This is a genomic window from Burkholderia sp. Bp8963, assembly GCF_003854275.1.
Lineage (GTDB): Bacteria > Pseudomonadota > Gammaproteobacteria > Burkholderiales > Burkholderiaceae > Burkholderia.
In genome coordinates, this window is the sequence record NZ_QTQP01000041.1 from 1 (window position 1) to 57,671 (window position 57,671).

At 67.9% G+C, this 57,671-nt stretch carries 48 protein-coding genes and 1 pseudogene; 27 read left to right on the top strand and 22 right to left on the bottom strand.

Annotated features, from left to right (window positions below; all coding sequences use genetic code 11):
- The 5 genes from DID96_RS27485 to DID96_RS27505 all read left to right on the top strand — a co-directional run.
- Positions 1-455 (top strand): AMP-binding enzyme (locus DID96_RS27485; RefSeq protein WP_409333820.1); only part of this gene is annotated, 455 nt, incomplete at its 5' end.
- 226 nt (positions 456-681) lie between these two features.
- Complete coding sequence (locus DID96_RS27490) at positions 682-1,779, top strand: porin (RefSeq protein WP_124602388.1); 1,098 nt, start codon at positions 682-684, stop codon at positions 1,777-1,779.
- Between the two features lie 138 nt (positions 1,780-1,917).
- Positions 1,918-3,000: an amino acid permease gene (locus DID96_RS27495; protein ID WP_185732379.1), complete on the top strand. Its 1,083-nt coding sequence runs from the start codon at positions 1,918-1,920 to the stop codon at positions 2,998-3,000.
- 160 nt (positions 3,001-3,160) lie between these two features.
- The gene (locus DID96_RS27500; protein ID WP_124602389.1) at positions 3,161-3,364 is read left to right on the top strand and encodes a hypothetical protein; all 204 of its coding nucleotides are present in this window, start codon (positions 3,161-3,163) and stop codon (positions 3,362-3,364) included.
- A gap of 67 nt (positions 3,365-3,431) precedes the next feature.
- Positions 3,432-3,833, top strand: a complete 402-nt coding sequence (locus DID96_RS27505; protein WP_124602390.1) for an OsmC family protein — start codon at positions 3,432-3,434, stop codon at positions 3,831-3,833.
- Between the two features lie 73 nt (positions 3,834-3,906).
- On the opposite strand, the gene pbpC is transcribed toward DID96_RS27505, so the two are convergent.
- From pbpC to DID96_RS27520, 3 genes are all read right to left on the bottom strand, one after another.
- Positions 3,907-6,342, bottom strand: coding sequence for a penicillin-binding protein 1C (gene pbpC / locus DID96_RS27510; protein ID WP_124602391.1), 2,436 nt, complete (start codon positions 6,340-6,342; stop codon positions 3,907-3,909).
- Between the two features lie 108 nt (positions 6,343-6,450).
- Positions 6,451-12,528 (bottom strand): alpha-2-macroglobulin, encoded by a 6,078-nt coding sequence (locus DID96_RS27515; protein WP_124602392.1) that lies wholly within the window; start codon positions 12,526-12,528, stop codon positions 6,451-6,453.
- Positions 12,529-13,047: 519 nt separating this feature from the next.
- Entirely contained in the window at positions 13,048-13,518 is a 471-nt protein-coding gene (locus DID96_RS27520; protein WP_124602393.1) for a universal stress protein, read from the bottom strand.
- A 285-nt stretch (positions 13,519-13,803) separates the two neighbouring features.
- Between DID96_RS27520 and DID96_RS27525 the strand changes: the two genes are divergently transcribed.
- From DID96_RS27525 to DID96_RS27545, 5 genes are all read left to right on the top strand, one after another.
- Complete coding sequence (locus tag DID96_RS27525) at positions 13,804-14,727, top strand: ABC transporter substrate-binding protein (RefSeq protein ID WP_124602394.1); 924 nt, start codon at positions 13,804-13,806, stop codon at positions 14,725-14,727.
- Positions 14,724-15,902: an ABC transporter permease gene (locus DID96_RS27530; protein ID WP_124602395.1), complete on the top strand. Its 1,179-nt coding sequence runs from the start codon at positions 14,724-14,726 to the stop codon at positions 15,900-15,902. Before DID96_RS27525 ends, DID96_RS27530 begins: the two co-directional genes overlap by 4 nt.
- Positions 15,899-16,888 (top strand): ABC transporter ATP-binding protein, encoded by a 990-nt coding sequence (locus tag DID96_RS27535; RefSeq protein ID WP_124602396.1) that lies wholly within the window; start codon positions 15,899-15,901, stop codon positions 16,886-16,888. Before DID96_RS27530 ends, DID96_RS27535 begins: the two co-directional genes overlap by 4 nt.
- Complete coding sequence (locus DID96_RS27540; protein WP_124602397.1) at positions 16,885-17,670, top strand: ABC transporter permease; 786 nt, start codon at positions 16,885-16,887, stop codon at positions 17,668-17,670. Before DID96_RS27535 ends, DID96_RS27540 begins: the two co-directional genes overlap by 4 nt.
- A 125-nt stretch (positions 17,671-17,795) precedes the next feature.
- On the top strand, positions 17,796-18,458 hold the full coding sequence (locus tag DID96_RS27545; protein ID WP_124602439.1) for a lytic transglycosylase domain-containing protein: 663 nt from the start codon (positions 17,796-17,798) through the stop codon (positions 18,456-18,458).
- 152 nt (positions 18,459-18,610) lie between these two features.
- On the opposite strand, the gene DID96_RS27550 is transcribed toward DID96_RS27545, so the two are convergent.
- Both DID96_RS27550 and DID96_RS27555 read right to left on the bottom strand, forming a co-directional pair.
- Positions 18,611-19,762, bottom strand: a complete 1,152-nt coding sequence (locus DID96_RS27550) for a branched-chain amino acid ABC transporter substrate-binding protein (protein ID WP_124602398.1) — start codon at positions 19,760-19,762, stop codon at positions 18,611-18,613.
- Positions 19,763-19,887: 125 nt separating this feature from the next.
- Positions 19,888-21,117: an FAD-binding oxidoreductase gene (locus tag DID96_RS27555; RefSeq protein ID WP_124602399.1), complete on the bottom strand. Its 1,230-nt coding sequence runs from the start codon at positions 21,115-21,117 to the stop codon at positions 19,888-19,890.
- Positions 21,118-21,348: 231 nt separating this feature from the next.
- Between DID96_RS27555 and DID96_RS27560 the strand changes: the two genes are divergently transcribed.
- Complete coding sequence (locus DID96_RS27560) at positions 21,349-22,773, top strand: PLP-dependent aminotransferase family protein (protein WP_124602400.1); 1,425 nt, start codon at positions 21,349-21,351, stop codon at positions 22,771-22,773.
- 164 nt (positions 22,774-22,937) lie between these two features.
- The gene (locus DID96_RS27565; RefSeq protein ID WP_124602401.1) at positions 22,938-23,744 is read left to right on the top strand and encodes an extensin; all 807 of its coding nucleotides are present in this window, start codon (positions 22,938-22,940) and stop codon (positions 23,742-23,744) included.
- Between the two features lie 13 nt (positions 23,745-23,757).
- On the opposite strand, the gene DID96_RS27570 is transcribed toward DID96_RS27565, so the two are convergent.
- From DID96_RS27570 to DID96_RS27605, 8 genes are all read right to left on the bottom strand, one after another.
- A complete protein-coding gene (locus DID96_RS27570) occupies positions 23,758-24,594 on the bottom strand; it encodes a cytochrome c (protein WP_124602402.1) in 837 nt (278 codons plus the stop codon).
- Positions 24,595-24,705: 111 nt separating this feature from the next.
- The gene (locus tag DID96_RS27575; protein WP_260464025.1) at positions 24,706-24,966 is read right to left on the bottom strand and encodes an AraC family transcriptional regulator ligand-binding domain-containing protein; all 261 of its coding nucleotides are present in this window, start codon (positions 24,964-24,966) and stop codon (positions 24,706-24,708) included.
- A gap of 16 nt (positions 24,967-24,982) precedes the next feature.
- Positions 24,983-25,423: a dihydroneopterin aldolase gene (locus tag DID96_RS27580; RefSeq protein WP_124602403.1), complete on the bottom strand. Its 441-nt coding sequence runs from the start codon at positions 25,421-25,423 to the stop codon at positions 24,983-24,985.
- Entirely contained in the window at positions 25,420-26,052 is a 633-nt protein-coding gene (locus tag DID96_RS27585; protein ID WP_124602404.1) for a sarcosine oxidase subunit gamma, read from the bottom strand. Before DID96_RS27585 ends, DID96_RS27580 begins: the two co-directional genes overlap by 4 nt.
- On the bottom strand, positions 26,042-29,053 hold the full coding sequence (locus DID96_RS27590) for a sarcosine oxidase subunit alpha family protein (RefSeq protein WP_124602405.1): 3,012 nt from the start codon (positions 29,051-29,053) through the stop codon (positions 26,042-26,044). Before DID96_RS27590 ends, DID96_RS27585 begins: the two co-directional genes overlap by 11 nt.
- On the bottom strand, positions 29,050-29,361 hold the full coding sequence (locus DID96_RS27595) for a sarcosine oxidase subunit delta (RefSeq protein ID WP_124602406.1): 312 nt from the start codon (positions 29,359-29,361) through the stop codon (positions 29,050-29,052). The genes DID96_RS27590 and DID96_RS27595 overlap by 4 nt, the downstream gene beginning before the upstream one ends.
- A gap of 27 nt (positions 29,362-29,388) precedes the next feature.
- Positions 29,389-30,633: a sarcosine oxidase subunit beta family protein gene (locus tag DID96_RS27600; RefSeq protein ID WP_124602407.1), complete on the bottom strand. Its 1,245-nt coding sequence runs from the start codon at positions 30,631-30,633 to the stop codon at positions 29,389-29,391.
- 15 nt (positions 30,634-30,648) lie between these two features.
- Entirely contained in the window at positions 30,649-32,034 is a 1,386-nt protein-coding gene (locus DID96_RS27605) for an L-serine ammonia-lyase (protein ID WP_124602408.1), read from the bottom strand.
- A gap of 311 nt (positions 32,035-32,345) precedes the next feature.
- Here DID96_RS27605 and DID96_RS27610 point away from each other — a divergent pair, with 311 nt between their 5' ends.
- The 10 genes from DID96_RS27610 (at position 32,346) to denD (ending at position 42,668) form a co-directional block, all read left to right on the top strand.
- Positions 32,346-33,398: a GlxA family transcriptional regulator gene (locus DID96_RS27610; protein WP_124602409.1), complete on the top strand. Its 1,053-nt coding sequence runs from the start codon at positions 32,346-32,348 to the stop codon at positions 33,396-33,398.
- Positions 33,399-33,525: 127 nt separating this feature from the next.
- On the top strand, positions 33,526-34,338 hold the full coding sequence (locus tag DID96_RS27615) for a creatininase family protein (protein ID WP_124602410.1): 813 nt from the start codon (positions 33,526-33,528) through the stop codon (positions 34,336-34,338).
- Between the two features lie 60 nt (positions 34,339-34,398).
- On the top strand, positions 34,399-35,577 hold the full coding sequence (locus DID96_RS27620; protein WP_124602411.1) for a YncE family protein: 1,179 nt from the start codon (positions 34,399-34,401) through the stop codon (positions 35,575-35,577).
- Between the two features lie 180 nt (positions 35,578-35,757).
- The gene (locus DID96_RS27625; RefSeq protein ID WP_124602412.1) at positions 35,758-36,462 is read left to right on the top strand and encodes a FadR/GntR family transcriptional regulator; all 705 of its coding nucleotides are present in this window, start codon (positions 35,758-35,760) and stop codon (positions 36,460-36,462) included.
- A gap of 50 nt (positions 36,463-36,512) precedes the next feature.
- Entirely contained in the window at positions 36,513-37,403 is an 891-nt protein-coding gene (gene ltnD / locus DID96_RS27630; protein ID WP_124602413.1) for an L-threonate dehydrogenase, read from the top strand.
- Positions 37,404-37,422: 19 nt separating this feature from the next.
- Positions 37,423-38,748, top strand: a complete 1,326-nt coding sequence (gene otnK, locus DID96_RS27635; RefSeq protein ID WP_124602414.1) for a 3-oxo-tetronate kinase — start codon at positions 37,423-37,425, stop codon at positions 38,746-38,748.
- Positions 38,745-39,383 carry an aldolase gene (locus DID96_RS27640; protein ID WP_124602415.1) on the top strand — a complete coding sequence of 213 codons (639 nt, stop codon included), beginning with the start codon at positions 38,745-38,747 and terminating at the stop codon, positions 39,381-39,383. The genes otnK and DID96_RS27640 overlap by 4 nt, the downstream gene beginning before the upstream one ends.
- A 104-nt stretch (positions 39,384-39,487) precedes the next feature.
- Positions 39,488-40,819: an MFS transporter gene (locus tag DID96_RS27645; RefSeq protein WP_124602416.1), complete on the top strand. Its 1,332-nt coding sequence runs from the start codon at positions 39,488-39,490 to the stop codon at positions 40,817-40,819.
- Positions 40,820-40,891: 72 nt separating this feature from the next.
- Positions 40,892-41,668, top strand: coding sequence for a 2-oxo-tetronate isomerase (gene otnI / locus DID96_RS27650; protein WP_124602417.1), 777 nt, complete (start codon positions 40,892-40,894; stop codon positions 41,666-41,668).
- Between the two features lie 28 nt (positions 41,669-41,696).
- Positions 41,697-42,668: a D-erythronate dehydrogenase gene (gene denD / locus DID96_RS27655; RefSeq protein ID WP_124602418.1), complete on the top strand. Its 972-nt coding sequence runs from the start codon at positions 41,697-41,699 to the stop codon at positions 42,666-42,668.
- A 471-nt stretch (positions 42,669-43,139) separates the two neighbouring features.
- On the opposite strand, the gene DID96_RS27660 is transcribed toward denD, so the two are convergent.
- The gene (locus DID96_RS27660) at positions 43,140-44,162 is read right to left on the bottom strand and encodes a 2Fe-2S iron-sulfur cluster binding domain-containing protein (RefSeq protein WP_124602419.1); all 1,023 of its coding nucleotides are present in this window, start codon (positions 44,160-44,162) and stop codon (positions 43,140-43,142) included.
- 25 nt (positions 44,163-44,187) lie between these two features.
- Positions 44,188-45,855: a hydroxylamine reductase gene (gene hcp / locus DID96_RS27665; protein WP_124602420.1), complete on the bottom strand. Its 1,668-nt coding sequence runs from the start codon at positions 45,853-45,855 to the stop codon at positions 44,188-44,190.
- 515 nt (positions 45,856-46,370) lie between these two features.
- Between hcp and DID96_RS27670 the strand changes: the two genes are divergently transcribed.
- A complete protein-coding gene (locus DID96_RS27670) occupies positions 46,371-47,060 on the top strand; it encodes an aspartyl/asparaginyl beta-hydroxylase domain-containing protein (protein ID WP_124602421.1) in 690 nt (229 codons plus the stop codon).
- Here the strand turns inward: DID96_RS27670 and DID96_RS27675 are convergent.
- Positions 47,057-48,001, bottom strand: a complete 945-nt coding sequence (locus DID96_RS27675; RefSeq protein ID WP_124602422.1) for a LysR substrate-binding domain-containing protein — start codon at positions 47,999-48,001, stop codon at positions 47,057-47,059. The two genes, DID96_RS27670 and DID96_RS27675, sit on opposite strands and share 4 nt — an antisense overlap.
- Before the next feature lie 80 nt (positions 48,002-48,081).
- Here DID96_RS27675 and DID96_RS27680 point away from each other — a divergent pair, with 80 nt between their 5' ends.
- From DID96_RS27680 to DID96_RS27690, 3 genes are all read left to right on the top strand, one after another.
- Positions 48,082-48,480 (top strand): nuclear transport factor 2 family protein, encoded by a 399-nt coding sequence (locus DID96_RS27680; protein WP_124602440.1) that lies wholly within the window; start codon positions 48,082-48,084, stop codon positions 48,478-48,480.
- 270 nt (positions 48,481-48,750) lie between these two features.
- Positions 48,751-49,020 carry a MoaD/ThiS family protein gene (locus DID96_RS27685; RefSeq protein WP_124602423.1) on the top strand — a complete coding sequence of 90 codons (270 nt, stop codon included), beginning with the start codon at positions 48,751-48,753 and terminating at the stop codon, positions 49,018-49,020.
- 99 nt (positions 49,021-49,119) lie between these two features.
- Positions 49,120-50,280, top strand: a complete 1,161-nt coding sequence (locus tag DID96_RS27690; protein WP_124602424.1) for an exo-alpha-sialidase — start codon at positions 49,120-49,122, stop codon at positions 50,278-50,280.
- Between the two features lie 104 nt (positions 50,281-50,384).
- On the opposite strand, the gene DID96_RS27695 is transcribed toward DID96_RS27690, so the two are convergent.
- The 5 genes and pseudogenes from DID96_RS27695 to DID96_RS27715 form a co-directional block, all read right to left on the bottom strand.
- Entirely contained in the window at positions 50,385-50,819 is a 435-nt protein-coding gene (locus tag DID96_RS27695; protein ID WP_409333821.1) for a LysR substrate-binding domain-containing protein, read from the bottom strand.
- 343 nt (positions 50,820-51,162) lie between these two features.
- Complete coding sequence (locus DID96_RS27700) at positions 51,163-52,113, bottom strand: choline ABC transporter substrate-binding protein (RefSeq protein WP_124602425.1); 951 nt, start codon at positions 52,111-52,113, stop codon at positions 51,163-51,165.
- 105 nt (positions 52,114-52,218) lie between these two features.
- Entirely contained in the window at positions 52,219-53,217 is a 999-nt protein-coding gene (locus DID96_RS27705; RefSeq protein WP_124602426.1) for a GlxA family transcriptional regulator, read from the bottom strand.
- Positions 53,218-53,328: 111 nt separating this feature from the next.
- Entirely contained in the window at positions 53,329-54,225 is an 897-nt protein-coding gene (choW, locus tag DID96_RS27710) for a choline ABC transporter permease subunit (protein ID WP_124602427.1), read from the bottom strand.
- Positions 54,218-55,727 (bottom strand): annotated as a pseudogene (locus DID96_RS27715) (glycine betaine/L-proline ABC transporter ATP-binding protein); the annotation flags it as partial. The gene choW and the pseudogene DID96_RS27715, both read right to left, overlap by 8 nt.
- A 303-nt stretch (positions 55,728-56,030) precedes the next feature.
- Here DID96_RS27715 and DID96_RS27725 point away from each other — a divergent pair.
- Positions 56,031-56,492: a hypothetical protein gene (locus DID96_RS27725; RefSeq protein WP_124602428.1), complete on the top strand. Its 462-nt coding sequence runs from the start codon at positions 56,031-56,033 to the stop codon at positions 56,490-56,492.
- On the opposite strand, the gene DID96_RS27730 is transcribed toward DID96_RS27725, so the two are convergent.
- Positions 56,444-57,265: a crotonase/enoyl-CoA hydratase family protein gene (locus DID96_RS27730; RefSeq protein ID WP_124602429.1), complete on the bottom strand. Its 822-nt coding sequence runs from the start codon at positions 57,263-57,265 to the stop codon at positions 56,444-56,446. The genes DID96_RS27725 and DID96_RS27730 overlap by 49 nt on opposite strands.
- Between the last annotated feature and the right edge of the window lie 406 nt (positions 57,266-57,671).

Here is a 57,671-nt window from a genome sequence, read left to right on the forward strand (position 1 = left end):
CCGGCGACGGCACCGTGCGCGACAAGGACACGGGCTACTTCACGATCATGGGCCGGATCGACGACGTGCTGAACGTGTCGGGCCACCGGCTCGGCACGATGGAGATCGAGTCGGCGCTGGTCGCGCACGAGCTCGTGGCCGAGGCAGCCGTGGTCGGCCGGCCGGACGAGACGACCGGCGAAGCGGTGGTCGCGTTCGTCGTGCTCAAGCGCACGCGTCCGGAGGGTGACGAGGCCGCGAAGCTCGCGAAGGAACTGCGCGACTGGGTCGGCAAGCAGATCGGGCCGATCGCGAAGCCGAAGGACATCCGCTTCGGCGACAACCTGCCGAAGACGCGTTCGGGCAAGATCATGCGCCGGCTGCTGCGCTCGCTCGCGAAGGGCGAGGCGATCACGCAGGATACGTCCACGCTCGAGAACCCAGCGATCCTCGATCAGTTGAACCGTTCGATGTAACGCCGCTCGCTCCGGCGGGCGATCCCCGCCGTGCGCGGCGCCGGCCGGCGGCGGCGGTCATCCCGGCCGCCGGCCGGCCCGCACCGGGCGCGCCGCTTGCACCGTTTTTATCGTTTTCACCGTGCGTCTACCCACCGCACGGCATTGACGCGGCATCCGATGCCGCCGCTCTCGCAGCATTGATTAGCTTTACTGATTACAAAACTCAACAACACGGAGACAGACGATGAAGAGCAGGACCCGGAACATTTCACGGACGAATTCATGGACGATTTGTGCGGCGGCGTTGCTCGGCGCGACGGCGAGCACGAGCGCTTTCGCGCAGAGCAGCGTGACGCTGTACGGCAACCTGGACGTCGCGTTGCTGTATACGAACAAGACGCTCGACACGGCCACCGGCGCGAACGCGGGCCGTCAGTTCGCGATGACCGACACCGGCCTGACGCCGACGACGTTCGGGCTGACCGGCGTCGAGGATCTGGGCGGCGGCCTGAAGGCGAAGTTCAAGCTCGAAAGCGGCTTCAGTGTCGCGAACGGTGCGTTCAATCACTCGAACGGTAACTTCTTCGGCCGCCAGGCGTGGGTGTCGCTGGACAGCGCTTACGGCGAACTGAAGGCCGGCCTGCAGTTCTCGCCGTTCCTGCTCGCGATCGATGATTCCGATCCGCGCAGCTTTGCGCACTTCGGCAGCGGACTGATCAACTACGTCGACAACGTGCTCGTCACGGGCCTGTTCAACGCGAATGCGGTGTCGTATACGAGCCCGACGATCGCCGGCCTGACCGGCAGCGCGATGTTCGCGTTCGGCGGCCAGGCCGGCAACTTCCAGGCCGGCCGGCAGTATTCGGCGAGCCTGAAGTACGAGATCGGCGGCCTGATGGTCAATGCCGCGTTCTACGACGGCAACAGCGGCGGCACCGCGGCGACGCCGATTCCAAGCACGGTCGCGTTCGTCGGCCGCACGCTCGGCGCCGCATACAACTTCGGCCCAGTCACCGCCAAAGCCTCGTTCACGAGCTACAAGGTCGGCGGCTCGTTCAGCAACAACGTATACGGCGGCGGCCTCGATTACCAGGCGACGCCCGCCGTCGACCTGAACGGCGGCGTGTGGGTGACGAGCGATCGCAACGATACCCACAATCATTCGGTGCTCGCCGCGCTCGGCACGACCTACAGCCTGTCGAAAGCGACCGCGCTGTACGCGCAGGTCGCGATGGTCAACAACCACGGCGCGATGAACACCGGGCTCGGGATCAACAACGCGCTGTTCGGCGTGGAGGGCACGACGGTCGGCGCGAACCTCGGGATCCGCCACACGTTCTGACCGCCGCGCGGCCGCCCGGCATCGATCCGGCCGGCCGCGCGCCATTTGATTCGGGCGCCGCCGTACCGCCGGCGCTCGCGCATCGTACCCCCGCCCCACCGCACAGAACGCCAGCCCGCAGCCACGGAAGGAGACGACATGCCGCAACGGCAAGCTTCGCTGCACCGCGGACTCGAGGAGCGCCACATCAACCTGATGGCGCTGGGCACGGCGATCGGCGTCGGCCTGTTCCTCGGCTCGGCCAGCGCGATCAAAACGGCCGGCCCTGCGATCCTGCTCAGCTACGCGCTCGCGGGCGTCGCGATCTTCATCATCATGCGCGCGCTCGGCGAAATGGCGGTCACGAACCCCGTCGCGGGATCGTTCAGCCGCTATGCGCAGGACTACCTCGGCCCGCTGCCCGGCTACCTGACCGGCTGGACCTACTGGCTTACCGCGCTCGTCGGCAGCATGTGCGAGATCACCGCGGCCGGCGAGGCGCGCAACCCGGAGAAGACGCTCGCGCGCGCGGTGAACTCGGTGTTCTGGCGCGTGCTGATCTTCTACGTCGGCGCGCTGTTCGTGATCATGTCGATCTACCCGTGGAACCAGATCGGCACGCAGGGCAGCCCGTTCGTGCTGACCTTCGACCGCCTCGGCATCCATTCGGCCGCCGGCATCGTCAACTTCGTCGTGCTGACCGCCGCGCTGTCGTCGTGCAACAGCAACCTGTACGGCACGTCGCGGCTGCTGTACAACCTCGCACTGCAGAAGCAGGCGCCGGCGCTGTTCGCGCGCATCTCGCGCAACGGCATTCCGGCGGTCGCGCTGGTGTTCTCGTGCGCATGCTCGCTGGTCGGCGTGTTCCTGAACTACGTGAGCCCGAAGCAGGTGTTCGTGTGGCTGACCGCGGTGTCGACGTTCGGCGCACTGTGGACGTGGGGCATCATCCTCGTGTCGCATTACCGGTTCCGCAAGACGCTGCAGATGCTGGACTTGTCGAAGCTGCCGTGCCGCGTGCCGTTGTTCCCGTACTGCAACGCGCTCGCGATGGCGTTTCTGCTGATCGTGATCGCGCTGATGGCCGCGTTTGCCGACACGCGCATCGCGGTGATCGTCGGGCCGATCTGGATCGCGATGGTCACCGCGATCTTCTACGCGACGAAGGGGCAGCGTGCCGGCGCGGCGTCTGCGGGCTTTGTTGCGCGCCGGGCGACAGTCCGTTCCGCACGCTCCCGCTAGCGGACTCTGTCACGACGATGTAAGGTTGCGATCGGATCGCGCGACTGGCTGGCCGACCCGCCGGACCGATGGCCCGTTGGCCAGCCAGTTGCGCGAATGCGCGATCGGCCCGCCGCGTCGCGCACGCATACGGACACTCGCATTCGATCAGGAGCACATCATGGAATTTCTGCTCGACCACGCCATCGACGACGCAGCACAGCAGGACATCGCACACCAGATCCGGACCGTCGACCCGGACGCCACGGTTCAGGTCGACCAGGCGAACCGGATGGTCCACGTCGAATCGTGGCTGTTCGCCGAGGAGTTCTTCGTTGCGTTCGACGATGCCGGCTACGCGGTCGTCCGGATCGAGGACCGCTGATCCGCGACCGATCCGCGACACCCGGCCGCCCCGATTCCGTTCGCTTTCCCCTTCACCAGGATTCCCCATGGCAAATTCGACCGTCGTCGCGCATCTCGGCGCGATCCGCTACCGCGTCACGCTGACGTCCGGCGCCCACGAATGGCAAAGCGACGTGCCGGCCACTCTCGGCGGCGCCGACAGCGGCCCCGATCCGCACGACCTGCTGCTGTCCGCGCTCGGCTCCTGCACCGCGATCACCGTCGCGATGTACGCGCAGCGCAAGGAGCTGCCGCTCGACGGCATCGACGTGCGTCTCGCGATCACCGACGAGCGCCCCGGTTCGCCGACGAAGATCGCTCGCGACATCACGCTGAGCGGCAACCTGACGGCCGAGCAGCGCGAGCGGTTGCTGGAAATCGCGAACGTGTGCCCGATTCACCGGCTGCTCACCGGCGACGTCGAAATCGACAGCCGCCTGAGCGCGTGACATCGGCGGTCGCGGCGTCGAACCGCCGTAGAAATGACCGGAGGCGCCGCACGCAAGCGGCGCGGCGCCTCATCTATTGCTCGAGCCCAACCGCCAGCGGCCGCTGGTCGCTGCGGCCGTGGTCGTCGACCACCCGCACGGTAAAGCTTCCGGCCGTTCCCGGCTGCCAGAACAGCGCGTCGCCCGGCGCGCTGCGGCCGACGTATGCATCGTTGACGAACCAGTAGAGCGCGTGCGCGCTCGCATCGGCAGTCGCGTTGAACGCGATGCGCGTGCCGCCCGCATCCTTCACGCGCATCGCATACGTGCTGCCGCGCAACGGCGACGTGATCCGCGGCGGATCGCCGTCGATCTGCCCCGCGTTGCCGCAATCCGGATTCTGCGGCGGGCGCCGGCGCGGAACGCCCGCCTGCGCGAACACCTGCTGCAGATCCGACGGCCAGAACTCGAACACCTCGGTATGCGTGCGCTTGCCGTCATACGGCGGGCACGCGGGGCGGCCGGTCGCGTCGTCGATCACGACGGGGCGGTGCACGGTGCTCACGCGGATCGGCGACGTGCCCGGGATGAACCACGTCCAGCCCTGCTGCGGACACCACTCGTTCGGCAGGTCGCCGCTCGCGAGACAGATCCGCACGCGCTTCACGCGCGGCGGCGCCGGTCGCGGCGGTTCGGCGAGCGCACGCTCGGCGTTCAGCGCATCGACGATCTGGAAGAACAGCGGCGCGGCCGCGTCGACGCCGACGAACGCCGTGTTGGTCGAGTTGTCGAAATTGCCGACCCAGACGACCAGCACGTACGGCCCGAACACGCCGGCCGTCCACGCATCGCGGAACGACCACGACGTGCCGGTCTTCCAGTACACGGGCAGCCGCCCGGGCTGCGCGCCGCTCGTCTCGTCGGGGCGCAGGTGCTGGCGCAGCATGTCCATCGTCATGAAGCTCGCTTCCGCGCTCAGCAGGCGCCGGCCCGGCGCGACCGGCTCGTCGTCGCGCAGCCGCAGCGGCCGCAGCACGCCGCCGTTCGCGAGCATCGCGTACAGGCGTGCCAGATCCTGCATCGTGACCTCGCCGCCGCCGAGCACGAGCGCGAGCCCGTAGTGCTGCGCGCTCGCGAGCCGGCGCACGCCGGCTTCCTGCAGGAACCGGTACAGATCGGGCTGCCTGAGCTGCGACGCGACCCACACGGCCGGCACGTTGCGGCTGCGGTTCAGCGCATCGGTCGCGGTGATCGGCCCGAGGAAGTGGCCGTCGAAGTTCTCCGGCGCGTATGGGCCGAACGACGTCGGCACGTCGCGCAGCACCGTCTGCGGATGCAGCACGCCCTGGTCGAAGCCGAGCGCGTAGATGAACGGCTTGAGCGTCGAGCCCGGCGAGCGCCGCGCGAGCGTGCCGTTCACCTGCCCCTGGATCATGCGATCGAAGAAGTTCGCGGAACCGACGAGCGCCTTCACGCCCATGTCGCGCGTATCGACGAGGATTGCCGCCGCGTTGCGGATGCCCTGCGTGTCGTTGCGCGCGACGTAGCGGCCGATCTGCCGTTCGAGCGCACGCTGCAGATCGAGATCGAGCGTCGTGACGATGCGCGCACCGTCGCGTTCCTTATCGTCGCCGTCGTCGCCGTCGCCCCCATCGTCCGCCCGGGTGTGCCACGCGTCGCGCTCGGCCAGCGCCTGGTCGACCGCATGCGGTGCATCGAACGGCAGCGCCGCGAACGGGCGCATCGCGAGCGGCAGTGCAAACAGCGGCCGCAACGCCGCATCGCGCGAATGACGCATGAGCCAGCGCGCGTATAGCCGGTTGCGCGACGCGGCGAGTGTGCGGTTGATCTCGTCCTGCCCCACGCCGCCACGCACGCGCCGCGCCGGATCCTGCGGGATCACCGCGAGCGCGAGCGCCTCGGGCAGCGTCAGCGCCGCTGCCTGCCGGTCGAAATACACGAGGCTCGCGGTGCCCGCGCCTTCGACGTTGCGGCCGTATGGCGCGTCGTTCAGGTAGGCCTCGAGGATCTGCCGCTTCGAGTAGAACAGTTCGAGCTGCAGCGCGCGGCCGACCTGTTGAAGTTTGCCGAGCGGCGTGCGCGTGTTGAGCCGCCACAGCGAGCGCGCGAGCTGCATCGTCAGCGTCGAGCCGCCCTGCGGATTGCCGCCGCGCACATAGGTGACCCACACGCCGCGCGCGAGGCCGTACGGGTTGAAGCCCGGATGCCACCAGAACCAGCGGTCCTCGTGCAGCAGCACCGCTTCGACGAGCTGCGGCGACATCCGTTCGAGCGGCACCCACAGCCGGTAGCGGTCGTCCTTCGCGAGCGTGAGCCGCAACAGCCGCCCGTGCGCATCGAACACGGCGGTCGACGACGGCTTCCAGTCGCGCAGCGACGGATGCGGCCACAGCCGGAATCCGGCCAGCACCGCCACGACGAGCAGCCCGCCCGCGATCCAGTTCTGCCAGCGATGCAGCCAGCGGCCGGCGGCGCGCCGCGCCCGCCCGAATACGGAATCCTCAGCCACGCACCGGTACTCCTTGCGCCGGGCGCGGCGTGTGCAATGCGCCGATGCCTGCGCCTGTCATCGCGCGCACCCGGCGCAGAACACACAGTGCGCCCATGCCTGCACCCGTCAACGCACACGTCCGACCGTCAGCGTCGCGCCGCCCGGCGACTGTGCCTGCACGCGCCGGTCATACATCGACTCGCCGTACGCGGGCGGCACGACGAAGCGGCCCGCGTTGCTCGCCTTGATCCGGTACACGAACTCGCGCACATCGGTCGTCGCGGTGCCGTAGATCACCACCCGATCCTCGCGCACGTCCGCATACTCCGGCTGCCAGGTCGAGCCCGCGACGCCCACCGGCGATTGCCACGGCGCATTCGCCGCGCTGGCCGCATCCGCGCCGCCGGCATCGCCGCTGCCGTCCTGCACGTCGGTCGCGGGCGGCGGCGCGATCACCGGATCGAAGCCGCCCGGCAGCAGGTCGACGATCGCGACGTTGCCGACCCTCGCCGAGCCCGTCGCGCGGATCTTCAGGTGCACGTCGATCTCCTGGCCGAGCGTCACCTTGTCGAGCGGCTTGCCGTTCGTATCGCTGTACTCGCGCACGATCTCGAGGCCGTTGCGGATCGCCTTCGTCGACGTGCCGCGGTCGTAGCCCGACTGGCTCGCGATCCACCACGCGGGCAGCGCGCTGCCGTTCACGAAGTCGACCCGCGATGCGCCGGCGCCCCAGGTGCCCGAGCGCACGAGGTTCGCCTGCACCGACGACACGTCCTTCGGCGCGCCGCCCGCGCGCACCTCCGCTCGCACCTCGTTAATCGCGAGCTTGTCGAGGCCGCCCGCGGCCGAGCCCGCGTACGCGTCGAGCGCGAGGATCGTCATCGCCGACGACAGCGTGTTGTAGCGGTTGCGTTCGAGCGGCGCCGCGACGTTCTCCATCACGCGCGGCGACAGCTTGCGCACGCGCTCGGGGAAGTGCTTCGCGAGCAGGTACAGCACGCTCGCGTCGCGCGTCAGCGGATCGATGTAGTAGCCGTAGTCGTACGCCTCGTTGCGCGCCGCCTTGCGCTCGAGCAGCCCCTGCGGCCCCGCGATCAGCGCCGCCGCCTCCTTGTCCTGCTTCAGCAGCTGGTACGACGCGGCGAGCCACGCGGCCGCGAGATCGTTCTTCCAGTCGTTCGGATACGCGTCCTGCAGGCGCTTCTGCACCGCCGCGAGGCTGTTGGTCGTCACGTTGCCCTCGCGCGTCAGCAGGTACACCGCGTACGCGCGCTGCCGCAGCAGGTCGAGCGAGCCGAGCCGGTCGTTCGCCGCGAGCTGCTGCAGGTACGTGTTGCCCGCGTCGACCATGTCCTTCGGCACGGCCACGCCGCGCTCGCGCGCGTCGACCAGCACGTGCATCGCATACGCGGACACGAACGGATCGGCATCCGGCGTCGCGCTCCACAGCCCGAAGCCGCCCTGTGCGTTCTGCCGCGTGCGCAGCGCGCCGAAGAACTGCGCGGTCGCGTCCGCCGCGGCTTTCTCGGCCGACGCGGCCGACGCGGCCGAAGCAGCCGAAGCAGCCGAAGTGGCCGAAGTGGCCTGCAGCTGCCGCGGGCTCGCCAGCGCGCGCACCGACAGCCACTTCGACGCGAACACGCGCGGCACGATCGCGCTGACCATCTGCTCGCTGCAGTAATGGTCGAAGTTGACGAGATACGACGACAGCCCCTCCGACAGCACGAGCGGCGCGGTCGAGATGCTCGCGTCGCGCGCCGCATACGCGTCGTACATGCTGCGCAGGTTCGGCACGCTCGCCTTCTTGCCCGCGTCGAGCCGCGCGAAGTCGAGCTGCGTGCGGAACGCGGCGGCCGGCCGCACCGACACGTCGACGCGCTGCTGCGCGGCCTTCGCGCCATAGCGCGCGCCGAACGACAGCGTGCCGGAGCCGAGCGCGTCGGTCGCCTTCACGCGGAACAGCGCGACACCTTCGTGCATGGGCGCGAGCGTCACGTTCTGCGTCGCCGGGCCGACCACCTGCAGCTGCGGGCCCGTCTTCAGCGTGACCGCGACCGGCACCGGCGCGTTGCCGGCGCCCGTCAGGTTGTTCGCGACGCCGACGCTCACTTCCGCCTCGTCGCCCGGCGCGAGCGTGGTCGGCACGTTCGGCGACAGCACAAAATCGCCGCGCACGGTCGTCGCGCCTTCGTAGGTGCCGATCAGGTCCGGCGACACCGACACGGCCATCACGCGCAGCCGGCCGTTAAAGTAGTCGGGCACCGTGTAGCTGACGCGCGCGTCGCCGTTCACGTCGACGATCCCCGACCAGTAGACGACCGGCTTGTCGCGCTTGCGCTTGAACGGATTGAGCTGGCGGCCGAGCGCATCGTCGGCGTCGCCGCCGGGTGCTGCCATCGACATCAGCTTCTCGAAGTCCGGCAGGATCAGGTCGAGGATCTGCGACGTCCCGACTTCGAGCATCCGCTTGCGGAAGAAGAACTTCAGCGGATCGCCGAGCTTGTAGCGCGCGACCTGCAGGATCCCTTCGTCGACCGCGAACACGACAACCTTCGCGGGCCTCGCCGAATGCACGGTGAAGGTCGCGGTGTCGCCCGGCTTCACGAGCGCGGGCGCGTCGACGGTCAACGCGTTGCGGCGCGCGTCGAGGTTCACCGAGAACGGCACGACGCCATAGCTCAGCGGGCTCATGAAGATCTCGTCCGACGACGGATCGCGGATGTACTGCACGTTGATGTAGCCGTTGCCCTCGAAGCCGGCCGGCACCGTGATGTGCTGGATCGAGCTCGTCGTGTCCGCATGGAACCACGCGTGCGCGTACACCTTGTCGCGCTCGATCGTGATCAGGCCGCTGCCCGCATACGGCGCGCGGATCGCGATCTCGACCTGCTCGCCCGGCTTGTAGTCGTGCTTCGCGAGACTCACCTGCAGCTCCGCGTTGCGGTCGAGCGAGCGCGTCACGTTCGCGTCGCCCGCAACCGTGTACTCGATGCGGTTCACCGCGGTGCCGTCCGCGCGGCGGATCACCAGCGCGTAGCTGCCGGGCTTGTCGGTACGCAGCGCGAAGTCGAGGCCCGCGGCCGGAATCGTCAGCGGCTTCTCGTCGACCGGCACTTCCTTCAGCCGCGAGTCGTACTTGTACGCGCCGGAATCCTGCTTCGTCAGCACCGACACGTAGCGCTGCTCGACGAGCTGTGCGCGCAGGTCCTTCACGTCGATCGCCTTCGCGCGCGGATCGATCGCGACGAGCCGCACCGTGCGCGGGCTGCCGCGCTTCACGTAGCCGAGATCGTCGACCGACTTGTAGCCGACCAGCCAGTCGTTGTTCGACACGAGCGCCTGCGCGTTCGCGGCGACGCTGCGCCCGCCTTCCGCTTCATAGGTCTTTGCCTGGAAGTAGAGCTGGTAGGTCGCGTCCGCGTACTTGCCGAGGTCGAGATCGAACTCCGCATGGCCCTTGTCGTCGGTCTGGCCGTCCTGCAGCGTGGTCGTATAGCCTTCCTTCGCACGGCGCGCGTCGAAGAAACGGAAATCCTGCCAGCTGCGGAACGACGGCCACACGGGCCGCAGCGTCAGCGTCGCCGCGACGCGGCGCTTCTCCGCCGGCGTGCCGAACAGGTTCTGCGCATCGACGAGCCCCTTCAGCCCCTCCGGCTTCACCCAGCCTTCGACGACCTGCTGCGACAGCTTCGCGTCGACCTTCATCCGGTCCGGCAGGAACTCCTTCACCTGCACTGTCGTGCTGCCGATCGGCGCGTCGCCCGGCTGGCCGTCCTTGACGATGTACAGGTTGATCGTCCACGCGCCGGTCGGCGCGGTGTCGGCCGTCGTGTAGCCGAGCTCGGTGAAGCCCGTCGCGTCGACGGTCACCGGCCGCCGCTCCACGGGAACCCCGCGCGGATCGACGATTTCCGCCTGCAGCGGCACGCCGGACGGGCTGCGCGCCCAGTTCGCCGCGCGCACGATCAGGCCGATATGGAACGGGTCGCCCGGACGGTACAGCCCGCGGTCCGAGAACAGGTACGCGGACAGCTGCCCCTGGCCGGTCGCGTTGCGCTCGCCGCCGACGTCGAAGCGCGAGAAGTCGAGCTGGCGGTCGTGACCGGACACGGGCAGGAACGACAGGTCGCCGTCCTTCTTCACGACATAGAGCTGCGGCCGCTTCTCGCGCTCGAGGCCCTTGAACGCCGGGAAATGCACGACGCCGTCCGCGCCGGTCGACTGCGTGAACAGCGGCTGGCCGTTCACGGCGAGCACCGACACCGTCGCACCCGCGACCGGGCGGCCCGAGCGGATCGACTGGATAAATACGTCCTGGCTGCCGTCGAGCGCGCGCTTGACGAGCATCCCGAGGTCCGTCACGACGATCAGGCGCGTGTCGCCGACGGAGCTGTCGCTGTCGCCGCTGCCATAGCCACTATCGCCGTCGTCGTTACCGCCCCCATCGGCGCTGTCGGCCGAGTCCTGGCTGCCGTTGCCGTCCGCCGACGCGTCGTCGCCCTTCGCCGCGTCCGCCTTCTTCTTCTCCGCGGCCGGATCGTATTTCGACAGGTGCAGCAGGAACACGCCGCGCTTGCCGCCCTTCAGGTACTGGCCGAGATCGACGCCCTCGTAGTGCGCCTTGCCCGGCTCGCCGGCCGGGAATGCGCGCGTCTGCACGAAGCGCTCGACAATGTGGTCTTCGTTGAACGAATACGACAGCGACGGGCGCGCATAGGTGCCCTGGTTGAAGCTGACGAGGTGCTGCAGCTGGTCGGGCACGACGCGGCCGATCTCGACCTTCATCCCCGGCAGGTTGCGCGACACGACCGAGAGCCGCTTGCTGCCGCTCATCGACAGCAGCGAGCCGTCCGCCATGAAACGCAGGAGCTTCGGATAGTCGGGCACCGTGAATGCGTGCGCGACCGGCTTGCCGAGCAGGTAGCCGCCTGCCGACTTCAGGCCGTCGTCGAAGCGCACGTAGATGCGATCGCCGGGCGTCGCGTGGTATTTGAAGCTCTGCAGCGTCGCGTAATCGTTCTCGGTCGGCACCGCCTCGAGCGGCAGCGGCTTCGCCTGCTTCAGCACCGCGTCGCCCACGTCCGCGACGTTCCATTCGTACGGCGGATCGTCGTCCGGCTGGTCGACGCCCGGCTTGCGCTTCGGCAACACCCACGCCTTCGCGCGCGCGGCGAGGTCCGCGCTGCGCACGCCATCGGACGTTTCCGCGACGAGCACCTGTTCCGGCTCGTAGCGGTCATTGTCGACGAGCGTCGGCGACACGTTGTCGATCGACAGGCTATAGAGGCCCGGCACGCCGACCGACGCGTGCAGCGCGTCCTTCGTGCCGTCGCCGCCGCGCGCGCTCTTCACGCCCTTGTCGACGTCGAGCCGCACCGACAGCGGGTCGTGCGGAATCTCGAGCGGCTGAGACTGGACCCACGCGCTCAGCTTGTTCGCGTCGTAGTTGACCGTATAGCGCAGCGGCGTCGTGCTCTTGCCGTCACGGCCGACCAGCACGAGCCCGATGCGCTTCTCGAACGCGGCCGGATCGACCGGATAGTTGAAGCGGACCTGCAGCATCGCCTGCTTCTGCGCGGGGTTCTCCGGGTCCTGGTAGAACTGGTTGCTGCCCGACTGCGCGGTGAACGCAGGCACGTCGAACGCGAATCGGTCGTCGGCCATCGTGACCTGCGGCGCGAATGCCTCGTGCACCGCGAAGCGCCCTTCGACATGCGCGCCGACCGGCCAGTCGGCCGCCGGCGTGAAGCGCAGCGTCTTGTCGTCGACCCATTGCCACACGCCCTTCAGCGCGGGCGTGATCTCGATTCCGCGCTCGACCGGCTTGCCGACGAGTTCGAGCGGCGCGGCCGAGCGCGAGAACGCGATGTCGAGCGGATGGACCGTGACCTTCGGCTTGCCGCTCTCGTCGGTCTCGTAGGTCGTCATGGCGAGCGGCTTTACGGTGAAGCTGACGGTTTCCGGCTCGGGCGGTTTCGGACGGTGCTTGTACCAGTGCCAGCCGTAGGCCAGCGCGACGCCGAGCAGCACGGCGCCGCCGGCATGCCACGGGCGGCGGCGCACCACCGCGGCGGTGACGCCCATCCACGCGGGCGCGGCCCAGGACACATTGCCGACGACCGGCCGCAGCACGCGGCCGAGCAGACGCCAGACGAAACCGGCCGCGCGAAACGGCAGGCGCAGCAGAAAGCGCAGCAAATCCATGTTGTTGTTTCCTTGTCAAGGACGTGCTGCCGGCTTCGGCGACGTTCCCCGAATCGTTCTCTCTGTGACGGCGCGGCCCAGTTGCGCCGTGGATGCTTCGTATGCTTGGTGTAAGTCTCGCCGCGCGGGTCGCGCAGGCCGGCTTCGGGAGAAGCGCGGGCCTGCCGGTCGGGGCGGGACGCTGGATTATCGCGGAACGTGCGTGAATCGCGCCAGTTGGCGCGGCGCGACTGTTGTTTGTGCGCTCACGGGGAGGCGGGAGGAGTGGCCGACGTGTGCGGCGGGTGCGAGATGGGCGATCGGCCGCCCGTTACCGGGCCGGCCGTGGGTGATCGTGTCGGAGTGTCACACGTCGAACCGGCAGGGAATGACACTGAACACCGGGCACCGAACACCGGGCACCGAACACTGGCAGTCGAACACCAGCCGGCCTGCGGTCGGCGCCGCGGAGTGCATGCCGATCACGCGCGTCGGCTTATCGGCGTATCGGCGAATTGCTCGAAAAACCGAGCCGCGTGATCAGGCTGCCGCAGCTGCCGGCACGTCCTCGCTGCGTACGAGCAGCACCGGGCAGCTCGACCCGCGCACGAAGCGCTCCGCGACGCTGCCGAGCACCATCCGGCGGATGCCGCGCCGCCCGTGCGTGCCGACCACGGCCAGGTCGATCGCGTTCTCGTCGACATAGCGCTGCAGACGTTCCGCGATGTCCTCGCCGATGCTGTCCGTTCCGATGAGTTCCGTCTCGCCGCTCACCGCCGCATTCGCGATGATCTGCTCGACGTCATGCAGCACCGCTGCGCCGTCGCGCCGGATTTCCTCGAGCAACGTGTGCGGATCAACGCGCCCCGCATAAGTGAACAACACCGACTGGTCGACGACGTATACCGCGACGATGCGCGCATCGCTGCCCTTGGCCAGCTTCAGCGCTTCATCGAGCGCCTGCTTCGACGACGTGCTGCCGTCCACGGCCACCATGATCTTCTTGTACATACGACCTCCGCTGGGTAGATTGCCACGCGTTCTGGTTGTGCGCGGCTTCACCACCATCATCGGCGGCTGCACGCGCCGACGCTTGATGCCGGTCAAGCGGGACGAAGCGTGAAGGCGCGACGAACTGCCGCAAGAGCCGGTGCAGTATCAGACGGGCACAAATGCACCGCCGCGCTCGGGTTATCCCCCACATCGGCCGGGGCACGCCGCCGCCCGCGGTTTGCCAAAGCACACTCTCTCAAGTAAGTTTCTGCGTACGCTCCCCCGTTCCTGGAGATTGCCCCCATGAAGCTCGCCCTGCCCGCCCGCATGCTGGGTCTCGCGTTCGCCGCTGCCGTCGCGGCGCCCGGCGCACATGCCGCCGACGCCGTCGTGGTGTCGTCGAAGATCGACACCGAGGGCAACCTGCTCGGCAACCTCATCGCGCAGGTGCTGAAGGCCCACGGCATTCCCGTCACCGAAAAGATCGCGCTCGGCGCGACGCCGATCGTGCGCAAGGCGCTCGTCAGCGGCGAGATCGACATCTATCCCGAGTACACGGGCAACGCCGCATTCTTCTTCAACAAGGCCGACGATCCGGTCTGGAAGAATGCCGCGCAGGCCTACGACACCGCGAAGAAGCTCGACTACGCGGCGAATCACCTCGTCTGGCTCACACCGTCGCCCGCGAACAATACGTGGGGCGTCGCGGTGCTCGCGCCGCTCGCGCAGTCGCAGCACCTGAAGACGTTCTCCGATTTCGGCAAGTGGGTGGCGGGCGGCGGCAAGGTGAAGCTCGCCGCGTCGGCCGAATTCGTCAACAGCGCGTCCGCGCTGCCGTCGTTCGAGAAGGCGTACGGCTTCAAGCTGAAGCCCGACCAGCTCGTCGTGCTGTCCGGCGGCGACACGGCGGCAACGATCAAGGCGGCCGCGAACCAGACCGACGGCGTGAACGCGGCGATGGTCTACGGCACCGACGGCGGAATCGCCGCGAGCGGCCTCACGGTGCTCGACGACGACAAGCACGTGCAGCCCGTGTACGCGCCCGCACCGGTGATTCGCGAAGCGGTGCTGAAGGCGCATCCGCAGATCGCCGACTACCTGAAGCCGGTGTTCGCGAGCCTCGACCTGAAGACGCTGCAGGCGCTCAACGCCCGCATCCAGATCAATGGCGAACCCGCCGCGGGCGTGGCCACGCAATACCTGAAAGCGAAGGGTTTCGTGAAATGACCGCACGCGCGGCGGCCTCCGCGCGACGCGTGGCACCCGACAAGGTCGGCGTGCTGATCGGCCTGCTGACGATCGGAGCGGTGCTGTTCGCGCCGTTCGTCGTGCTGCGCCCGAACCGGATCGCGGCCGGCACCGGGCTGCCGCTGCTCCACGCCTTGCCGGGCACGCAGGCGAGCGCGCTCGCTGCGCTGTGGCTGGCCGCCGCGCTGTGGACGATGACGGCGAGCCGGCCCGCGTGGCGGCTCGCCTGCGGCTGCGCGCTGCTCGCGACGCTCGGCTACGCGGCCGGCGCGGCCGCCACGCATCTCGTCGCGCCCGACGATGCGCTCGCGCGCGTGTCGCCCGCCGCCGCCGTCTGGCTGCTGCTGTTCGCGTGGGCCGTGCTCATCGCCGATGCGCTCGCGCGGCTCGCGTTCGGCCCATGGCGGCGGCTCGCCGCGCTTGCGCTCGCGATCGCCGCGGTCACGGTGCCGCTCGCGACCGGCTGGTGGGACGGGCTGTCCGTGATGCGCGAATACGCGGTGCGCAGCGACGATTTCTGGCGCGAAACGGGCCGGCACGTCGCGCTCGCGGGCGGCTCGGTCGCGGCGGCGCTGGTCGCAGCCGTTCCGCTCGGCATCGCGTGCGCACGCATCACCGCGCTGCGCGCGGCCGTGATGCCGGTGCTCAATGTCGTGCAGACGATCCCGAGCATCGCGATGTACGGGCTGATGATGGCGCCGCTCGGCATGCTCGCCGCGCACGTGCCGCTCGCGGCCGCGCTCGGCGTGCGCGGGATCGGCGTCGCGCCGGCCGTGCTCGCGCTGTTCCTGTATTCGCTGCTGCCGATCGCGTCGAGCGTCGTGGTCGGCCTGCAGCAGGTGCCGCCGCACGTGACCGAAGCCGCGCGCGCGATGGGGATGACGCCCGCGCAGCGCCTGCTGCGGATCGACCTCGTGCTTGCGCTGCCGGTGATCCTGAGCGGCGTGCGCATCGTGCTCGTGCAGAACATCGGCCTGACCGCGGTCGCCGCGCTGATCGGCGGCGGCGGGTTCGGCACGTTCATCTTCCAGGGCATCGGACAATCGGCCGCCGACCTCGTGCTGCTCGGCGCGATCCCGACGATCGCGCTCGCGCTGATGGCCGCCGTCGTATTCGAAGCCGCAACCGCACTCGCGAAAGGACCGACCGCATGATCGAGATCGACCGCCTCGGCAAGCGCTTCGGCGATATCGTCGCGGTCGACGACGTGTCGCTGACGATGCGGCGCGGCACGATCACCGCGCTCGTCGGCGCGTCGGGCAGCGGCAAGTCGACGCTGCTCAGGATGATCAACCGGCTGATCGCACCGAGCGCGGGCACGGTCCGCATCGACGGCGTCGATACCGCGAGCGTGCCGCCCGAGCACCTGCGGCGCGGCATCGGCTACGTGATCCAGGGCCACGGGCTGTTTCCGCACTGGAACGTCGCGCGCAACATCGCGACGGTGCCGCGCCTGCTCGGCTGGCCGGCGGCGCGGATCGACGCGCGCGTGCGCGAATTGCTCGACCTGTTCAACCTCGCGCCCGACGAATTCGCGAGCAAGCTGCCGCACGAGCTGTCCGGCGGCCAGCAGCAGCGCGTCGGCGTCGCACGCGCGCTCGCGGCCGAGCCGGCGATGCTGCTGATGGACGAGCCGTTCGGCGCGCTCGACCCGATCATTCGCGGCAAGGCGCAGGACGAACTGCTCGCGCTGCAGCGCCGCCTCGGGATCACGGTCGTGCTCGTCACGCACGACATCGAGGAAGCGCTGAAGCTCGGCGACACGATCGCGGTGATGGACGGCGGCCGGCTGCTGCAGGTCGCGCCGCCCGCCGAGATCCTCGGCCAGCCGGCGGCAGGCGTGGTCGAGCAACTCGTCGCGGGGGTCGACCGGCCGCTGCGCCTGCTCGCGCTGACGCCGGTCGGCGACGTGGCCGAGCCCGGCACCGCGAACGGGCCGCCGATCGCCGCGACGCGCACGCTGCGCGATGCGATCTCGGAAATGCTGTGGCGTGGCGTCGATGCACTGCCGGTCGACGATGACGATCACGCGGCGCAACGCCCGCACCCGGCGGGAAGCGGCCTAGGGCAAGCGGGCGGCAACGTCGCGCGCCGTATTACGCTCGATGCGATTCGTCAGCATGCGAGGCGGCCCGCATGACGGCTCGGGATACGGCAACTGTCCGGCGAGGACTGCCTGCGATCGCGCCACGGTATCTGCTGCCGGTTGCCGCACGCACGGCCGCGCTCGCGCTGCTGCTCGTGCTGCTGTTCCGCCCGCTCTGGCTGCAGGGCTGGTTCGCGCCGTTCGCGGACAACGGTGCGCCCGTGATCTACGAGCGCGCGAGCCTGTTCGACCTCACGCTCGCGCATCTCGCCACGGTGGCCGTATCGAGCCTGATCGGCACGATCGTCGCGGTCGCGGCCGGCATCGCGGTCACGCGGCCGTCGGGCGCGGATTTCCTGCCGGTCGCGCGCAGCATCGCGAACATCGGCCAGACGTTTCCGCCGGTCGCCGTGCTCGCACTCGCGGTGCCCGCGGTCGGCTTCGGCGTGAAACCGGTGCTGTTCGCGCTCGTCCTCTATGGACTGCTACCGATTTTCGAGAGCACGATCGCGGGGATCGAAGACGTGCCGCGCGACGTCGTCGATGCCGCGCGCGGCATGGGGATGAACGGCTGGCAGCAGCTGAGCTCGGTCGAGCTGCCGCTCGCGCTGCCGGTGATCGTCAACGGCATCCGGCTCGCGGTCGTCATCAATCTCGGCACCGCGACGATCGGCTCGACGGTCGCCGCGCGCGGGCTCGGCGACGTGATCATCGCCGGCCTGCAGACCGCGAATACCGCGTTCGTGCTGCAGGGTGGGATGATCGTCGGGCTGCTCGCGGTGCTGGTCAGCGATGCGATCGGCGCGCTCGCGCGCGTCACGGCGCGGCGCGCGTAGATGCCGCATTGCGCACGCGGCCGGCAGCCATCAACCTACATCCGGCTTTCATCCGAGCCCGCGTTCCAGCCACCCGGCGCGAATGGCCGATATACTATGCGCCTCCCGACTCCCCCAACCGGACCATGCGAAGGTTTCCCTGGCTGATCCTGCTTTTGCTCTGCACCGCGAACCAAGCGTCGGCGCAGCAGATGTCTGCGCAATCCGCCTCCGCGCCGGTTGCGATCGAAGCCTCTGCCGCGTCGGCCGCATCCGAAGCGCAGGCGGTCAATCAGCCGAACGAGGAAAACCGCCGCATCACGGCATACCTGGCGAAGAAATTCGGCATTGCAAAAGAGAAGGCCGCGCAGCTCGCGAACATCGTCAACGTCACTGCCACGAAGTATTCGCTGCCGCCGGCACTGGTTTACGCCATCATCTCGATCGAATCGCGGTTCAAGGAAAAGGCGCGCGGCGCCGGAGGCGCAACCGGGCTGATGCAGGTGGTGCCCAGCGCGCACCGCGGTTTGCTGAGGAACGTGAAGGACCTGACCGAGCCGACCGCGAACGTCAACGCCGGCTCGGCGATCCTGTCCGGCTACGTGAGGGCCGCCGGCGGCGACGTGGGCGCGGCGCTGAAGAGTTATGGCGGTTCGCACGCGTATGCGGCGAAAGTGATGCAGCGCGTCGAGTCGTTCCGGTTCGTGCTCGAGCCGAGCGACGATGCGAATGCCGGGATGATGCCGGTCAGCGCACCGGCGTCCGCGGTGTCGGGCATTCAGACATTGCCCCCGCGCAACGCCCGCTGACGCGAATCCGTCGCCCCGGCGCGCGCGCCTGATGGCAACGGCAACGTCGAGCCGGGCCGCCGCCGCCGCAACGGCAAGTCTGACCACCGCAACGCGCGGCATCGCACCTCGAGCCGCCCTCACGCTTCACGCGAACAGCACGCACCCGCTCGTCAGTTCGACGCGCCGCCAACCGTGCGGATGCTGTGCCACTGCCCCTGCTCGACCCGGAACAGCGTGTATGGCGGCTTGATCAGGTCGCCGCGCTCGTCGAACGAGATCTTCCCGGTCACGCCGGTCACCGATACGCCCGGCATGCTCTGCACGATCTTGCCGCGGTCGGCCGAATCGGCCTTGTGGATCGCCGCGATCGTCGCGAGCGCCGCGTCGTATGCAAACGGCGCATACAGCTCGACATCCTGGTTGAAGCGCGCCTTGTAGCGCTGCGCGAACGCCTGCGCGGACGGCAGCTTGTCGAGCGCGGGCCCCGGTTCGAGATCCTGCGTGCCTTCGCCCGCGCCGCCCGCGATCTTCAGGAATGCGTTGCTTTTCAGCGCACCCGCGCCGAACAGCTGCGCACGAATGCCGAGCGAGCGCATCTGCTTGACGAGCATCGCGCCCTGCTCGTCGAGCCCGCCGAAGAACAGCAGATCGACGTTGTTGCTCTTCAGCGTCGTCAGGATGCCGCGGAAATCGACCGCCTTGTCGTTCGTGTATTCGCGATCGACGACGGTGCCGTGCGCTTCCTTCACGCCTTTCTCGAATGCATCCGCGAGCCCCTGGCCGAATGCGGTGCGATCGTCGATGATGCCGATCCGCTTCGCCTTCAGCTGCTCGACCGCGAAGCGGCCCGCGACGACGCCGCCGATCCCGTCATGCCCCATCGTGCGGAACACGTTCTTGAAACCCTGCATCGTCAGCTGCGGGTTGGTCGAGCCGGGCGTGATCATCACGACGTTCGCCTGCCGATACACGGCCGACGCCGGAATGCTGCAGCCCGAGTTGTAATGCCCGATCACGCCGACCACGCCGTCGTCGACGAGCTTCTGCGCGACCTGGATCGCGACCCGCGGATCGGCCTGGTCGTCCTGCACGTCGAGCACGTACTGCACCGGCTTGCCGCCGAGCGTCGGGTGCTTCGCGTTTTCCTCGTCGAGCGCGAGCTGCGCGCCATATTGCAGATCCTTGCCGACGCGCGCGACCGGGCCCGTCAGCGGGCCCGCGAAGCCGATCCTGATGGTTTGGACATCCGCACCGTGCGCGGACGTGACGACCGTGCCGATCGAGCAGACCGCCAGCCATGCCAGCCAGTTACGACGATTCATGATGCCTCCTTGCTCCTTGCAGTGGTTGAAGTCGCGGCTCGTGTTGCCTGCTTGTATCCGTCCGCCTCGATTCGCGACGACTCGAGGCCGTATCCGGTGCCGGGCACGATGCCCGGCGGGACGCGTCAGAAGCGCGCGGCCCGGTAAGGCGTCAGGTCGAGCGGCGGCGCGCGCTGCGCGACGAGGTCCGCGACGATCCGTCCGCTGATGCCGGCCAGCGTCACGCCGAGGTGCTGATGGCCGAATGCATGGATCACGCGTTCGCTGCGGCGCGACCGGCCGAGCACCGGCACGCCGTCCGGCAGCGTCGGGCGGAAGCCGAGCCAGCTGCGGGTCGGCGCGCCGAGCGCCGGCAACGCCTCGCGCGCCGAACGCGTGAGCAGTTCGACGAGCGCGCGGTTCTCGCCCGCGTCGAAGCCGCCCAGTTCGACCGTGCCGGCCGCACGCAGCCCTTCAGCCAGCGGCGTCATGTAGAAGCCGCGCTCCGCCCAGCCGACCGGCCGCGTGACGACATGCTCGCGTTCCGCGAACTGCACGTGATAGCCGCGCTCGGTGTCGAGCGGCACGCGGTCGCCGCATGCCGCCGCGAATTCCCGCGACCGCGCGCCGGCCGCGATCACGACGTGATCGAAGGTCCGCGCCACGCCGCCGGCCACCACCGTCACGCCGTCGCCGGCGGGCTCGATCCGCTCGACGCGTGTGCGTTCGAGCGTCGCGCCCCCCGCCGCCAGATGCGCGAACAGCTCGCCGAGAAACCCGTGCGGATCGGAGAAATGCCAGCTCCCGTTGAACAGCACGCCATGCGCGAAGATCGGCGCAAGCGCCGGCTCGAGACGGCGAATCGCGGCCGCATCGAGCGTCTCGAACGCGACGCCGAGCCGGCGCCGCAGCGCGAGCGACGGCTGCGCGGCATCGAACGACGCCTGCCGCGCATAGAGGTACAGGCATTCGCGGGGCCGCACGAACGCCGCGAGCCGCGACGTGCCCAGGAGCGGCGCGTAGCCGTCCGCGGCGCGCGACAGCAGCGCGGCCAGCGCGCTCGCGCTGCGCACATGGCGCTCGGGCGTCGATGCAACCAGGAACCGGACCAGCCACGGCGCACCGACCAGCAGGTACGGCCAGCGGATCCGCAGCGGACTGTCGTGCGCGAACAGGAAGTGCGGCATGTTGCGGAACACGGACGGGCCGTTCACGGGCACGCACCCGTACGGCGCGAACGTCGCGGCATTGCCGAACGACGCGCCATGCCCGACGCCCGCCGGATCGAACAGCGTCACGCGGTGCCCGTCGCGTTGCAGCCAGGCTGCCGCACCGAGCCCGATGAAACCCGCTCCCACGATGGCGACGTTCGCCATGACGCATTCCCTCCCGTGCACTGCATTCATACAAAGATGGGATTAAGAATCACACAAGAATTTTTTGTGTGCAATCAAAAAGCGATTGTGTGAGGTCGGTGTTTACCCGCTTTTACGCCCATGATTTTGCAGACTTTTCGGCGATCGTTTGACGTTATGGGGATGTCATATACAATCGCGAAGCAGGCCAAAATAGCAGACAAACGTTTTTTGTGTGGTCACTGTCGACAAATGGCATCAGACAAGGCATCAGACAAACTTTCCGACGTGCGCGACAGCCGCACGCTGGCGCAGGCAAAGCGCCCGACCTACGTCGAGGTCTCGAGTTCGATCGAGGAGGAAATCCGCAACGGCACGTACCCGCCGGGCAGCCGCCTGCCGCCGCAGCGCCAGCTCGCGACCGAGCTCGGCATCAACGTGTCGACCGTGTCGCGTGCGTACAAGGAGCTTCAGCTGCGCGGCCTCGTGATCGGCAGCAAGCGCCGCGGGTCGCTCGTCACCGGCGGCGCGATGCCGAGCATCGAGCCGGCCCGCGCGTCGCTCGCGGCGGGCAACGGCGTGATCGACCTGACCGTGAACCGGCCGGCCACCGGCGAATTCCTCGCGAGTCTCGCGCAGACGCTCGGCACGCTGCCGAACGATCCGCGCTTCGCGACGCTACAGGAATACCAGCCGCCGCAAGGTCCGGACTGGGCGCGCGCGGCCGGCGCGCAATGGCTGGCCGCGCCGGGCTTCACGCCGTCGCGCGACCAGGTGGTCGTCACGAGCGGCGCGCAGCATGGCCTCTATGCCGTGCTGAACAGCCTGATCGGCACCGACGGCGTGATCGTCGCGGACCGCCTCACGTATTACGGGCTGAAGGCGCTCGCGCCGGTGTTCCAGTTCGAGATCGTCAGCGCGCCGGCCGACGACGACGGCCTGTTGCCCGACGAAATCGAGCGAATCTGCCAGCGGATGCCCGTCAAGGCGATCTTCGTCGTGCCGAACCTGCAGAACCCGACCGTGACGACGATGAGCCTCGCGCGGCGCATGGCGCTCGTCGACGTCGCGCGGCGCCATCACGTGACGATCATCGAGGACGACGTGTACGGCCCGCTCGTGCGCGACCGGTTGCCGACGCTCGCGGGGCTGTGTCCGGAGCTGACGTTCCATATCGGCGCGACGTCGAAGATCCTCGCGCCGGGCCTGCGCCTCGGCTATCTGTGCTGCCCGAAGGACAGCGTCGCGCTGTGCGCGGAAGCGGTGCGCACGACCGCGTGGATGCCCGCGCCGATGTCGATGCTGATCGCGACCGTGTGGATCGAGAATGGCACCGCCGAGCGGATCATGAACGCGCAACTGGCGGAAATCCGCGCGCGCGTGGACCTCGCGCGCGAACTGCTGCCGGCCGGGCAACTGAAATCCGACCCCACGTGCATGTTCGTGTGGCTGCGCCTGCCGCCGCCGTGGCGCGCGGACGATTTCGCGGCGAACGCGAAGGCGCGCGGCGTGATCGTGATGCCGTCGTCGACGTTCGCGGTCGACCGCGCGGAGCTCGAGCACGGCGTGCGTATCAATCTCGCCTGTCCGGCGACACGCGACGAGCTCGTGAACGGGTTGCGGATACTCGCGGGAACGCTGAAGGACCGGCCGCGCGCGCTGTTCGGGTCGATCTGATTTCCCGCATCGACACGGCGGGCGCCGTTCGCTCGAAACGCATGAGGGTCGCATCGAAAAGCGTCACCAGCATGAATGCAACCAAATGTATTCATCCAAAGTGACGCGCCGCAGGTCGTTTATCATCGACTGGTCACGTCGATTGAACGACCCGTGAGAGAAGTATGAGGAATACCCGTAAGACATTGATGATTGCCGGAGGGCTTGTCGTCGTCGCGATCAGCGCTTCGTACCTGATGCTCCTCAAGGCGGACCATCGTGCGGTTGCAGAAGCGACGGCCGGCATCGGCGATTCCGCCCAGACGCCGCCGGACGCCGATCTGCGATCGGGCGACAACCACGTATCGCAAGGAAGCATCGGTCAAGCGGCGCTTCCTGCCGCCACCTCGAAGCCCGCCGACGCCGCGCCGCAACCGGCGCCCGCCACTGCACCACCTGCGCCCGCACCTGCTACCGTTGCCAACGCGCCCGCGCCTGCAGCCGTCACTGCACCTCCGCCGCCCCCGCCACCCGCGCCGGTGACAGTGACCGTGGACCCAGCGCCGCCACCCGGCCCGGCAGCCCCGAGCGTCAGCGCACCGCCTCAGCCCAAGACACAGCCGAGCGCGCCGCCGTCCGCTGCCGTCGCGTCGGTCGATGCGCAGAAGTCGCCCGCCTCGACGACGAACCGGACACAACGCGCGCCGCGCGGGCGCGACGGCCTGGAGCGTCATGCAACGGCGGCAACGGCGAATCGCGGCTCGGCCACGACGCCCGAGACGGCCGCACTGGTCAGGGAGTCGTCGAAGCTCGATCCTTCCTTGCCACCGCCAAAGGATCTCCCGGTTCCTTCGAGCACCGATCAACGCAGCTCATCCGCGGGCGCGAACCCGGTCGCCGCCGCGATGACCGAGCGGCTCGTCAAGGAGTCGAGCAGTGTCGGTACGTCGTCGCCGCAGCCGTCACAGGACAATTCCGGCGCGGCCAAGTGATCGCGGCGACGTCCTACCGCGCCACGTTCCGCCGCCCCATGTACGCAAGATACGCGACGATCAGATCGATCTCCCGATCGCTCAGCTGATCCGGCGAGAAGGCCGGCATGGCCCGCCCGGGCCAGTCCCGAACCGAAGCCGGATTGCGGATATAGCGATGCAACGCCGCAGGCTGGAAGTAATCGACAGGATTCATCGGCACGTCGAGATCGGGTCCCGTCGCCGCGCTGCCCGCGCCGTTGAGCCGATGACACGCGAAACATTGCGTGATGAACAGGCTCTGGCCGGCCCGAAGCGGATCGGTTGCCGGCAGCGCCGGATCGACGGCGAGCGCCGGCCAGCGCGCGGCGGGCGAGCGTTGCGTCGCGAGATGCACGATCTGGAAAGGCCATTGCTCGTTGCGGACGGACGACGCCTCCTTGCCGATCCAGACCAAATAGAACGGCCCGGCGCTGACCGGTTTGCCCGGCAGCTTCGGCCACGGATGCGCGGGGTCCTCGACCGCGAGCCACGCAACGGCGCCTGCGGGGTTGCGATTGAGCACGAGGTCCATCGGCAGTTGCGCGGCAAAACCGTCCGCCGCGCGCGTTTCGAGCACGCTGTCCGCCGCGAGCGCGGCCCCGTCGAGCAGGTTCGCCAGCGGCACGGCGCGGAAGGTCATCGGCGTACCGTACGCAACATCGCGCGGCACATGGATCTCCGCCACGTCCGGGCGCGCCAGCAACACCTGCCGGGTAAGCGACCTGGTCGCGCCGTCCGTCGCGAGTTCAAGCGCGGACTGGGCGGCCGCACGATGTCCGATCACGCAGACTGTCAGCAGCAAAAGCAGGCACAACGCGCGTTTCAGCATTCGTTCTCCGTTATTGCGGCCGAAGGTCTTCTACAGGGATGCGCCATCGCCTTGTATTCCCCGTCAATTGACCGCGCAGCGCAGGAATATGCCATACATGTCGTCGCCCGCTCAACCGCGTGCGACATTCGCCGCTCGCGCAGGCTGGCGGCTGCGCCACTGCTGCGGCGACTCGCCCGTCCAGCGGCGAAACGCGCGCGTCAACGCGCTGTGCCCCGAATAGCCGGGCAGCCACGCGACGTACGCGATCAGATGTTCGTATTGGTGCCAACGCGCGAGCGCGGCGCCGGCATCACGGCACGCATGCAGCGCGTAGCCGAGCACGCCCAGATGCGCGGGCGCGATCCGCTGCCCGACGTGCAGGCCGGGCAACGGATCGCCCGGCGTGTCACAAGCAGCCCGCCGCCCCCGTCCACCGCAGGTAATCCCCGCGCGTCCATTCGAGCGCGACGCCGACGCGTTTCGTCCCCGGCCGGATCTTCGGCTTGTAGACCGACAGCGTCAGCGACTCCAGCGCCGGCCACTCGCGAAACGACATCACCGCGATATCGGCAACGAGCGTCTCGAGCAGCCGCGTATGCGGCTTGTGCGCGAGAAACGCCGCAATGCGCGTGCAATACCCGTCGTAATCGATCCACTCGCCCGCTTCGTTCGGCTCGCAGCGATAGCCGAGTTGCGCGTCGATCACGATCGGCTGCGGCGCGTCGTGCTCGTGCGCGTGGATGCCGATCCGCGCGGGCACCTTCAGTTCGTCGACGAACACGCTCCAGCCGCGCCCCCTGAGACGCGGCGCGTCGATCGACACGAACGGTTCGTCGGCCGGCTTCATGACGCGAGCGGCGCCGCCGCGTCGAGCAGGATGCGCACGAAATAGTCGGCGAAGCTGCGGCGCACGACGATCTCGAACGTGTCGTCGCCGGTCGGCACCAGCACGACACCCGCCTTGAAGAAATGCGTCTGCGCACACTGGCCCGGCTTGAACATCCGCGGATGCAGGTCGAGCGGGCAACCGCGCGCGAGCACGTCACGCACGCGTTCGCCGGTCAGCTCGACGACCGTATAGCCGCTGCCGACATCGACCGCTGCCGCATACGAACCCTGCACGGCCTCGGCGAGCGCCGCCTCGAGCACGCCCGCCTGCACGGGCCCGTTCGAGCGCACGAGCCATTCGTCGGGGCCGAGCCACAACACGTCGTACTCGGCGCTGCGCGCGACCGTGTTCGGCGCGGCCGGCGGCCGGCAGCCGACCACGCGCTCGAACGCGGCGACGAACGCGGGGTCGCTCAATTCGCCACGCACGTTGACGAGATCGAGAAACGGCCGCTCACGCATCGTGAACTTCTTCGACGCGCGCGCCTGATGCGTCTTCAGCAGGTCGGCCGCGCCGATGAACGGCGACTCGAGCGTGACGCCGCCCGCGCCCGCCACCTGCGTCTGGTTTCTGGTTTCATTCCACATGCTGACGCACCCCTTCGGTATCGTAGAAAACCGGGCTCGAGATCTTCGCGGTCACGCGCTTGCCGTTGGCCAGCGGAATCACGACGCTCTCGCCCATCTTGCCCAAGCCGCCCTTCACCACCGCGAGCGCAATCGAGCGCTTCAGGATCGGGCTGTAGTAGCTCGACGTCACGTGGCCGATCATCGGCGTCGGTTCGGTCGTCGACACGTGCGTGTCCTTCGCGACGATCTGCGCGCCTTCCGGCAGCACGTACTGCTCGTCGTCGGTCAGCAGGCCGACGAACTGCTTGCGGCCTTCCTTCGCGGTGTCCGAACGCGCGAGCGAACGCTTGCCGAGGAAGTCCTTCGACTTCGCGACGAGCCCGCCCATCCCGAGGTCGTACGGCGTGACCGACCCGTCGGTGTCCTGGCCGACGATGATGTAGCCCTTCTCCGCGCGCAGCACGTGCATCGTCTCGGTGCCGTACGGCGTGATGTCGAACTCGGCGCCCGCGGCCATCAGCGCTTCCCACACCGCGCGGCCCGCGTTCGCCGGCACGTTCACTTCATAGGCCAGCTCGCCCGAGAAGCTGATCCGCATCACGCGCGCCTTCGCGCCCGCAACGGTGCCGTTGCGATAGCTCATGAACGGGAACGCTTCGTTGCCGAAGTCGATGTCCTGGCACACCTTCTGCACGACCTTGCGGCTCTTCGGGCCGACGACCGCGAAGGTCGCCCAGTGGTCCGTCACCGATGAGAGCCGCACCTTCATGTCCGGCCATTCCGTCTGCAGCCAGCGTTCGAGCCACGTGAGCACGCGCGCCGCGCCGCCCGTCGTCGTCGTCATCATGAAATGCTGGTCGGCGAGGCGCACCGTCACGCCATCGTCGAACACCATCCCGTTCTCGTCGAGCATCAGCCCGTAGCGGCACTTGCCGACTTCGAGCTTGCCCCACGGGTTCGTGTACATCCAGTTCAGCAGCTTCACCGCGTCCGGGCCCTGGATGTCGATCTTGCCGAGCGTCGACGCGTCGAGGATGCCGACGCTGTTGCGCACCGCGAGGCACTCGCGCTTCACGGCCGCATGCAGGTCCTCGCCGTTCTTCGGGAAGTACCAAGGACGCTTCCAGTTGCCGACGTCCTCGAACAGCGCGCCGTGCTCGACGTGCCATTCGTGCACGCAGGTCTTGCGGATCGGGTCGAGGAAATCGCCGGTCTCGCGGCCCGCGAACGTGCCGAACGACACGGGCGTGTAGTTCGGGCGGAACGTCGTCGTGCCCGTTTCCGGAATCGACTTGCCGAGCGCCTGCGCGAGAATCGCCATCCCGTTGATGTTGCCGAGCTTGCCCTGGTCGGTGCCGAAGCCCATCGCGGTGTAGCGCTTCACGTGCTCGACCGATTCGAAGCCTTCGCGCGCGGCGAGCAGGATGTCGGCGGCCGCCACGTCGTTCTGGAAATCGACGAACTGCTTCGGCCCGCGTGCGGCGGCCTCGCGGCTGCCGACGAGCCACAACGGCTGCAGCGCGCCTTCCGCGACTTCCGCGACCTTCGGTGCAACCGGGCGCTGCGTCGCGGAGAAGCCGGCCGCCTTCGCGGCCTCCGCGCCCGCATCGACCGCGAGGCGCAGTGCGCGCGCAAGGCCGAATTCGCCCGCTGCCGCGCCGATGCTCGCCTCGGGCTGCACGGCCTTGCCCGGCAGGAAGCACGCTTTCTCGTCGTTCCAGCACGCCTTGCCGCCCGACTGTGCGAACAGGTGCAGCACCGGGCTGAAACCGCCCGACATCGCGACGAGGTCGCATGCCAGCGTATTCAGCTTGCCGCCCGTCTGGCCGTTCGAGTACGACGCGATGTCGACCGACGATACGCGCCACTTGCCCGACGCGGCCGTCACGACCGCGCCGCTCATCAGCGTCACGCCCTGGCGCTTCGCGGCCGCCGGCAGCGCGCCGTTGCTCGATGCGCGCGAATCGACGACCGTCACTTTCGCGCCGCATGCCTTCAGGTCGAGCGCGGTCTGGTAGCCGCGATCGTTGTTCGTGAACACGACCGCATCGCGGCCCGGCAGCACGCCGAAGCGATGGATGTACGCGGACACCGCACCCGCGAGCATCACGCCCGGCAGGTCGTTGTTGCCGAACACGATCGGCCGCTCGTGCGCGCCGGTCGCGAGAATCACGCGCTTCGCGCGAACCTTCCACAGCAGCTCGCGGGTGCCCTTGCGCATCGACACCGGCAGGTGATCGGTCAGGCGCTGCGTGATCGTCACGAGGTTGTGGTCCTGATAGCCGAACGCGGTGCTGCGCGACAGGATCGTCACGTCGGGCAGCTTGCGCAGCTCGGCCTCGATCTTCTCGACCCACTGCAGCGCGGGCTTGCCGTCGATTTCCGCACGGCACGACAGCAGGCTGCCGCCGAGCTCGCGCTGGTCGTCGACGAGGATCACGCGCGCGCCGGCCGTCGCCGCCGCATGCGCGGCCGCGAGGCCCGACGGGCCGCCGCCGACGACGAGCACGTCGCAGTGCGCGTAGCACTTGTCGTAGCGATCGGCGTCGAGCGTGTCGGGCGCCTTGCCGAGGCCGGCCGCATCGCGGATCTTCTCTTCATACTTCGGCCACATGTTGCGCGGCCACATGAAGGTCTTGTAGTAGAACCCGGCGGGCATGAAGCGCGACAGCTTCTGGTTGATCGCGTACTTGTCGTGCTCGAGCGACGGCTGAGCGTTCACACTGGTCGCGACGAGGCCCTGGTACAGCTCGATCTCGGTCGCGCGCGCGTTCGGCACGGTGTACGGGCCGGACTCGAGCTGCACGACGGCATTCGGTTCCGCGACGTCCGCCGTCACGATCCCGCGCGGACGGTGGTACTTGAAGCTGCGCGCGACGAAGTGCACGCCGTTCGCGAGCAGCGCGGACGCGAGCGTGTCGCCCTGGAAGCCCTGATACGTGCGGCCGTTGAACGTGAAGGTCAGCGGAATCGCGCGGTTGATGCGGCCACCGGTGCCGAGACGGTCTTTCTGGCTCATTTGCTGGTGCCCTCTTGCTTGTCGTTGGCGTCGACGTGGCCGTTCGCGGCCCCGCCAAATTTTTCGTAGCCCTTGATGTCGTACGTGACGGTATCGCGCTCGACCTTGAACCAGCGGCGGCAGCCTTGCGTATGCAGCCATTGCTCGCGGTGCAGGCCGCGCTTGTTCTCGCGCATGAACACGTATTCGCCCCATTCGCGGTCGGTCATGTTCTCATTGGCGACCGGGCGCACGATGTCGGCTTCGCCGCCGCACGTGAACTCGGATTCGGCGCGCGGGCCGCACCACGGACATTCGATCAGCAACATGTTTCCTTCTCCTCGTGGTGTGCGTGGTCAGTGCGCGACGGCGGCGGCGCCGTGCTCGTCGATCAGGTGGCCGGTATAGAAGCGGTCGAGCGCGAACGGCGCGTTCAGCGGATGCGGCTGGTCCTGCGCGATCGTGTGCGCGAACACCCAGCCCGAGCCGGGCGTCGCCTTGAAGCCGCCGGTGCCCCAGCCGCAGTTGAAATACAGGCCCTTCACGTCGGTCTTGCTGATGATCGGGCATGCATCCGGCGACACGTCGACGATGCCGCCCCACTGGCGGTTCATCCGCACGCGCGAGAACACCGGGAACATCTCGACGATCGCCTGCAGCGTGCCTTCGATGATGTGGAAGCTGCCGCGCTGGCCGAAGCCCGTGTACTGGTCGATGCCCGCGCCGATCACGAGGTCGCCCTTGTCGGACTGGCTGATGTACGCGTGCACCGCGTTCGACATGATCACCGAGTTGACGACCGGCTTGATCGGCTCGGACACCAGCGCCTGCAGCGGGTGGCTTTCGATCGGCAGGCGAATGCCGGCCATGTCGGCGAGCGTCGTCGTGTTACCGGCCGCGACCACCGCGACCTTCTTCGCCTTGATGAAGCCCTTCACCGTCTCGACGCCGACCACCGCGCCGCCTTCGCGGCGGATGCCCGTCACCTGGCAGTTCTGGATGATGTCGACGCCCGCGCGGTCCGCGCCGCGCGCGAAGCCCCAGGCCACCGCATCGTGGCGCGCGACGCCCGCGCGCCGCTGGATCGACGCGCCGAGCACCGGGTAGCGGCTGTTCAGGTTGATCGTCGGCTCGATTTCCTTGATCTGCGCGGGCGTCAGGAATTCGGCGTCGACGCCGTTCAGCCGGTTCGCATTGACGCGGCGCTCGGTGTCGCGCACGTCCTGCAGCGTGTGCGCGAGGTTCAGCACGCCGCGCTGGCTGAACATCACGTTGTAGTTCAGGTCCTGCGACAGCCCTTCCCACAGCTTCATCGCCTTCTCGTACAGCGCGGCCGATTCGTCCCACAGGTAGTTCGAGCGGACGATCGTCGTGTTGCGCGCGGTGTTGCCGCCGCCGATCCAGCCCTTCTCGAGCACCGCGACGTTGGTGATGCCGTGCTCCTTCGCGAGGTAGTACGCGGTCGCGAGGCCATGCCCGCCGCCGCCGACGATCACGACGTCGTACTCACGCTTCGGCTCCGGGCTCCTCCACTGTTTCTCCCAGTTCTCGTGATACGAGAGGCCGTTGCGGAACAGGCTGAATATCGAGTAGCGGCTCATGTCAATGGTCCTTCGTTAGCATTCGATGACGTTCACGGCCAGACCGCCGCGCGACGTTTCCTTGTATTTCGTCTTCATGTCGGCGCCCGTCTCGCGCATCGTCTTGATGACGGAATCGAGCGACACGTAGTGCTGGCCGTTGCCCTTCAGCGCCATCCGCGATGCGTTCAGCGCCTTGATCGCGCCCATCGCGTTGCGCTCGATGCACGGGATCTGCACGAGCCCGCCGACCGGGTCGCAGGTCATGCCGAGGTTGTGCTCCATGCCGATCTCGGCCGCGTTCTCGACCTGGTCCGGCGTGCCGCCCATCACCGCGGCGAGCGCGGCCGCGGCCATCGAGCACGCGACGCCCACCTCGCCCTGGCAGCCGACTTCCGCGCCGGAGATCGACGCGGTTTCCTTGTAGATGATCCCGATCGCGGCAGCCGTCAGCAGGAATTCGACGATGCCGGCCTCGTTCGAGGCCGGCACGAACTTCACGTAGTAGTGCAGCACCGCCGGGATCACGCCGGCCGCGCCGTTGGTCGGCGCGGTAACGACGCGCCCGCCCGCCGCGTTCTCCTCGTTGACCGCCATCGCGTACAGGTTGACCCAGTCGAGCATCGACAGCGGGTCGCGTAGCGACTCCTCCGAACGCTCGCGCAGCCTGCCGTACAGCTCGGCCGCGCGGCGCTTCACGTGCATCGGGCCCGGCAGGTCGCCCTCGACCTTGCAGCCGCGCTCGACGCAGGCGGCCATCGTGCGCCAGATCGCGAGCAGGCCCGCGCGCACTTCTTCGGCGGGGCGCAGCGAGGATTCATTGCGCAGCATCAGCTCGGCGATCGACAGCCCGTGCTCGCGGCACTGGCGCATCAGGTCGTCGCCGGTGCGGAACGGATACGGCACCTCGGCCGCCGCACGCACGCCGTTCACGCGATCGCCGTCGCGGTTCACGACGAAGCCGCCGCCGACCGAGTAATACTCCTTCTCGACGAGCAGCTGGCCGTGCTCGTCGAACGCCTGGAAGCGCATCCCGTTCGGATGCACGATGCTCGTGCCGCTCATCAGCTTCCGGTAGAAGCCGATATGCTCCTTCTCGTCGAAGCGGACCACCTGCTTGCCGAGCAGCGACAGCGACTTGCCGGCGCGAATCTCGGCAAGGCGCGGCTCGATCAGGTCCGGATCGATCGAATCGGGCAGATGGCCCTCGAGGCCGAGCAGCACCGCCTTGTCGGTGCCGTGGCCCTTGCCGGTCGCGCCGAGCGAGCCGTACAGCTCGACCCGCACGCGCTGCACGAACGCGAGCAGGTTCGCATCCTCGACGTGCGACGCGAAGCGGCACGCGGCGATCATCGGGCCGACCGTATGCGAGCTGGACGGGCCGATGCCGATCTTGAACAGGTCGAACGCGCTGACGTTCATCTGGCTTCCTCTGGTTAGGCACACGTGAAGTGACGTTGGACGCCAGTACACCAAAGCGTAAAATTGGCCGATAGAACAAAAACGGCATCGACGTGGGACACTGCCGCCAAGCGGCCTTCCGCCCGCCCCGAAAGTGCGTTTTGACGATGGTTGGCGACGGAAAAACGCAAGTCCGCGGGGTGGTGATCGGCGACGCTGGGTTCATCCGCGCCGGCCCGCGTGCCAGCCCTGTCGCCGGCCCTACGCCGGCCCATTCACCGGCCCTGTATATGGAGTGAGACGCGCCCCCGGGCGTGACGAGATTGACCGCAATGACACCCGACGCACCCGCCTCCCCGCTCGCCGAACCGGCGCCCAAACGCATCCGCTTCGGCATCGTGCTGCTGCCGAACTTCACGCTGACCGCGTTCTCCGGCTTCGTCGACATGCTGCGGCTGTCCGCCGACGACGGCGATTACAGCAAGCCCGTGCGCTGCGCGTGGAGCGTGATCGGGGAAACCCTCGCGCCGGTGCGCGCGAGCTGCGGAATCCAGATCACGCCGTGGGAAACCTTCGACGACGCCGAGCCGTTCGACTACGTGGTCGTCGTCGGCGGGCTGCTGCATTCGGGGCCGCAAGCGGGGCCGGAAACGCTCGCCTTCATCCGCCGCGCGGCCGCCGACGGCGCGACGATCGTCGGCATCTGCACCGGCGTGTTCACGCTGATGCGCGCGGGCGTGCTGGAAGCGCACCGCACCTGCGTCAGCTGGTTCCATTACTGGGATTTCATCGAGCGCTTCCCGGCGGCCGACCCCGACCTGCTGATCGCCGACCGGCTGTTCGTGATCGACCGGCGGCGGATCACCTGCTCGGGTGGACGCGCGTCGATCGACGTCGCCGCCGCGATCCTGCTGCGCCATTTCGATCACGCGACCGTGCAGAAGGCGCTGCGGATCCTGCTGGTCGGCGAGATGCAGAAAGGCAATGCGCCGCAACCGCATCCGCCGGGCCTCGAACCGGCGACGCACCCGAAGGTCAAGCGCGCGATTCTTCTGATGGAACAGCATGTCGGGCGCGCGTTGCCGCTCGAGGAGCTGGCCTGCAAGCTCGATCTGTCGGCGCGACAGCTCGAACGCCTGTTCAAGGCGGAAACCGGCAAGAGCCCGCAGGCGTTCGCGAAGCAGGTGCGGTTGCGCACCGCAGCATGGCTGCTGACGAGCTCCGACCGTACGGTCGCCGATATCGCGTCGAGCTGCGGGTTCGCGGACGCGTCGCATCTCGGGCGCGAGTTCCGCAAGCAGTTCGGCGTGCCGCCGGCGGCGTATCGGGAGCGCGGCGGGGACGCGGTGGCGGCCCCGGATATCGTCGAGGAAGAGGTGGATTGACGGGCGCCGGCCGGTGCGACGGAACGCCACGGGGCGACCTGCCCGCACAGGTCAACTGGGTGCGACACGAGACCGTTGAAGGGGAGAACGACGCTACGCCTGCCCCACCTTCTTTCGGGAATCCGCGATGAAACGCCTGTCAAGAACCGCTGTCGCCGCCGTCGTATTTGCACTCGCCCAGGCCGCCGTCGCGCAGGCGCCGAGAACGGTGCAGCTGGAGGACATGACGTGGACCGAGCTGCGCGACAGCATTCACGCGGGGAAGACCACGATCCTGATCCCGATCGGCGGCACCGAGCAAAGCGGGCCGTATGTCGCGCTCGGCAAGCACAACGCACGGGTCAAGGCGCTGTCCGAACGCATCGCACAAGGTCTCGGCAACGCGATCGTCGCGCCGGTCATCGCATACGTGCCTGAAGGCGGCTATGCGCCGCCGACGTCGCACATGCGCTTCCCGGGCACGATCAGCGTGCCGGACGACGTCTTCGAAAAAACCCTCGAGGCCGCGGCCAACGGCTTCCGGGTGCACGGCTTCACGCACATCGTGTTTCTCGGCGACCACGGCGGCTACCAGAACGACATCCGGCGGGCCGTGGCCCAGCTCAACAAGTCATGGGCCGGCTCCGGCGCACGCGCATTCGTGCCGCCCGAGTATTACGGCACCAGCTCCGACGGCTACACGCAGATCCTGCGCCAGCACGGCGTGCCGGACGCCGACATCGGCACCCACGCGGGGCTCGCCGACACGTCGCTGCTGCTGGCGGTCGCGCCGCAGATGGTCAGGCTCGACAAGCTGCGCGGCGCGGCGAAGCCTGGCGCCGCGGATGGCGTCTACGGCGGCGATCCGCGCCACGCCAGCGTCGAGCTCGGTCAACTGGGCACCGATGCGATCGTGTCACGCACGATCGACGCCATCAGAAAGGAAACCGCCGGCCACTGACGCTGCGTCACCCGCGCGCCGCCTGTCCCGTCATCCCATTCAACCGATCAGGGCCCTGTCATGCAACAGCGTTCCCGCCGTCACACCCGCATCTCCCCCGTCGCGATCCTGATGGCCGCCGCGCTCGCCGGTTTCAGCGCCGGCGGCGCGCTCGCCGCGTCCGCCGTCGCGGCGGTGCCCGGCATGCCGCCCGTCGTCAATCCGGACAACCTGTACGGCGAGGCCCAGGCCGGCCACATGAGCGCCGCGGTGGCGGGCGCGCTGTCGCGCGTCTACGTGCCGAACCTGCGCTCCAACGACGTCTACGTGATCGACCCGGCGACGTACAAGGTGGTCGACAGGTTTCACGTCGGCCGCAGTCCGCAGCACGTCGTGCCCGCGTGGGACCTGCAGACGCTGTGGGTCGCCAACAATGCCGAGAGTCGCACCGACGGCAGCCTGACGCCAATCGATCCGAAAACGGGCAAGCCCGGCAAGGAAGTGCTGGTCGACGACCCGTACAACATGTACTTCACGCCCGACGGCAAGGAAGCGATCGTCGTGGCCGAAGCGCATGCGCGACTCGACTTCCGCGACCCGCACACGATGGCGCTGAAATCGAGCCTCGACGTGCCGCAATGCAAGGGCATCAACCATGCGGACTTTTCGATCGACGGCAAGTACGCGCTCTTCACGTGCGAATTCGGCGGCAAGCTGGCCAGGATCGATCTGGTGAACCGCAAGGTGGCCGGCTACCTCGAACTCGACCGGACGGGCATGCCGCAGGACATTCGCGTGTCGCCCGACGGCAAGGTGTTCTACGTCGCGGACATGATGGCCGACGGCGTGTATCTCGTCGACGGCGACAGCTTCACGAAGACCGGCTTCATCAAGACGGGCGTCGGCGCGCACGGGCTGTATCCGAGCCGCGACGGCACGAAGCTCTACGTCGCCAATCGCGGCTCCAACCTCGTTCACGGCGCGCGCCACGGCAAGGGCAGCGTGTCGGTGATCGATTTCGCGACGCGCAAGGTGGTCGCGACCTGGCCGATCCCCGGCGGGGGCAGCCCCGACATGGGCAACGTCAGCCCGAACGGCAAGACGCTGTGGCTCTCCGGCCGCTTCGACGACGTCGTCTATGCGATCGACACCGCGAGCGGCTCGGTCAGGTCGATCCCCGTCGGCATGGAGCCGCACGGCCTGACGGTCTGGCCGCAACCCGGCCGCTACTCCCTCGGTCACACGGGGAACATGCGCTGACCCCGTTCGCCCTTCGCCGTTCGCCGTTCGCGGCAGCACGATGCCGTGAAATGACGACCCGATCGACCCGATCCCGATCGGCTTGACCGACGTTGTGCGCCGTTAGCCAAGGGTTATCACGGATGCTGTGCGTCGCCCAAATTTGTATGATGACCACATCACCTTACAAACTTGGCCGACATGTTCGAGAAAATTCCCGCCCGTGCGATGAGCGATCACGTCGCGCAGCAGTTGTTGAAGCAGATCGAAGTCGGCAGTTTCGCGGCCACCGGCAAGCTGCCGACCGAGGCCGTGCTCGCGCAGGAATTCGGCGTGAGCCGCACCGTGATCCGCGAAGCGATTTCGCGCCTGAAGAACGAAGGTGTCGTCGAGCCGCGCCAGGGCAGCGGCGTCTACGTGAACCAGCACGGCGCGATCCGGCCGCTGCGCATCGACTATGCGGAAGCGGTCGAGGCCACCTCGCTGCCGCACCTGCTCGCGGTGCGCCGCGCGATCGAGGCCGAAGTCGCCGCCGAAGCCGCGCTGCATCACACCGACGAGGACATGGCCGACATCGACGACGCGCTGCGCAAGATCGACGACGCGGTGGCCGAAGGCCGCGACGGCGTCGCCGAGGACGTCGCGTTCCACCGCACGATCGCGGCCGTCACCGGCAATCCGTACTTCCTGAAGACGCTGCAGTTCCTGAACCAGTACCTCGAGGCGGGCGTGAAGGTCACGCGCCGCAACGAGGCGACCCGCGAGGACTTCTCGCGGCAGGTTCGCGAAGAGCACGCAGCGATCGCCGACGCGATCCGCGCGCGCGATCCGATGGCCGCGCGCAACGCCGCACGCACGCACATGTACAACGCCGCCCGCCGTCTCGCGGAAGCCGGCATCTGCTGACCGCGGCGGCGCAGCGCGCCGCCCTTCTCCCGAATCGATCAAGGATCACCATGTCTAGAAATGTTGGAGTCATCGGCCTCGGCGCGATGGGCCTCGGTGTCGCCCGCTCGCTGCTGCGCGCGGGTTTCCGCGTGCACGCGTGCGACGTGCGTGAAAACGTGCTGAACGCGTTCGCGGCCGAAGGCGGCGTCGCGTGCGCGACGCCCGCCGAGCTCGGCGCACAGTGCGATGTCGTCGTCACGCTCGTCGTCAATGCCGAGCAGTCCGAAACGGTACTGTTCGGCGAGCACGGCGCGGTCGCGCGGATGAAACCGGGCGGCGTCGTGATCGCGAGCGCGACCGTCGCGCCCGAGTTCGCGATCGCGCTCGGCCGGCGCATCGAGGCGGCCGGGCTGCAGATGCTCGACGCACCGGTGTCCGGCGGCGCCGCGCGCGCGGCGTCCGGCGAGATGACGATGATGACGTCCGGCCCGGCCGCCGCGTACGCGGCGTGCGACGACGTGCTGGCCGCGATCGCCGGCAAGGTCTACCGGCTCGGCAGCGCGCACGGCGTCGGCTCGAAGGTAAAGATCATCAACCAGCTGCTCGCGGGCGTGCACATCGCGGCGGCCGCCGAAGCGATGGCGCTGGGCTTGCGCGAAGGCGTCGACGCCGACGCGCTGTATGACGTGATCACGCACAGCGCCGGCAACTCGTGGATGTTCGAGAACCGCGTGCCGCACATCCTGAACGGGGACTACACGCCGCTGTCCGCAGTCGACATCTTCGTGAAGGATCTCGGCCTCGTGCTCGACACCGCACGCCGCAGCAAATTCCCGCTGCCGCTGTCGGCCGCCGCGCACCAGATGTTCATGAGCGCGTCGAGCGCCGGCCACGGCGGAGAGGACGATTCCGCCGTGATCAAGACATTCCCCGGCATCACGCTGCCGCCGTCCCGTTGATCCGCGCGAGGCCCTGATCATGAACGCACCCGCTTCCCGTCCCCTGCTCGGCTGCATCGCCGACGATTTCACCGGCGCGACCGATCTCGCGAACATGCTCGTCAAGAGCGGCATGCGCACCGTGCAGACGATCGGCGTGCCCGCCGACGGCGCCGCCGTTGACACCGTGATCGACGCCGACGCGATCGTCGTCGCGCTGAAGTCGCGCACGATTGCCGCCGCCGACGCGGTCGCGCAATCGCTCGCCGCTTACGCGTGGCTGCGCGCGCAGGGCTGCCGCCAGTTCTTCTTCAAGTACTGCTCGACATTCGACTCGACCGACGCGGGCAACATCGGCCCCGTCACCGATGCGCTGCTCGACGCGGCGGGCGGCGGCTTCACGATCGCATGCCCGGCGTTTCCGGAGAACGGCCGCACGATCTACCGCGGCCACCTGTTCGTCGGCGACGCCCTGTTGAACGAATCGGGGATGGAAAACCATCCGCTCACGCCGATGAAGGACGCGAACCTCGTACGCGTGCTGCAGCGGCAGACGCGGTCGCTGGTCGGCCTGATCCGCCATGACGCGATTGCCGCCGGCACCGCCGCGGTGCGTGCGACGATCGAGCAGTTGCGCGCGGAAGGCGCGCGCTTCGCGATTGCCGATGCGCTGTCCGATCGCGATCTCTACGTGCTCGGCAACGCATGCGCGGACCTGCCGCTCGTCACCGGCGGTTCCGGCATCGCGCTCGGCCTGCCGGCCAATTTCCGCGCCGCGGGCCTGCTGCCGGAGCGCGACAACGCAGCCGTGCTGCCGCGCATCGACGGTTTCGCGACCGTGCTCGCGGGCAGCGCGTCGAAGGCGACGAATGCGCAGGTCGACGCATGGCGCGCGCGCCGGCCGCACTTCCGCATCGATCCGCTCGCGGCGTCGCGCGGCGAGCCGGTCGTCGAGCAGGCGCTCGCGTTCGCGCGCAGCCATCTGCCGGAACCGGTGCTGATCTACGCAACCGCGACACCGGACGAAGTGAAGGCCGTGCAGCAGACGCTCGGCGTCGAAGCAGCGGGCCTGCTCGTCGAACGCACGCTCGCGGCGATCGCGCAGGGCCTGCGCGCGCTCGGCGTGCGCAAGTTCGTCGTCGCGGGCGGCGAGACGTCCGGCGCGGTCGTGCAGGCGCTCGACGTGAAGTTGCTGCAGATCGGCGCGCAAATCGATCCGGGCGTGCCCGCGACCGCGACGACCGGCGAAAGTCCCGATGAGGCGACCCACACCGGGCCGCTCGGTCTCGCGCTGAAATCAGGCAACTTCGGCACCGTCGATTTCTTCGACAAGGCGCTGCGCGCGCTGGACGGAGCCAGCGTATGAGCGTCGAAGCGAAACTGCGCGACGAGATCTGCGTCGTCGGCGCGAGCCTGTATGCGCGTGGCCATGCGGTCGGCAGCGCGGGCAACATCAGCGCGCGTCTCGACGACGGTTGGCTGATCACGCCGACCGACGCATGCCTGGGCCGGCTCGATCCGAACGACATCGCGAAGGTCGGCCTGGACGGCAACGCGGTGTCGGGCGGCAAGCCGTCGAAGACGCTGACGCTGCATCGCGGCATCTACGCGCGCAACACCGAAGCGAACGGCGTCGTGCACACGCATTCGACGCATCTCGTCGCGCTGACACTCGCGGGCGTGTGGCGCGACTCGGACGTGCTGCCGCCGATCACGCCGTACTACGTGATGAAGGTCGGCCACATCCCGCTGATCCGCTACCGCCGGCCCGGTGACCCGGACGTCGCGGCCGAAGTCGCCGCGCTCGCCGATCGCGTGCGCGGCGTGCTGCTCGACCGCCTCGGCCCGGTGATGTGGGGTGCGTCGGTGTCGCAGGCGTCGTATGCGCTCGAGGAACTCGAGGAAACGGCGCGGCTGTGGTTGATGACCGAGCCGAAACCCGAGCCGCTGTCCGACGCGGCGCTCGACGAACTGCGCCGCGCGTTCGGCGCGCGCTGGTAATTCCCCGCCCGCCGTGTGCGCGGGCCTGTTTTTCCGTCAGCACACACCTACGACCGGCGTCGTACGCGCCGCCGGCACCACCCATCATTGGATTGGAGACGACGATGACAACGCTCGACGCGGCCGCAGGCCGTTCACCGGCCACGGCTGCCCGTTCGGTCGAACTGGACCTCACCTACAAGAAAGTGTTCTGGCGCATCGTGCCGTTCCTGATGCTGTGCTACGTGGTCGCGTATCTCGATCGCGTGAACGTCGGCTTCGCGAAGCTGCAGATGTCGCAGGATCTCGCGTTCAGCGAAACCGTGTTCGGGCTCGGCGCCGGGATCTTCTTCATCGGCTACTTCCTGTTCGAACTGCCGAGCAACCTGCTGATGCACCGAATCGGCGCACGCATCTGGATCGCGCGGATCATGATCACGTGGGGCCTCCTGTCGGCGCTGTTCGCGTACGTGACGACGCCCACCCAGTTCTACGTGCTGCGCTTCCTGCTCGGCCTTGCCGAAGCGGGCTTCTACCCGGGCGTGATCCTGTACCTCACGTACTGGTTTCCGTCGCACCGCCGCGCGAAGATCATCGCGGTGTTCATGTCCGCGATTCCGGTGTCGGGCATCTTCGGCAATCCGCTGTCGGGCTGGATCATGCAGCGGTTCCATGGCGGCTCGGGCTTCCACGGCTGGCAGTGGATGTTCATGATCGAGGCCGTGCCCGCGCTGCTGATCGGCATCGCGACGATCCTCTATCTCGACAACAACATCCGCGGCGCGAAGTGGCTGAACGAGCGCGAGAAGCAGATGCTCGAGGAAGAAATCGCCGTCCAGCCGCAGGAGCAGGAGCAGCAGAAGCACACCCACTCGCTGAAGGCCGTGTTCGCGGACCCGCGCATGTGGTGGATGTCGCTGATCTACTTCGCGTTCGTCACCGGCCAGTACGGGCTGACGTTCTGGATGCCGACGCTCGTCAAGTCGACCGGCATCACCGACACGCTGCAGATCGGCCTGCTCTCCGCGATTCCGTTCCTGTTCGCGATCGTCGCGATGAACCTGTTCGGCCACAGCGCGGACAAGCGCCGCGAGCGCCGCTGGCACCTGATCGTGCCGGCGCTGATGGGCGCGCTCGGCTTTGCGGTCGCCGCGTCGTACTCGCACAATACCGCCGTGTCGATCGTGTTCCTGTCGATCGCGGCGGGCGGCGTGCTGACCTGCGCACCGCTGTTCTGGTCGCTGCCTACCGCGTTCCTCGCAGGCAGCGCGGCCGCGGCCGGCATCGCGATCATCAACTCGGTCGGCAACCTCGCCGGCTTCGCGAGCCCGTACGTGATCGGCTACCTGAAGGACGCCACGCACAGCACGTCGTCCGGCATGTACGTGCTGTCCGCGATGCTCGTGATCGGCGCGCTCGCCGTCTGGCTCACGCCGGCCAAACTGGTCAACCGTTAATCGGCGTGGGGGCCTGCGCACAGCCCGGGCTGTGTGCAGGCCCCCACTCTCTCACTGACAGGATTTGCAGCCATGCCACGCTTCGCCGCCAACCTTTCGATGATGTACAACGAGTACGCGTTTCTCGAGCGCTTCTCCGCCGCCGCGTACGACGGCTTCAAGGCCGTCGAATACCTGTTCCCGTACGACTTCGCTGCAGCAGACATCCGTGAACGCCTCGACCAGCACGGCCTCACGCAGGCGCTGTTCAACGCGCCGCCCGGCGACTGGGCCGCGGGCGAGCGCGGGATCGCGTCGCTGCCGGGCCGCGAGGACGAGTTCCGGCGCGGCATCGACACCGCGCTCGACTACGCGCGCGTGCTCGGCAATACGAAGCTGCACGTGATGGCCGGGCTGATCGCGCCGGGCCAGGACCGCGCGCGGCATCGCGCGACCTATGTCGCGAACCTCGCGCATGCCGCGCAGGCGGCTTTTGCGCACGGCATCACGGTGCTGATCGAGCCGATCAACCAGCGTGACATGCCCGGCTATTTCGTGAGCCGGCAGGACGATGCGCATGCGATCTGCGCGGAGGTTGGCGCACCGAACCTGAAGGTGCAGTTCGACTGCTACCACTGCCAGATCGTCGAAGGCGATCTCGCGATGAAGCTCAAGCGCGACTTCGCGGGGATCGGCCACATCCAGATTGCAGGCGTGCCGGAGCGCCATGAGCCGGATATCGGCGAGCTGAACTACCCGTACCTGTTCGACCTGATCGATGCGCTCGGCTACGACGGCTGGATCGGCTGCGAATACCGCCCGAAGGCCGGCACGTCCGCTGGCCTCGGCTGGCTCAAGCCGTATCTGTAATTCACGCAATTCCACGAGGGCAACGAACATGAAAGTACTGATCACCGGCGGGGCCGGGTTTCTCGGCCAGCGTCTCGCGCGCAAGCTGCTCGAACGCGGCGGGCTGACCGGCGCGGACGGCCGGCTTCAGCCCATCACCGAACTGGTGCTGCTCGACGTCGTCAAGGGCGGCGACTTCGGCGACCCGCGCGTGACGTCGATCGTCGGCGACATCGCCGACCGGGCCGTGCTCGAAAGCGCGATCGACACGCAAACAAGCGCGATATTCCATCTCGCGGCGATCGTCAGCGGCCAGGCGGAAGCCGACTTCGACCTCGGGATGCGGATCAACCTCGACGCGTCGCGCGCGCTGCTCGACGTGTGCCGTGCGCGCGGCCATCGTCCGCGCGTCGTGTTCACGAGCTCGGTCGCGGTGTACGGCGGTGCGCTGCCTGACATCGTGCAGGACGACACCGCGCTGAATCCGCAATCGTCGTATGGCGCCGAGAAGGCAATCGCCGAACTACTGCTATGCGACTACGCGCGGCGCGGCTTCGTCGACGGCCGCGTGCTGCGGCTGCCGACGATCAGCGTGCGGCCGGGCCGGCCGAACGCAGCGGCGTCGTCGTTCGCGAGCGGCATCATCCGCGAGCCGCTGAACGGCGAGGAAAGCGTGTGCCCGGTGCCCGGCTCGACGCGCCTGTGGCTGCTGTCGCCGCGCGGCGCGATCGACGCGCTCGTCGCCGGATGCGAGCTCGACGGCGCGCAGCTCGGCAACAAGCGCGTGATCAACCTGCCGGGGATTTCCGTGACGGTCGACGAGATGATCGCCGCGCTGCGCGAAGTCGCGGGCGACGAGGTGGTCAAGCTGATTCGCCGCGCGCCGGACGAGCGCGTCGAGAAGATCGTCGGCAGCTGGCCGGGGCGCTGGGATACGACGCGCGCGGAAGCGCTCGGGCTGAAGGGAGAGTCGTCGTTTGTCGACGTGATCCGCGCGTATCTCGAGGACGATCGGCGCTGATTCGGCATTCGCACTGCTCGATAAAACCCCTCGCATGCCGAACGGTTTCGAGGGGTTTTATTTTGGTTCATCGCGCGTTTTCGGGAAACGCGACGCGGAACAGAACAGGCGCCGAAACCGTAACCGCAGCATGCAGACATGCATGTCTGGCGGCCCTTATTTGATTACCTTGCGCCAAAACACCAGATATGCGGCCGACGTGGATGCGACAAGCAGAATTGCCCACATCGGAGCCAGACTGATCAAAACGGAGGCGACGTTTAGCATTTGGATTCCTTACTAAAATAATAACGACTTTCAACACGCATCTGCTTCACGCGGAACCGGCAACCTGGCCAGGCGTTGCGCACCGCTTGAACATGCAACCATCGTACATCCATAACCAGCCGTGTACCTGTGGTCTCCTGTCGCACGGCCAGGGTCCCGAACGGGAGCGCACATGGCACACGCGCCCGTTACCACCCACGCGCTTCACGCCGTGAAGCGCTCGCTCGCGAACTGCGCGTCGGGCACGCCGGCCGCTGTCGCTGCGTCACGTGCGCCCTGCACGAGCGCCGGCGGCCCGCAGACGTAGATGTCCGGCCGCACGGCGGCACTCGACAGCGCCGCGCGCAACGCGTCGACCGGCGTGCCGCGAAAGCCCGACCAGTCATCGCGCGGACGCCACACGCAGAGGTCCACCCGCAACTGCGGCAGGTCGACCTGCAACTGCTTCAGTTCGTCGCGCAAAAACAGCTCGCTCTCCTGATTCACGCCAAAGAAGAGCCGCGCATCGGGCATCTCCTGATACTCGGCCATCCGGCGCAGCATCGACAGGATCGGCGCAATCCCAGTGCCGCCGGCGACGAACCAGCGCGGCCGCAGGCTTTCGACGAACAGCCCGAAGCCGCCCATCGGAACGCGCACGGTCAGCGGATCGCCGAGCCGCGCGCGCTCGCGCAGATACGTCGAGAACCAGCCGTCGCGCCGCAGCCGGATCAGGAACTCGAGGCGTCCTTCCCAGTTGCTCGTATTCGCGAGCGAATACGGCCGGCGGATGTCGCTGCCCGGCACCTCCAGCTCCGCGAACTGGCCCGCCTCGAACTCCACGGCCGAGCCGTTCTCGTCGTCGGGCTCCACGTGCAGCTCGACGCGCATCGTCTGGTCCGCGATCATGTCGAGCGCCGCAATCCGCGCGACGCGCACCGGCACCGGTTGCAGCAGCACCTTCGCGTGGTCGTACGGCGCGACGATGCGCAGGTCGCTGCGTGGCGTCGTCCGGCACATCAGGATCGCGCCCGGCTGCCCGGCCGGCAGCGCGTCGGGGCTGTGCTCCTGCAGGTCGTAGTCGCCATCGGCGACGGTTGCATGACACGCGCCGCAACTGCCGCGTCGGCATTGCGACGGCAGCGTGATGCCGGCCTCCGCCGCCGCCGTCAGCAAGTCCCGCCCGGCTTCGCATGCGAAGCCGAACGGCTGCCCGTCGCGCGTCGTGATCTCGATCCGATAGGTCATCCTCAGGATTCCTTCTCGATGTGCGTCACGCGGCCTTGCGTGCGAGCGACGCGGCGAGATCGGCACCGGCTTCCCCGATCGGCTGGATGCCGAACTGTTCGACCAGCACGTTGAGCACGCCCGGCGTGAGGAACGCCGGCAGCGTCGGCCCGAGCCGGATGTTGCGCAGGCCGAGCGCGAGCAGCGTCAGCAGCACGGCCGCCGCTTTCTGCTCGAACCACGAAATCACCAGCGACAGCGGCAAGTCGTTCACGGTGCAGCCGAACGCATCGGCGAGCGCGGTGGCGATACGGATCGCCGAGTAGCTGTCGTTACATTGCCCGAGGTCGAGCAGACGCGGAATGCCGCCGATATCGCCGAACGCGTGACGGTTGAAGCGGTACTTGTTGCAGCCGAGCGTCATCACGACCGTATCGTCCGGCGCCTGCTCCGCAAACTCCGTGTAGTAGTTGCGGCCCGGCGCGGCGCCGTCGCAGCCGCCGATCAGGAAGAAATGGCGGATCTGTCCGGCCTTCACCGCGTCGATCACCTTGTCCGCGACGCCGAGCACCGCGTGCCGGCCGAAGCCGACCGTGATGGTCTCCTCCGGCGCCAACGCCTGGTAACCGGGCAACGCGCGCGCGGCCTGGATCAGCGTCGAGAAATCGTGGTGCTCGAGATGGCGCACGCCCGGCCAGCCGACCGGCCCGGTCGTGAAGATCCGCTGCCGATACTGCGGCAACGGCTCGATGATGCAGTTGGACGTCATCAGGATCGGCCCCGGGAAATGCGCGAAGTCGCTCTGCTGGTCCTGCCACGCGCCGCCGTAGTTGCCGGCGAGATGCGGGAACGCCTTGAGCGTCGGGTATGCATGGGCCGGCAGCATTTCGCCGTGCGTATAGACCTGGATCCCCGTTCCCGCCGTCTGCTCGAGCAACGCATGCAGATCGCCGAGATCATGACCGGACACGAGGATCGCCTTGCCTGCCACCGCCGTCACGCGCACGGCAGTCGGCTGCTGCGCGCCGAAGCGGCCGGTATTGGCGCCGTCGAGCAGTTCCATCACCTTCAGGTTCACGCGGCCCAGGTCGAGCGCCTTCATCAGCAGCGCGTTGAGATCGGCAGGCTCGCGTGCGAGAAATTCGAGTGCCGCCTCCACGTCCGCGTAGACGTCCTCGCTCTCGGCGCCGAGCACCTGCGCATGATGCGCATACGCGCACACGCCTTTCAGGCCGTAGACGACCAGCGCACGCAGCCCGACGATATCCGGGCCCACCTTGTCGACGCCCGCGTCGATCCCGACTTTCGCGGCCTGTTCCAGCAGGCCGGCAAGGTCCTCGGCCGGCTGCCACGTTGCGGGGCCGGTGAGCGTCGGCAGTGCCGTCCCCTTGTCTCGTGCAAGCGCCTCGCACGCGCCCTTCACGCGGTCGCGGATCTGCGCAGCCTCGCGCAGCAACGTAACGAAGCGCGCCGCGTGGAAGTTCACGTTGGTCAGCGTCGTGAACATTGCGTACAGGATGAACCGGTCGGCGCCGCGGTCGGGCTGGCCCATGCCGCGCGCCCGCGACGCGTACTGCGCAATTCCCTTCACCGCATGAACGAGCAGGTCCTGCAGGTCGGCCGTCGTCGCGTCCTTGCCGCAGTTACCCTTCGCCGATGCGCAACCGGGGCGTGCGCCGGTCCGGTCGGTCTGTTCGCATTGGTAGCAAAACACGGTTCTCTCCTTGTTCGATCGTGGGGCGCGGGTCGGTGCAGACGGTCACGGATTGCGCTTTGCAACCGTGCCGGACAGCTCGCCCGCTTCAAGATGCGTTGCGTATACATCTTTTAAAATGATCCACTGCCTGCCGTTTCGTCACCCTGACGCCGATCAAGAAATTCGACTCGGTGCCGGGTGGAAGTGGGTGCGTGTGTATGCGAGGAAGTGCGTGTAAGTGCGTGTGTACGCGGGAAAGACAGGCATCGCGTGGCAAACGCGCTCGCCCGGCGCGACACTCGGTCGCGGTGATCGCTCGCGTGACGGCCGACGATGCGACATGCTTTCGCACCGTTCCCATGGATTCGATCGACGCTTGCCGGACGCGTCCGCCCGCCGTCGGCATCGATCCGGGATCGTGCGCGCGACCCGTCACCTTTTCGTCAGCGGGTGTAACCTGACGTAACGCAACCCCGCCGGGCGTTCAGGCAGACTGTCCGCAGCCCACTGCCGCGTCTGCCGCCCGATCGACCATGTCCGCCGTCTACGACTACGCTGCCGGCCTGCTCCGTACGCTCTACGACCGCCATATCGACGGCGGCGCGGTGCTCGACACCGCTGCCTTTCCGGACGCCGAGCGCTTCGTCCGCGCATGGCCGGCGATCCGCGCAGAGGCGCTCGCGGTCGCGCGCGACCTGTCGCGCATCCCGCGCTTTCACGAGATCATGCGCGAGCAGCACGACATCTCCGCGAACGACGCGCGCGACTGGCGGATGTTCATCATGCAGGCCTACGGCCAGCCGTTTCCACGCAACCTGTCGCGCTGCCCGACCGTCGCGTCGATCGTCGCGGCATCGCCCGACGTGCTGTCCGCGTCGCTGTCGTTCCTCGCACCGGGCAAGCACATCCCGCCGCATCGCGGCCCGTTCCGCGGGATCCTGCGCGGCTATCTCGTGCTGTCGATGCCGAAGCGCGCGGACGGTTCGCCCGCTGCCGTGCTTAAAGTCGATGGGCACGAGTACCGGCTCGACGAAGGCCGCTTCCTGCTGTGGGACGACACGTTCGAGCACGAAGTGTGGAACGACAGCGACGAAGTGCGGATCGTGCTGCTGCTCGACATCCGCAGGCGCGGAATGCCGCGCGCGCTGACATGGCTGTCGAATGCGGTGATCGGGATCGTGCGGCTCGGGATACGGATACGGGGCGGGTCGATTACGGTCTAGCGCGCTTCCTGCGCGAGGCGCGTCAGGATCTCGGCAAGCGCACGAATCTTGGGTTGCGTGGCGCGCTGGGACGGATAGACGAGGAAGTAGCCGAGGCCATTGCGCACGACATTGGAAAACGGCGCGACCAGCGCACCGGCGTCGAGCCGGTCCCGTGCCATTCGCGGATCGCCGATCGCCACGCCATGCCCCTGCGCCGCCGCGGTGAGCGTCAGTTCGAGGGTATCGAATACGAGCCCCGCGCCCGGGTCGATCTGCGTCGCGCCGACGGCATCGAGCCAGCAGCGCCATTCTTCGTGGCCACGGCCGGGATGAAGCAGCGTCACCTGCGCGAGGTCGGCGGCCGACTTCAGCGATGCGGCCAGTTCGCGCGTGCACATCGGCGTGAGGCACTCGTCGAACAACGGCATCGACACCATCCCCGCCCAGCTTCCGGCGCCGCGCACGACGATCGCATCGACATCGGCCTCGGTGAAATCCGGCGTGTCGTCCGCCGACGTGTGGATGCGCAGTTCGGTCCGTGGCAGCGCGAGATTGATCGCCGGCAGCCGCGGGAGCAGCCAGCGAATCGCGAACGTGGAAGGCAGCCGCAACGTGAGAATCGACGCGGAGCGCGCATGGATGTCTGCGTGGCAAGCCAGCTGCGTGAGGACGTTGACGGCCACCGTCAGCAATGCGCCGCCTTCCGCGGTCAGCGTCAGCCCTGACGCGTGGCGTACGAACAGCGCGCATCGGTAATGCGCTTCCAGTTGCTGCACCTGACGGCTCACTGCGCCCTGGGTCCGGCACAGATGGTCGGCGGCCCGGCTGAAGCTGCCGAGCTCGGCAGCGGCGACGAACGACTGGAACGCCGTCAATGGCGGCAGCGAACGCGTGAGAGCGGCCAGCGGGTATGCATGCGCCGCATACCCGGGTTGCGGATTTTTCGATTGTTCGGTCATCGGTGCATCGCTATCGTGGTTGCGCCGGATTCGCATCGGTTCTCGCGGGCCGGCTCGTCAACAATCAGCGGAGAAAGATGATGGTCTCGTCGTCGGACGCACTATACACGCGGCAGGTCGATACCTACCTGAAGGCGCTCGAGCGCGGCGACGTCGCCGCGATCTGCGCGTTGTTCACGCCGGATGCGCGGATTTATTCGCCGTTTCTCGGCTGGATGCAACCGAAGCCTTTCTTCGACAAGGTCGATGCGGCGTCCGGGCAAAGCAGGATCACGCCGATCGACATCTGCGTCAGCACGACCGGCGCGCGTCGGGCGACCGGTTATTTTGTGTACGACTGGGGGTTGAAGGACGGCTCAGCGGTGCAGTTCGAATGCGTCGACGTGTTCGAGTTCGACGACAGCGGGCTCATCGAGCGGATGGTGATCGTCTATGACACGCATCCGGTCAGGAGTGCGGTCGGCGACAAGTATGCGTAGCCGAACGGGGCGGAGGATCGGTCGGGGGGTGGTTCTACGTGGATTTGTCCGGAGTGGGGCGCCAGCCGTCCCGTGCCATCCCTCCCCCATTTTTTTCCTCGGACGCGAGCAAGGTCCAATGCATGGGGGCGCGGACCGGCACCCGCCGCCTCGATGAGGCAACCTGCCGTCCGGTTTATGACACGGCCCGGAAGCCCCCTTTGAATCGCCTAAACTACAGAACCATCGGCCCCGTCCATACCCGCGCGGCTCCCCTGCCGGCTATCCGCCATGGCGCACATCTTCTTCGCTGCTTCGATTCAGCGGCATATCGAAACGCCCGAGCGCGAGATCGATGCGCGCACGCTCGGCGAAGCGCTCGAAACCGTCTTCGGCGAGCAACCTCGACTGCGCGGCTACATCCTCGACGATCAGGGCGCGCTGCGACAGCATCTCGCGGTGTTCATCGACGGCCAGCGAGTGCGTGACCGGCAGCACCTGTCCGATGCGCTCGGCGACGCAAGCCGGGTTTATGTCGTGCAGGCGCTGTCTGGTGGATAAGGGGTCGTATCTTTATTCGAGCTTTGCATTGGACTACCAAGCGCATCGGACCCGAACAAGCGCCAACACGCCAACACGGGTCGACAGGAGACACCCGACATGAACGATCGATTGCTTGTCGCAACTCGCAAGGGGCTGTTCGTTCTGCAGGCCGACGGCAACGGCGGCTGGACGCTCGGCGAGCCGCATTTCGTCGGCGAGCCGGTCAGTATGGTGCTGCCTGACACGCGCGACGGATCGCTGTATGCCGCGCTCAATCTCGGCCATTTCGGCGTGAAGTTGCATCGACGGCGTGCGGGCGCGGCCGATTGGGAAGAATGCTCTGTCCCTGTCTACCCGCCGCAGCCTGCGGAAGAAGCGCGTGCCGACGACGGCGCGAGCACAGGCGCGAGTGCAAGCGCGGACGCTGCGGGCGACGCGGGCCCCACCCCGCCACGGCCGCCGTGGACGCTTCAGCAGATCTGGTCGCTCGAAACCGGCGGCCCGGACGAGCCGGGCGTGCTGTGGGCCGGCACGATTCCCGGCGGGCTGTTCCGCTCCGGCGATGGCGGCGACACCTGGGTGCTCAACCGTGCGCTGTGGGATCGCCCGGAGCGCCCCGAATGGTTCGGAGGCGGCTACGATGCGCCGGGCATCCATTCGGTGATGGTCGATCCGCGGGACAGCCGGCACGTGACGATTGGCGTGTCATGCGGCGGCGTCTGGCAAACCGGTGACGGCGGCGCGACCTGGCGCGTGAGCGCCGACGGCATGGAGGCCGATTACATGCCACCCGAGCGGCGCGGCGATGCCAACGTGCAGGACCCGCATCGCGTCGTGCAATGCGCGGCCAACCCTGACGTACTGTGGACGCAGCATCACTGCGCGATCTTCCGCTCGACCGACGGGGCCGCGCACTGGCAGCGGATCGAGGCTCAGCCCTCGAGCTTCGGCTTCGCGGTTGCCGTGCACCCGCGCGAGCCGGACACCGCGTGGTTCGTGCCCGCCGTGAAAGATGCGTGCCGGATCCCGGTGAATGGTCAGTTCGTCGTCACGCGCACCCGCGACGGCGGCCGCACGTTCAAGCGCTTCTCGAACGGGCTGCCGCCTGCACCAGCGTACGACCTCGTGTATCGGCACGGGCTCGCGGTAGACGATTCCGGCACGCGCCTCGCGATGGGGTCGACGACCGGCGCGCTATGGACGTCCGATGACGGCGGCGAAAACTGGCGGCTGGTTTCCGCGCATTTGCCGCCGGTTTATTGCGTGCGGTTCGGTTGACGGCGCTCGGGCGGGTGAATGTGGGTTTGAACGCCTGCGCCTGCGCGACCGTTCGTTCGCCGGACATCGCCCGAGTGCGCTCAGCGGCGCGACGGATCGATGCTTCACGCGCGATGCGTGGGTAAATCGCGTCGCGTCATTCGCGCGATTGCCGCGTGCGTCTGTGCGAGTTCGCCGTCGAGCCAGTCGAGGAACCGCCTGACCTGCGGCTGCCGTTCGCGACCGGGCCGGCACAACGCGAGATAGCGCGTCCCCGCGAGTCGCACCGACGGCTCGACCGGCGTCAGCGCGCGCCGTTCGACGTGCTCGGCGACCAGCACCGAACTCGCCAGCACGACACCCTGCCCGTGCAGCACGGCCTGCAGCGCATAGTGCTCGTCGTCGTAATGCCGGAACACCGCGCGTTGCAGCCACCCGTCCCGCCCTGCCGCGCGGCACCATGACGGCCAGTCGACCGACAAGGGTGCAGGCGTAGCCGAAAGAACCACACAGCCGAATGCTGCGCACATCGCGTATGCCGTGCGTTCGCACTTGGCCATCGAGAACGGCACGCATTGGACGGTCGATATGGCCTTCGGTGAAGACCAGTGCCGCGTACGGGTGAATAACGCTGCACATAACTTCGTAATCCTCAGGCGATTCGCACTGAACCTGCTACGCCAGGATCGCACGTCCAAAGCCGGGTTAAACACCGCAGCATGCTGGCGTGCGCCAATGAACGCTATTTCGCGCAACTCGTAGGGCGGTCGCCTGCACCGAGCCCCCCAAAAGCAAAACGGCCTTCCCGCATCGCGCGAAAAGGCCGCTCTACAACAGCGGATCACCCAATCTGCAATCCGCCATCACCGATCCGCGCATCCCCCGCGCGAACCACCCGCCACATCAATGAATCCCGAGATACGCCTTCACCGCCGGCAGCCCAGGCTTCCCATCGATCGTCGTCACCCCCGCGAGCCACTTGTCGAGCGACTGCGGATTCGCCTTCAGCCATTCGGTGGCCGCCTTGTTCGGATCCTCTTTGTTCATGATCGGCACCATCACGTGGTTCTCGATCGACGTCGTGAACTGCAGATTCGACACGAACTTCGCGACGTTCGGGCAGCGCTGCGCGTAGTCGGGCGGCGTCGCGGTCAGCACCTTCGCTTCGCCGTAGTTCGGGCCGAACACGTCATCGCCGCCGGTCAGGTAGTCGATCTTCATCTGCACGTTCATCGGATGCGGCTCCCACCCGAGGAACACGATCCACTGCTTGTCGCGAATCGCGCGGTTCACCTCGACCAGCATCCCCGCCTCGCTCGACTCGACGAGCTTGAACTTGCCGAGCCCGAACTGGTTGCCGTCGATCATCTTCTTGATCAGCGCGTTGCCATCATTCCCCGGCTCGATCCCGTAGACCTTGCCGTTCAGCTTGTCCGCGAACTTCTGGATGTCCGCGAACGACTTCAGGCCGCCCTGGTACACATAGTCGGGCACCGCGAGCGTGTATTTCGCGCCGGTCAGGTTCGGCGTCGCGAGCACCTTGATCGTGCCGGCCTTCGTGAACGGCTGGATGATCGGGTCCATCGTCGGCGACCAGTAGCCGAGGAACACGTCGATCTGCTTGCTCTTGATCCCCGCGAACGTGATCGGCACCGACGCGATCGTCTTCGTCGGCGTATAGCCAAGGCCCTGCAGCATCGCCGATGCGAGGCCCGTCGTCGCGGCGATGTCGGACCAGCCGACGTCTGCGAAGCGCACGGTCTTGCACACCGGCGGATCTGCCGCATACACGGCCGAAACCGGCGCGGCGGCGATCCCGACGCCACATGCCGCTGCGATCAGTAGTCGCTTCATCTTTCCTCTCCTCAAAGTGATGTTGTTCGCGTGAAATCCGGGATCATCGATGGAAGCCGTGCGCCGCGATCCCGGGCGGCGTCACGGGCCGTTTGTCGGCGCCGTTCAGTGTCCCGGCAGCCGACGTTCGTAACTCGGTGCATGTCCGAACTGCGCGCGATACGCCTTGCTGAAGTGGCACGGCGAGTGAAACCCGCAGATCGCCGTCACGCGCGCGATCGACGCGTCGGTCGTGCGCAGCAGGTCGCGTGCGCGCTTCAGGCGCAGCGTCAGGTAATAGTGCGTCGGCGACACGTTCAGGTAGACCTTGAACATCCGCTGCAGATGCCGCTGCGACAGCCGCACGAGCCGCGCGAGCTCGTCGAGCGACAGCGGCTCCTCGATGTTCGCCTCCATCAGCCGCACGACCTCGATCAGCTCCGCGCGCGAGAAGCCGACGCGCGCGTCGACCGGGATCGGCTGCGGATCGGTCGCACTGCGAATCCGTTCGAGGATGAACTGTTCGGACACCTGCGCGGCGAGCTGCTGCCCGAAACGCGCGCCAACGAGGTTCAGCATCAGGTCGAGCGGCGCGGTGCCGCCGGTGCAGGTGAGGCGGTCGCGATCGACGACGAACAGCTCGTCGGCGAAATGCACGTCCGGAAACTCGGTGTGCAGCGCCGACAGGTTCTCCCAATGCACGGTGCAGCGGTAGCCGTCGAGCAGGCCGCTCGACATCAGCGCATAGGCGCCCGTGCAGATGCCGCCGAGTGGCAGGCCGCGCTCGGCGAGCGCCGCGAGCGTGTCGCGCGCGCCGCCGTCGACGACGTCGCGGATCCGGATGCCGCCGCACACGATCATCACGTCCGGCAGTTGCGTGTGATCGAGCGCCTGCGTCGGCCGCACCGCGATGCCGTTGCTCGCATGCACGGGCGCGCCGTCGAGCGAATAGATCGACCACCGGTAGTGATCGGCGCGCGCGACGTAGTTCGCCATCCGCAGGACTTCGACCGCGCTCGAGAACGCGATCATCGAGAAATTCGGCAGCGTCAGAAAGCCGAAGTGCGCGAGGGACGAAACCGGTGAAACGCAAGCGTCGGGTGCAACAGCTGCGGCGGACGTCACATCGCTCTCCTAACGGGCAGGTTGCACGAGATCAGCGCCGTGGCGCACGCCACGGCAGCCGATACGAAACACGAAAGAAGGCGGCCGGGAGAAACGCCGGCCGCCGGTCGATCAGGCCTGCGCGGGCGCGGCCTTGACGCGAAACAGCTGCTTCAGGCCCGAGAACAGCGGCGCCTTCGCGGTGCCCGGCGCGCGACCGAAGCTTTCGGTGATGCGGTCGAGGATGATCGCGAGCAGCACGACCGACAGGCCGCTCTCGAAGCCGAGGCCGATGTCGAGACGCTGGATGCTGGCGAGCACGTCGTTGCCGAGGCCGCCCGCGCCGACCATCGACGCGATGATCACCATCGACAGCGCCATCATGATCGTCTGGTTCACGCCCTGCATGATCGACGGCAGCGCGTTCGGGAACTGCACCTTGTACAGCAGCTGCCACGGCGTGCAGCCGAACGCCTGGCCCGCTTCGACGATCTCGCGGTTCACGTGGCGGATGCCGAGGCTCGTGAGGCGCACGGCAGGCGGCATCGCGAAGATCACCGTCGACAGGATCCCTGGCACGCGGCCGAGACCGAACAGCATCGCGGCCGGAATCAGGTAGACGAACGCCGGCATCGTCTGCATCAGGTCGAGGATCGGACGCACGGTCGCCGCGACCCACTTGCTCTTCGCGGCCCAGACGCCGAGCGGGATGCCGAGCACGAGGCTGATGATCGTCGACGACAGCGTGAGGCCGAGCGTGATCACGGTCTGGTCCCAGAAGCCCGTCGCGAAGATCAGCAGCAGCGACGCAGTGGTGAACAGCGCGAAGCGCCAGCCCACCCGCCACAGGCCGACGCCGATGAAGATCGCCATCATCAGCCACATCGGGATTGCCTGCAGGCCGTGCTCGACGAATGCCGCGAGACCCTCGATCGCTTGACCGATCGCATCGAACGTCTTCGCATCGTGGTCGAGCAGGTAATGAACGGACTGGTCGACCCAGCTACCGAGCGGAATCATTTCAGACATGGGAGCCTCGCGAACGCGTGATGGCCTTCAGGATGAGCGCACGATCGACCGAGCCGCAGTAGCAGCCGTCGTCGTCGACGACGGGCAATGCGTTCGGGCTCGCGACCACGCGCGCGACGACATGTTCGAGCGACGCATCGCGGCGGATGGATTCGATCGGACTCACGGACGGCGTGTCCTGACCGATCGCATCGCGCGTGACGAAGCCGCGGATCTTGCGTTGCGCGTCGAGCACGAACGCATAGTCGGCACTGCCGTTCAGCGTCGCCGCGACATTCGCGGCATCGCACTTCGACACGATCGGCACGGCGCCCGTCTGCATCAGGTCGCCGGCCGTCAGATAGCGGCTGGTGTCGATGCCGTCGAAGAACGCGCGCACGTAGTCGTCGGCCGGGTTCGCGATGATGTCCTGCGGCGTGCCGACCTGCACGAGCCGGCCGCCTTCCATGATCGCGATGCGGTTGCCGATGCGCAGCGCTTCCTCCAGATCGTGCGACACGAACATGATCGTGCGGCGTTGTTCCTTCTGCAGTTGCAACAGCACATCCTGCATTTCCCGTCGCTTGAGCGGATCGAGCGCGGAGAACGCCTCGTCCATGATCATCAGCGACGGGTTCACGGCCAGCGCGCGGGCCAGGCCGACGCGCTGCTGCATGCCACCCGACAGTTCGGACGGCAGCTTGTGCGAAAACGGTGCGAGGCCAACCTGCTCGAGCACCTCCATTGCACGCCGCTCGCGCTCCTTCTTGCCGACGCCCGCGACCTCGAGGCCGAACGCGGCATTCGACACCACGGTGCGATGCGGCATCAGCGCGAACGACTGGAACACCATGCTCATGTCCTTGCGGCGCAGCGCGGTGAGCGCCGAGCGGCGCGCCGATGCGACATCGAGGCCGTCGATCATCACCTTGCCGGCGCTCGGGTCGACCAGCCGGTTCACGAGTCGGATCAGCGTGGATTTGCCGGAGCCGGACAGGCCCATCAGCACGAATATTTCGCCTTCCTTCACGTCGAACGACACGTTGTGCACGCCGACCACCTGGCCGGTGCGCTTGAGCACGTCGTCCTTCGTCGCACCGGCGGCGAGCATGTCGAGCGCCTGTTGCGGATTACTTCCAAATACCTTGCACAGACCTTCGACTACGACCTTGGGGGCATCCATCGAAACCTTCTCCTCGTGTAGCGGGGGCTCACGCGTGTCACTCAGCGTGCCTACATAGTTGCTAGAAAAAACCCCGGCCTGCCGACGAATTACGACAGACGCTTGCGCAAATACGACACGAGGGAAGTACGCCCCCCGGCCGCGCGGGGCGGGGCTGTGCACGCGGCACACGCAAATTGCGGCAGTGCAGTACGCGCATCGCCCGCATTGGCAAGCATCGCGGCGCAATCTTGTGCGCAGCAGCGTGCGGCGAATCGGCCGCCGGCTCCTGCTCGCGCGCGGCGGCGGTGCGTCGCTTTACGACAATTCCGCGTCCGATCGGACCACCCCGTATGTGGTCGCGCGACGCGCACCGGCGGCAGGCGGAACCGCGTATCGAAATCGCACGACAGGCGATGCGCATCCGGACAAAAACGCATGACCGTACGAAAATCCGATGGAAGCGGCGGGCGCGCGCAGGTGCATGCAACCGGCGACCGCTGCAGATGGGCACAACCGGACAACTCGCGCCCGCTGACAGGCAGGGTGGCCTCGCGTTGTCATGCGCGGTTACGAATTCGTCTGCCTCTTCCCGGACAAGCATGCGCTGCCGCAGTCTAAATCTGTAGCGGAATAGTTCCGCCGCATCAGACGAGGTCTTACCGTGCAACACGTGATTCTTCTCCCCCTGACAGCGGGTATCGCAGCCGCGTTGCTGGGCGGATGTGCAGCGGCACCGTACGAGACATCGGCGTATCCCTGTGGCAGCGAATACGTGATGTCCAATCCTGCGGGCGCCGAATATGACTGCGGTCCCGGGTATGGATACCCGTTGTACGAAGGAGGCTTTCTGGGCTTTGTCGATATCGACCACTTTCACCATCGCCACCATGATCACGATCACGACCATGACTTCGGTTTTCATGTCGACCATGATCATGATCGCGGCTTTCATCACGGCGGCATGATGGCTGGCCGCGGGCATGGGCAGATGCACGCCGAAGGCCACGGCGGCGGGCACGGCGGCGCGCATGGCGGTTCGAGCGGCTTCGGCTCGAGCGGTTTCGGCAGCGACTTTCAGCCGTCGGGCGCGAGCGGATCGCACGGCGGCGGCATGCGCAGGTAGCTGGCATCCGTTCCGTGACGCCCTTCTCCGGCGCTGAATCGCTCGGCGCCGGAGAGCCCCTCCGCCAGCACGACCGGTGCGCCCGCGGCCCCCTCCCGACGCAACGCTTCCGCCAGCGGCAGATCCCATTGATCGTATGCGGAGCGCCGGTCCGCAAGCATGCACTGCCGGGGAAACCGGGCGATCTGCCGCGCGATGCGCAACGCGTACGACAAGCCTTCGCCGTTCGGCGCAACGTAGTTGACGAGCCCCATGCGCGTGGCCTCCGCGACGTCGACGGGACGCCCGGTCAGGATCATGTCCATCGCATGGCCCATCCCGACGATACGAGGCAGCCTGACCGTTCCGCCGTCGATCAGCGGCACGCCCCAGCGCCGGCAGAACACGCCGAAGATCGCGCCCTCTTCCGCGACGCGGAGGTCGGCCAGCAGCGCGAGCTCCAGCCCGCCTGCCACCGCGTATCCCGATACGGCAGCGATCAGCGGCTTCGACAGGGCCATGCGGCTCGGGCCCATCGGGCCCGGTCCTTCTCCCGTCGCGTCGACGCGGTTGCGCAATGCCGGATCGCCGGCCGCCTTCAGGTCCGCGCCCGCGCAGAAGTTGCCGCCGGCGCCTGTCAGGATCGCGACCGCGAGCCCGGCATCGGCTTCGAACCGCTCGAACGCGTCCGTCAGCTGCAACGCAGTCGGGCCGTCGACGGCATTGCGCCGTTCCGGCCGATTGAGCGTGATCGTGCAGATCTCGCCATCCGTCGCGTAAAGAACGTTGTCCATCGGCTCCCCCCGAAAGGCACGCATGCACCTGTCACGTCCGTTATAGGCCACCGGAGATCGCGCGGGACAGCCGCGCCAGTCACCTGGCCGACGGATCCGCATCTGGCGGTGTCCAGCTACGAAAATCGTGCGACACGGCTGTGTTAAATTGCCCGGCAAACAATCCCGATCGCGCTGCCGCGCGGCCCATTCCGAGCCATGCTGTCGACCCACGCCACCCCCATTGCACCCGCGCCCCGCACCGCGGATGCCGAACCACCCGGAGCACCCGGAGCACCTGGAGCGTACGCCATCGCCCGTCTTTGCGCGGCGGACCGCTGACGCATCCATCGCGCATCCGTCGACGTCCTGCACCGGCTGACGCAACCTGCAAGCCTGTCGCCTGTCGCGCGGGTTCGCAGGCCGG

What these genes read in the sequence shown, in the direction of transcription:
- DID96_RS27490 (WP_124602388.1), top strand. Translation starts at nt 682, where the DNA reads ATGAAGAGCAGGACCCGGAACATTTCACGGACGAATTCATGGACGATT.
- DID96_RS27495 (WP_185732379.1), top strand. Translation starts at nt 1,918, where the DNA reads ATGCCGCAACGGCAAGCTTCGCTGCACCGCGGACTCGAGGAGCGCCAC.
- DID96_RS27500 (WP_124602389.1), top strand. Translation starts at nt 3,161, where the DNA reads ATGGAATTTCTGCTCGACCACGCCATCGACGACGCAGCACAGCAGGAC.
- DID96_RS27505 (WP_124602390.1), top strand. Translation starts at nt 3,432, where the DNA reads ATGGCAAATTCGACCGTCGTCGCGCATCTCGGCGCGATCCGCTACCGC.
- DID96_RS27515 (WP_124602392.1), bottom strand. Translation starts at nt 12,528, where the DNA reads ATGGATTTGCTGCGCTTTCTGCTGCGCCTGCCGTTTCGCGCGGCCGGT.
- DID96_RS27520 (WP_124602393.1), bottom strand. Translation starts at nt 13,518, where the DNA reads ATGTACAAGAAGATCATGGTGGCCGTGGACGGCAGCACGTCGTCGAAG.
- DID96_RS27525 (WP_124602394.1), top strand. Translation starts at nt 13,804, where the DNA reads ATGAAGCTCGCCCTGCCCGCCCGCATGCTGGGTCTCGCGTTCGCCGCT.
- DID96_RS27530 (WP_124602395.1), top strand. Translation starts at nt 14,724, where the DNA reads ATGACCGCACGCGCGGCGGCCTCCGCGCGACGCGTGGCACCCGACAAG.
- DID96_RS27535 (WP_124602396.1), top strand. Translation starts at nt 15,899, where the DNA reads ATGATCGAGATCGACCGCCTCGGCAAGCGCTTCGGCGATATCGTCGCG.
- DID96_RS27540 (WP_124602397.1), top strand. Translation starts at nt 16,885, where the DNA reads ATGACGGCTCGGGATACGGCAACTGTCCGGCGAGGACTGCCTGCGATC.
- DID96_RS27545 (WP_124602439.1), top strand. Translation starts at nt 17,796, where the DNA reads ATGCGAAGGTTTCCCTGGCTGATCCTGCTTTTGCTCTGCACCGCGAAC.
- DID96_RS27550 (WP_124602398.1), bottom strand. Translation starts at nt 19,762, where the DNA reads ATGAATCGTCGTAACTGGCTGGCATGGCTGGCGGTCTGCTCGATCGGC.
- DID96_RS27555 (WP_124602399.1), bottom strand. Translation starts at nt 21,117, where the DNA reads ATGGCGAACGTCGCCATCGTGGGAGCGGGTTTCATCGGGCTCGGTGCG.
- DID96_RS27560 (WP_124602400.1), top strand. Translation starts at nt 21,349, where the DNA reads ATGGCATCAGACAAGGCATCAGACAAACTTTCCGACGTGCGCGACAGC.
- DID96_RS27565 (WP_124602401.1), top strand. Translation starts at nt 22,938, where the DNA reads ATGAGGAATACCCGTAAGACATTGATGATTGCCGGAGGGCTTGTCGTC.
- DID96_RS27570 (WP_124602402.1), bottom strand. Translation starts at nt 24,594, where the DNA reads ATGCTGAAACGCGCGTTGTGCCTGCTTTTGCTGCTGACAGTCTGCGTG.
- DID96_RS27580 (WP_124602403.1), bottom strand. Translation starts at nt 25,423, where the DNA reads ATGAAGCCGGCCGACGAACCGTTCGTGTCGATCGACGCGCCGCGTCTC.
- DID96_RS27585 (WP_124602404.1), bottom strand. Translation starts at nt 26,052, where the DNA reads ATGTGGAATGAAACCAGAAACCAGACGCAGGTGGCGGGCGCGGGCGGC.
- DID96_RS27590 (WP_124602405.1), bottom strand. Translation starts at nt 29,053, where the DNA reads ATGAGCCAGAAAGACCGTCTCGGCACCGGTGGCCGCATCAACCGCGCG.
- DID96_RS27595 (WP_124602406.1), bottom strand. Translation starts at nt 29,361, where the DNA reads ATGTTGCTGATCGAATGTCCGTGGTGCGGCCCGCGCGCCGAATCCGAG.
- DID96_RS27600 (WP_124602407.1), bottom strand. Translation starts at nt 30,633, where the DNA reads ATGAGCCGCTACTCGATATTCAGCCTGTTCCGCAACGGCCTCTCGTAT.
- DID96_RS27605 (WP_124602408.1), bottom strand. Translation starts at nt 32,034, where the DNA reads ATGAACGTCAGCGCGTTCGACCTGTTCAAGATCGGCATCGGCCCGTCC.
- DID96_RS27610 (WP_124602409.1), top strand. Translation starts at nt 32,346, where the DNA reads ATGACACCCGACGCACCCGCCTCCCCGCTCGCCGAACCGGCGCCCAAA.
- DID96_RS27615 (WP_124602410.1), top strand. Translation starts at nt 33,526, where the DNA reads ATGAAACGCCTGTCAAGAACCGCTGTCGCCGCCGTCGTATTTGCACTC.
- DID96_RS27620 (WP_124602411.1), top strand. Translation starts at nt 34,399, where the DNA reads ATGCAACAGCGTTCCCGCCGTCACACCCGCATCTCCCCCGTCGCGATC.
- DID96_RS27625 (WP_124602412.1), top strand. Translation starts at nt 35,758, where the DNA reads ATGTTCGAGAAAATTCCCGCCCGTGCGATGAGCGATCACGTCGCGCAG.
- ltnD (WP_124602413.1), top strand. Translation starts at nt 36,513, where the DNA reads ATGTCTAGAAATGTTGGAGTCATCGGCCTCGGCGCGATGGGCCTCGGT.
- otnK (WP_124602414.1), top strand. Translation starts at nt 37,423, where the DNA reads ATGAACGCACCCGCTTCCCGTCCCCTGCTCGGCTGCATCGCCGACGAT.
- DID96_RS27640 (WP_124602415.1), top strand. Translation starts at nt 38,745, where the DNA reads ATGAGCGTCGAAGCGAAACTGCGCGACGAGATCTGCGTCGTCGGCGCG.
- DID96_RS27645 (WP_124602416.1), top strand. Translation starts at nt 39,488, where the DNA reads ATGACAACGCTCGACGCGGCCGCAGGCCGTTCACCGGCCACGGCTGCC.
- otnI (WP_124602417.1), top strand. Translation starts at nt 40,892, where the DNA reads ATGCCACGCTTCGCCGCCAACCTTTCGATGATGTACAACGAGTACGCG.
- denD (WP_124602418.1), top strand. Translation starts at nt 41,697, where the DNA reads ATGAAAGTACTGATCACCGGCGGGGCCGGGTTTCTCGGCCAGCGTCTC.
- DID96_RS27660 (WP_124602419.1), bottom strand. Translation starts at nt 44,162, where the DNA reads ATGACCTATCGGATCGAGATCACGACGCGCGACGGGCAGCCGTTCGGC.
- DID96_RS27670 (WP_124602421.1), top strand. Translation starts at nt 46,371, where the DNA reads ATGTCCGCCGTCTACGACTACGCTGCCGGCCTGCTCCGTACGCTCTAC.
- DID96_RS27675 (WP_124602422.1), bottom strand. Translation starts at nt 48,001, where the DNA reads ATGACCGAACAATCGAAAAATCCGCAACCCGGGTATGCGGCGCATGCA.
- DID96_RS27680 (WP_124602440.1), top strand. Translation starts at nt 48,082, where the DNA reads ATGGTCTCGTCGTCGGACGCACTATACACGCGGCAGGTCGATACCTAC.
- DID96_RS27685 (WP_124602423.1), top strand. Translation starts at nt 48,751, where the DNA reads ATGGCGCACATCTTCTTCGCTGCTTCGATTCAGCGGCATATCGAAACG.
- DID96_RS27690 (WP_124602424.1), top strand. Translation starts at nt 49,120, where the DNA reads ATGAACGATCGATTGCTTGTCGCAACTCGCAAGGGGCTGTTCGTTCTG.
- DID96_RS27695 (WP_409333821.1), bottom strand. Translation starts at nt 50,819, where the DNA reads ATGGCCAAGTGCGAACGCACGGCATACGCGATGTGCGCAGCATTCGGC.
- DID96_RS27700 (WP_124602425.1), bottom strand. Translation starts at nt 52,113, where the DNA reads ATGAAGCGACTACTGATCGCAGCGGCATGTGGCGTCGGGATCGCCGCC.
- choW (WP_124602427.1), bottom strand. Translation starts at nt 54,225, where the DNA reads ATGTCTGAAATGATTCCGCTCGGTAGCTGGGTCGACCAGTCCGTTCAT.
- DID96_RS27730 (WP_124602429.1), bottom strand. Translation starts at nt 57,265, where the DNA reads ATGGACAACGTTCTTTACGCGACGGATGGCGAGATCTGCACGATCACG.